The organism is Klebsiella sp. 4_1_44FAA (genome assembly GCF_000238715.1).
Classification (GTDB): domain Bacteria; phylum Pseudomonadota; class Gammaproteobacteria; order Enterobacterales; family Enterobacteriaceae; genus Klebsiella; species Klebsiella pneumoniae.
Window position 1 is genome coordinate 312,924 of the sequence record NZ_JH414802.1, and the last position, 53,726, is coordinate 366,649.

Annotated in this window: 59 protein-coding genes and 3 pseudogenes (1 of these 62 only partly in view); 32 read left to right on the plus strand and 30 right to left on the minus strand. The window is 56.9% G+C overall.

Annotation, left to right across the window (positions count from 1 at the left end; all coding sequences use genetic code 11):
• The 6 genes and pseudogenes from HMPREF1024_RS09040 to HMPREF1024_RS30720 all read right to left on the minus strand — a co-directional run.
• Positions 1–241 (minus strand): annotated as a pseudogene (locus tag HMPREF1024_RS09040) (transposase); the annotation flags it as partial.
• A 68-nt stretch (positions 242–309) separates the two neighbouring features.
• Positions 310–591 (minus strand): annotated as a pseudogene (locus tag HMPREF1024_RS09035) (DnaB-like helicase N-terminal domain-containing protein); the annotation flags it as partial.
• Positions 588–1,466: an ATP-binding protein gene (locus HMPREF1024_RS09030; protein WP_009309062.1), complete on the minus strand. Its 879-nt coding sequence runs from the start codon at positions 1,464–1,466 to the stop codon at positions 588–590. The pseudogene HMPREF1024_RS09035 and the gene HMPREF1024_RS09030, both read right to left, overlap by 4 nt.
• Before the next feature lie 11 nt (positions 1,467–1,477).
• On the minus strand, positions 1,478–2,308 hold the full coding sequence (locus HMPREF1024_RS09025; RefSeq protein ID WP_009309063.1) for a helix-turn-helix domain-containing protein: 831 nt from the start codon (positions 2,306–2,308) through the stop codon (positions 1,478–1,480).
• Positions 2,305–2,493, minus strand: coding sequence for a DUF4222 domain-containing protein (locus HMPREF1024_RS0126905; RefSeq protein WP_032409419.1), 189 nt, complete (start codon positions 2,491–2,493; stop codon positions 2,305–2,307). Before HMPREF1024_RS0126905 ends, HMPREF1024_RS09025 begins: the two co-directional genes overlap by 4 nt.
• A 93-nt stretch (positions 2,494–2,586) precedes the next feature.
• Positions 2,587–2,850 carry a hypothetical protein gene (locus HMPREF1024_RS30720; protein WP_032409417.1) on the minus strand — a complete coding sequence of 88 codons (264 nt, stop codon included), beginning with the start codon at positions 2,848–2,850 and terminating at the stop codon, positions 2,587–2,589.
• Between the two features lie 316 nt (positions 2,851–3,166).
• Between HMPREF1024_RS30720 and HMPREF1024_RS09020 the strand changes: the two genes are divergently transcribed.
• The 12 genes from HMPREF1024_RS09020 (at position 3,167) to HMPREF1024_RS08975 (ending at position 8,378) form a co-directional block, all read left to right on the plus strand.
• Positions 3,167–3,883, plus strand: coding sequence for a helix-turn-helix transcriptional regulator (locus HMPREF1024_RS09020; RefSeq protein WP_009309064.1), 717 nt, complete (start codon positions 3,167–3,169; stop codon positions 3,881–3,883).
• Positions 3,884–4,046: 163 nt separating this feature from the next.
• On the plus strand, positions 4,047–4,259 hold the full coding sequence (locus HMPREF1024_RS09015; RefSeq protein WP_009309065.1) for a hypothetical protein: 213 nt from the start codon (positions 4,047–4,049) through the stop codon (positions 4,257–4,259).
• Positions 4,256–4,432: a hypothetical protein gene (locus tag HMPREF1024_RS31370; protein WP_009309066.1), complete on the plus strand. Its 177-nt coding sequence runs from the start codon at positions 4,256–4,258 to the stop codon at positions 4,430–4,432. Before HMPREF1024_RS09015 ends, HMPREF1024_RS31370 begins: the two co-directional genes overlap by 4 nt.
• A 597-nt stretch (positions 4,433–5,029) precedes the next feature.
• Entirely contained in the window at positions 5,030–5,239 is a 210-nt protein-coding gene (locus HMPREF1024_RS29045) for a hypothetical protein (protein WP_009309068.1), read from the plus strand.
• Entirely contained in the window at positions 5,220–5,555 is a 336-nt protein-coding gene (locus tag HMPREF1024_RS09005; RefSeq protein WP_009309069.1) for a hypothetical protein, read from the plus strand. The genes HMPREF1024_RS29045 and HMPREF1024_RS09005 overlap by 20 nt, the downstream gene beginning before the upstream one ends.
• A gap of 3 nt (positions 5,556–5,558) precedes the next feature.
• Positions 5,559–5,816 (plus strand): hypothetical protein, encoded by a 258-nt coding sequence (locus HMPREF1024_RS09000; RefSeq protein WP_009309070.1) that lies wholly within the window; start codon positions 5,559–5,561, stop codon positions 5,814–5,816.
• Positions 5,788–6,006, plus strand: a complete 219-nt coding sequence (locus tag HMPREF1024_RS30725) for a hypothetical protein (RefSeq protein WP_004177208.1) — start codon at positions 5,788–5,790, stop codon at positions 6,004–6,006. The genes HMPREF1024_RS09000 and HMPREF1024_RS30725 overlap by 29 nt, the downstream gene beginning before the upstream one ends.
• Positions 6,003–6,428 (plus strand): hypothetical protein, encoded by a 426-nt coding sequence (locus HMPREF1024_RS08995; protein ID WP_004152156.1) that lies wholly within the window; start codon positions 6,003–6,005, stop codon positions 6,426–6,428. Before HMPREF1024_RS30725 ends, HMPREF1024_RS08995 begins: the two co-directional genes overlap by 4 nt.
• The gene (locus HMPREF1024_RS08990) at positions 6,425–6,619 is read left to right on the plus strand and encodes a hypothetical protein (RefSeq protein WP_009309071.1); all 195 of its coding nucleotides are present in this window, start codon (positions 6,425–6,427) and stop codon (positions 6,617–6,619) included. Before HMPREF1024_RS08995 ends, HMPREF1024_RS08990 begins: the two co-directional genes overlap by 4 nt.
• Positions 6,616–7,443, plus strand: a complete 828-nt coding sequence (locus HMPREF1024_RS08985; protein WP_004152154.1) for an SPFH domain-containing protein — start codon at positions 6,616–6,618, stop codon at positions 7,441–7,443. Before HMPREF1024_RS08990 ends, HMPREF1024_RS08985 begins: the two co-directional genes overlap by 4 nt.
• A 104-nt stretch (positions 7,444–7,547) precedes the next feature.
• Positions 7,548–8,066, plus strand: a complete 519-nt coding sequence (locus tag HMPREF1024_RS08980) for a hypothetical protein (protein ID WP_032451391.1) — start codon at positions 7,548–7,550, stop codon at positions 8,064–8,066.
• A gap of 120 nt (positions 8,067–8,186) precedes the next feature.
• Positions 8,187–8,378, plus strand: a complete 192-nt coding sequence (locus HMPREF1024_RS08975; RefSeq protein WP_009309074.1) for a hypothetical protein — start codon at positions 8,187–8,189, stop codon at positions 8,376–8,378.
• On the opposite strand, the gene HMPREF1024_RS08970 is transcribed toward HMPREF1024_RS08975, so the two are convergent.
• A complete protein-coding gene (locus HMPREF1024_RS08970) occupies positions 8,359–9,540 on the minus strand; it encodes a site-specific integrase (RefSeq protein WP_023304713.1) in 1,182 nt (393 codons plus the stop codon). The genes HMPREF1024_RS08975 and HMPREF1024_RS08970 overlap by 20 nt on opposite strands.
• Before the next feature lie 232 nt (positions 9,541–9,772).
• Here HMPREF1024_RS08970 and HMPREF1024_RS08965 point away from each other — a divergent pair, with 232 nt between their 5' ends.
• On the plus strand, positions 9,773–10,285 hold the full coding sequence (locus tag HMPREF1024_RS08965) for a DJ-1/PfpI family protein (RefSeq protein WP_048980164.1): 513 nt from the start codon (positions 9,773–9,775) through the stop codon (positions 10,283–10,285).
• 198 nt (positions 10,286–10,483) lie between these two features.
• On the opposite strand, the gene HMPREF1024_RS08960 is transcribed toward HMPREF1024_RS08965, so the two are convergent.
• Together HMPREF1024_RS08960 and HMPREF1024_RS08955 are read right to left on the minus strand one after the other, a co-directional pair.
• On the minus strand, positions 10,484–12,016 hold the full coding sequence (locus HMPREF1024_RS08960; protein ID WP_004183778.1) for an HD domain-containing protein: 1,533 nt from the start codon (positions 12,014–12,016) through the stop codon (positions 10,484–10,486).
• Between the two features lie 216 nt (positions 12,017–12,232).
• The gene (locus HMPREF1024_RS08955; protein WP_004176437.1) at positions 12,233–12,994 is read right to left on the minus strand and encodes an SDR family NAD(P)-dependent oxidoreductase; all 762 of its coding nucleotides are present in this window, start codon (positions 12,992–12,994) and stop codon (positions 12,233–12,235) included.
• A gap of 108 nt (positions 12,995–13,102) precedes the next feature.
• Between HMPREF1024_RS08955 and HMPREF1024_RS08950 the strand changes: the two genes are divergently transcribed.
• Both HMPREF1024_RS08950 and HMPREF1024_RS29050 read left to right on the plus strand, forming a co-directional pair.
• Entirely contained in the window at positions 13,103–14,017 is a 915-nt protein-coding gene (locus HMPREF1024_RS08950; protein ID WP_004176438.1) for a LysR family transcriptional regulator, read from the plus strand.
• Positions 14,018–14,317: 300 nt separating this feature from the next.
• Positions 14,318–14,506, plus strand: a complete 189-nt coding sequence (locus tag HMPREF1024_RS29050; protein ID WP_004176439.1) for a hypothetical protein — start codon at positions 14,318–14,320, stop codon at positions 14,504–14,506.
• Positions 14,507–14,576: 70 nt separating this feature from the next.
• Here the strand turns inward: HMPREF1024_RS29050 and HMPREF1024_RS08945 are convergent.
• From HMPREF1024_RS08945 to HMPREF1024_RS08930, 4 genes and pseudogenes are all read right to left on the minus strand, one after another.
• Positions 14,577–14,822 (minus strand): annotated as a pseudogene (locus HMPREF1024_RS08945) (ATP-binding protein); the annotation flags it as partial.
• 230 nt (positions 14,823–15,052) lie between these two features.
• Positions 15,053–15,922, minus strand: a complete 870-nt coding sequence (locus HMPREF1024_RS08940) for an aldo/keto reductase (protein ID WP_009309077.1) — start codon at positions 15,920–15,922, stop codon at positions 15,053–15,055.
• Positions 15,923–16,000: 78 nt separating this feature from the next.
• A complete protein-coding gene (locus HMPREF1024_RS08935) occupies positions 16,001–17,203 on the minus strand; it encodes an MFS transporter (protein WP_009309078.1) in 1,203 nt (400 codons plus the stop codon).
• 72 nt (positions 17,204–17,275) lie between these two features.
• Positions 17,276–18,412, minus strand: coding sequence for an alpha/beta hydrolase (locus HMPREF1024_RS08930; RefSeq protein ID WP_004888562.1), 1,137 nt, complete (start codon positions 18,410–18,412; stop codon positions 17,276–17,278).
• Positions 18,413–18,584: 172 nt separating this feature from the next.
• Here HMPREF1024_RS08930 and HMPREF1024_RS08925 point away from each other — a divergent pair, with 172 nt between their 5' ends.
• Positions 18,585–19,469 carry a LysR family transcriptional regulator gene (locus tag HMPREF1024_RS08925; protein ID WP_009309080.1) on the plus strand — a complete coding sequence of 295 codons (885 nt, stop codon included), beginning with the start codon at positions 18,585–18,587 and terminating at the stop codon, positions 19,467–19,469.
• Between the two features lie 124 nt (positions 19,470–19,593).
• On the opposite strand, the gene HMPREF1024_RS08920 is transcribed toward HMPREF1024_RS08925, so the two are convergent.
• Positions 19,594–20,427, minus strand: a complete 834-nt coding sequence (locus tag HMPREF1024_RS08920) for a DUF6216 family protein (protein WP_009309081.1) — start codon at positions 20,425–20,427, stop codon at positions 19,594–19,596.
• A 230-nt stretch (positions 20,428–20,657) separates the two neighbouring features.
• On the opposite strand from HMPREF1024_RS08920, the gene HMPREF1024_RS08915 reads away from it, so the two are divergent.
• Positions 20,658–21,044, plus strand: a complete 387-nt coding sequence (locus tag HMPREF1024_RS08915) for a VOC family protein (protein WP_009309082.1) — start codon at positions 20,658–20,660, stop codon at positions 21,042–21,044.
• Between the two features lie 167 nt (positions 21,045–21,211).
• Here HMPREF1024_RS08915 and HMPREF1024_RS08910 read toward each other — a convergent pair whose 3' ends face one another.
• Positions 21,212–22,828 carry an ABC transporter substrate-binding protein gene (locus HMPREF1024_RS08910; RefSeq protein ID WP_004176446.1) on the minus strand — a complete coding sequence of 539 codons (1,617 nt, stop codon included), beginning with the start codon at positions 22,826–22,828 and terminating at the stop codon, positions 21,212–21,214.
• Positions 22,825–22,941, minus strand: a complete 117-nt coding sequence (locus HMPREF1024_RS31375; protein ID WP_004148146.1) for a hypothetical protein — start codon at positions 22,939–22,941, stop codon at positions 22,825–22,827. The genes HMPREF1024_RS08910 and HMPREF1024_RS31375 overlap by 4 nt, the downstream gene beginning before the upstream one ends.
• A 72-nt stretch (positions 22,942–23,013) precedes the next feature.
• On the opposite strand from HMPREF1024_RS31375, the gene mpaA reads away from it, so the two are divergent.
• Complete coding sequence (gene mpaA, locus HMPREF1024_RS08905) at positions 23,014–23,721, plus strand: murein tripeptide amidase MpaA (protein WP_009309083.1); 708 nt, start codon at positions 23,014–23,016, stop codon at positions 23,719–23,721.
• On the opposite strand, the gene ycjG is transcribed toward mpaA, so the two are convergent.
• The gene (gene ycjG, locus HMPREF1024_RS08900; RefSeq protein ID WP_004152133.1) at positions 23,718–24,683 is read right to left on the minus strand and encodes an L-Ala-D/L-Glu epimerase; all 966 of its coding nucleotides are present in this window, start codon (positions 24,681–24,683) and stop codon (positions 23,718–23,720) included. The genes mpaA and ycjG overlap by 4 nt on opposite strands.
• A gap of 102 nt (positions 24,684–24,785) precedes the next feature.
• Here ycjG and tpx point away from each other — a divergent pair, with 102 nt between their 5' ends.
• Entirely contained in the window at positions 24,786–25,292 is a 507-nt protein-coding gene (gene tpx, locus HMPREF1024_RS08895; protein WP_004892702.1) for a thiol peroxidase, read from the plus strand.
• 86 nt (positions 25,293–25,378) lie between these two features.
• Here tpx and HMPREF1024_RS08890 read toward each other — a convergent pair whose 3' ends face one another.
• The 3 genes from HMPREF1024_RS08890 to HMPREF1024_RS08880 form a co-directional block, all read right to left on the minus strand.
• Positions 25,379–26,431, minus strand: coding sequence for an AbrB family transcriptional regulator (locus HMPREF1024_RS08890; protein WP_004892705.1), 1,053 nt, complete (start codon positions 26,429–26,431; stop codon positions 25,379–25,381).
• A gap of 101 nt (positions 26,432–26,532) precedes the next feature.
• Positions 26,533–28,074 carry a transcriptional regulator TyrR gene (gene tyrR / locus HMPREF1024_RS08885; RefSeq protein WP_002901979.1) on the minus strand — a complete coding sequence of 514 codons (1,542 nt, stop codon included), beginning with the start codon at positions 28,072–28,074 and terminating at the stop codon, positions 26,533–26,535.
• 172 nt (positions 28,075–28,246) lie between these two features.
• Entirely contained in the window at positions 28,247–29,560 is a 1,314-nt protein-coding gene (locus tag HMPREF1024_RS08880; RefSeq protein ID WP_002901977.1) for a 6-phospho-beta-glucosidase, read from the minus strand.
• A 143-nt stretch (positions 29,561–29,703) separates the two neighbouring features.
• Between HMPREF1024_RS08880 and HMPREF1024_RS08875 the strand changes: the two genes are divergently transcribed.
• Positions 29,704–30,573 carry a LysR substrate-binding domain-containing protein gene (locus HMPREF1024_RS08875; protein WP_223362685.1) on the plus strand — a complete coding sequence of 290 codons (870 nt, stop codon included), beginning with the start codon at positions 29,704–29,706 and terminating at the stop codon, positions 30,571–30,573.
• A gap of 89 nt (positions 30,574–30,662) precedes the next feature.
• On the opposite strand, the gene HMPREF1024_RS08870 is transcribed toward HMPREF1024_RS08875, so the two are convergent.
• The 6 genes from HMPREF1024_RS08870 to pspA form a co-directional block, all read right to left on the minus strand.
• The gene (locus HMPREF1024_RS08870; protein ID WP_004888586.1) at positions 30,663–31,724 is read right to left on the minus strand and encodes a YcjF family protein; all 1,062 of its coding nucleotides are present in this window, start codon (positions 31,722–31,724) and stop codon (positions 30,663–30,665) included.
• Positions 31,721–33,118 carry a YcjX family protein gene (locus HMPREF1024_RS08865; protein WP_009309086.1) on the minus strand — a complete coding sequence of 466 codons (1,398 nt, stop codon included), beginning with the start codon at positions 33,116–33,118 and terminating at the stop codon, positions 31,721–31,723. Before HMPREF1024_RS08865 ends, HMPREF1024_RS08870 begins: the two co-directional genes overlap by 4 nt.
• Positions 33,119–33,220: 102 nt before the next feature.
• Positions 33,221–33,439: a phage shock protein PspD gene (pspD, locus tag HMPREF1024_RS08860; RefSeq protein ID WP_002901915.1), complete on the minus strand. Its 219-nt coding sequence runs from the start codon at positions 33,437–33,439 to the stop codon at positions 33,221–33,223.
• A gap of 28 nt (positions 33,440–33,467) precedes the next feature.
• Positions 33,468–33,827 (minus strand): envelope stress response membrane protein PspC, encoded by a 360-nt coding sequence (pspC, locus tag HMPREF1024_RS08855; RefSeq protein ID WP_002901913.1) that lies wholly within the window; start codon positions 33,825–33,827, stop codon positions 33,468–33,470.
• Positions 33,827–34,051 (minus strand): envelope stress response membrane protein PspB, encoded by a 225-nt coding sequence (gene pspB, locus HMPREF1024_RS08850; protein WP_002901911.1) that lies wholly within the window; start codon positions 34,049–34,051, stop codon positions 33,827–33,829. The genes pspC and pspB overlap by 1 nt, the downstream gene beginning before the upstream one ends.
• A 55-nt stretch (positions 34,052–34,106) precedes the next feature.
• A complete protein-coding gene (pspA, locus tag HMPREF1024_RS08845) occupies positions 34,107–34,775 on the minus strand; it encodes a phage shock protein PspA (protein ID WP_002901908.1) in 669 nt (222 codons plus the stop codon).
• A 152-nt stretch (positions 34,776–34,927) separates the two neighbouring features.
• Here pspA and pspF point away from each other — a divergent pair, with 152 nt between their 5' ends.
• Positions 34,928–35,917 carry a phage shock protein operon transcriptional activator gene (pspF, locus tag HMPREF1024_RS08840; protein ID WP_009309090.1) on the plus strand — a complete coding sequence of 330 codons (990 nt, stop codon included), beginning with the start codon at positions 34,928–34,930 and terminating at the stop codon, positions 35,915–35,917.
• Here the strand turns inward: pspF and HMPREF1024_RS08835 are convergent.
• Positions 35,908–37,299, minus strand: a complete 1,392-nt coding sequence (locus tag HMPREF1024_RS08835) for an MFS transporter (protein WP_009309091.1) — start codon at positions 37,297–37,299, stop codon at positions 35,908–35,910. The genes pspF and HMPREF1024_RS08835 overlap by 10 nt on opposite strands.
• A 25-nt stretch (positions 37,300–37,324) precedes the next feature.
• Positions 37,325–38,494: a M20 aminoacylase family protein gene (locus HMPREF1024_RS08830; RefSeq protein WP_002901900.1), complete on the minus strand. Its 1,170-nt coding sequence runs from the start codon at positions 38,492–38,494 to the stop codon at positions 37,325–37,327.
• A 170-nt stretch (positions 38,495–38,664) separates the two neighbouring features.
• Here HMPREF1024_RS08830 and HMPREF1024_RS08825 point away from each other — a divergent pair, with 170 nt between their 5' ends.
• A complete protein-coding gene (locus HMPREF1024_RS08825; RefSeq protein WP_009309093.1) occupies positions 38,665–40,974 on the plus strand; it encodes a helix-turn-helix domain-containing protein in 2,310 nt (769 codons plus the stop codon).
• On the opposite strand, the gene HMPREF1024_RS08820 is transcribed toward HMPREF1024_RS08825, so the two are convergent.
• Positions 40,893–41,783 carry a helix-turn-helix transcriptional regulator gene (locus HMPREF1024_RS08820; protein WP_009309094.1) on the minus strand — a complete coding sequence of 297 codons (891 nt, stop codon included), beginning with the start codon at positions 41,781–41,783 and terminating at the stop codon, positions 40,893–40,895. The genes HMPREF1024_RS08825 and HMPREF1024_RS08820 overlap by 82 nt on opposite strands.
• Before the next feature lie 107 nt (positions 41,784–41,890).
• Between HMPREF1024_RS08820 and HMPREF1024_RS08815 the strand changes: the two genes are divergently transcribed.
• The 6 genes from HMPREF1024_RS08815 (at position 41,891) to sapF (ending at position 48,418) form a co-directional block, all read left to right on the plus strand.
• Positions 41,891–42,799: an SDR family oxidoreductase gene (locus HMPREF1024_RS08815; RefSeq protein WP_072198157.1), complete on the plus strand. Its 909-nt coding sequence runs from the start codon at positions 41,891–41,893 to the stop codon at positions 42,797–42,799.
• Between the two features lie 333 nt (positions 42,800–43,132).
• The gene (gene sapA / locus HMPREF1024_RS08810) at positions 43,133–44,776 is read left to right on the plus strand and encodes an ABC transporter substrate-binding protein SapA (RefSeq protein WP_002901817.1); all 1,644 of its coding nucleotides are present in this window, start codon (positions 43,133–43,135) and stop codon (positions 44,774–44,776) included.
• On the plus strand, positions 44,773–45,738 hold the full coding sequence (gene sapB / locus HMPREF1024_RS08805) for a putrescine export ABC transporter permease SapB (protein ID WP_002901816.1): 966 nt from the start codon (positions 44,773–44,775) through the stop codon (positions 45,736–45,738). Before sapA ends, sapB begins: the two co-directional genes overlap by 4 nt.
• On the plus strand, positions 45,725–46,615 hold the full coding sequence (gene sapC, locus HMPREF1024_RS08800; protein WP_004151901.1) for a putrescine export ABC transporter permease SapC: 891 nt from the start codon (positions 45,725–45,727) through the stop codon (positions 46,613–46,615). The genes sapB and sapC overlap by 14 nt, the downstream gene beginning before the upstream one ends.
• Positions 46,615–47,607: a putrescine export ABC transporter ATP-binding protein SapD gene (sapD, locus tag HMPREF1024_RS08795; protein ID WP_004140266.1), complete on the plus strand. Its 993-nt coding sequence runs from the start codon at positions 46,615–46,617 to the stop codon at positions 47,605–47,607. The genes sapC and sapD overlap by 1 nt, the downstream gene beginning before the upstream one ends.
• A gap of 1 nt (position 47,608) precedes the next feature.
• Positions 47,609–48,418, plus strand: coding sequence for a putrescine export ABC transporter ATP-binding protein SapF (gene sapF / locus HMPREF1024_RS08790; protein ID WP_004140269.1), 810 nt, complete (start codon positions 47,609–47,611; stop codon positions 48,416–48,418).
• Between the two features lie 44 nt (positions 48,419–48,462).
• On the opposite strand, the gene HMPREF1024_RS08785 is transcribed toward sapF, so the two are convergent.
• Complete coding sequence (locus HMPREF1024_RS08785) at positions 48,463–49,842, minus strand: cytosine permease (RefSeq protein ID WP_004151902.1); 1,380 nt, start codon at positions 49,840–49,842, stop codon at positions 48,463–48,465.
• A gap of 247 nt (positions 49,843–50,089) precedes the next feature.
• Between HMPREF1024_RS08785 and HMPREF1024_RS08780 the strand changes: the two genes are divergently transcribed.
• From HMPREF1024_RS08780 to HMPREF1024_RS08765, 4 genes are all read left to right on the plus strand, one after another.
• Positions 50,090–50,632, plus strand: a complete 543-nt coding sequence (locus HMPREF1024_RS08780; protein WP_004152967.1) for a HutD family protein — start codon at positions 50,090–50,092, stop codon at positions 50,630–50,632.
• 198 nt (positions 50,633–50,830) lie between these two features.
• Positions 50,831–51,619, plus strand: coding sequence for an enoyl-ACP reductase FabI (fabI, locus tag HMPREF1024_RS08775; protein WP_004140277.1), 789 nt, complete (start codon positions 50,831–50,833; stop codon positions 51,617–51,619).
• A 190-nt stretch (positions 51,620–51,809) separates the two neighbouring features.
• Complete coding sequence (locus HMPREF1024_RS08770; RefSeq protein ID WP_004151905.1) at positions 51,810–52,967, plus strand: carboxymuconolactone decarboxylase family protein; 1,158 nt, start codon at positions 51,810–51,812, stop codon at positions 52,965–52,967.
• Between the two features lie 81 nt (positions 52,968–53,048).
• Positions 53,049–53,726: the start of an exoribonuclease II gene (locus HMPREF1024_RS08765; protein ID WP_004176468.1), read on the plus strand. The gene runs 1,257 nt beyond the window's last position; only the first 678 of its 1,935 coding nucleotides appear in the window; its start codon is at positions 53,049–53,051; the stop codon falls past the right edge of the window.

Sequence of the window (53,726 nt, forward strand, 5' to 3'; positions counted from 1 at the left end):
TCACGCTCTGCCAGCTGGCGCTTCAGGCGGGCATTTTCAGCGGCCAGCTCATTTTCCCGTTCGAAGACGTTTTCTGCTGCTGTAATTTGCTGCGCCAGGTATATAGCTGAGACTCGTAAAGGCTGAGTTCCCGGGCGGCAGCGGCAACGCCGATGCGCTCCGCAAGCTTCAGGGCTTCGCTGCGGAATTCAGGCGAATGCTGTTTACGTGGTTTCTTACTTACGGTTGCTGATTTAGTCATGTGAGATACCTCTGTCTGGGAGTTTACTCACTTAGTCGCGTGTCCACTATTCGCGGGTAGGATCAATCAACGTAAGATAACAACGCGGATTTCGCCCAACTGACACGGGTGGCTGCCAGAATTGTGGTCTGGAGTGCCGGCAACGACTCGCAAAGCAGTAACGGATCAATTACTCCGCCGCCGCGGGCCTGTCGGCAGATGCCAGTGTAAATTTCCCGATACTGACGAACTGAGAAGGTGCTTGCAGGCAGTCGGGAGAGAACATCCAGCACCTCAGGATCATCTCCGCGCAAAAACAATGCGCCGATGACCGCCTCTTCAAGTTCGTCGTTACGCCAGACTGGTGTCATGCATGCCCCCCGTTATTCCCACGAAAACTTGCCCAGTTGAATACCAGGTAGTTGCGCCCACCGTCAGTCACACGATCAAAAATACGGTCGCTGATAAACTCTTTCAGCTGCTCAGGTGGCAGATTGCTGATCAGGATGGTTGGCAGAACGCTTTCATAGCGGGCGTTAATCACTTCGTGCAGGATAGTCATCTCTGCCGGGCTTCCGAACTGCACGCCTACCTCATCGATAATCAGCAGATCCAGCGAAGCGTAGTGATCCAGTACGCTCTCTTCGGTTGTGTCAGCATTGTGGCGCCAGGTGCTTTTAACGGCACGAGTCAGACGCATCACATCGGTCAGTTCCACGGTGGCGAGATGGTTGCGGATGATGTTTTTCGCCAGAGAGACCGCCAGATGATTTTTTCCCGTGCCGCAGCTGCCTGTCAGCACCAGACTTTTCCCGGCGTCCAGAACGTCAGGCCAGTTGTTTGCGTAGCGCCTGCAGGCTGCGAGGTTGCGGGAGGCTTCAGGGTTGAGTTCCAGATAATTTTCAAACTCGCAGTCACCAAAGCGGCGAGTAATACCCGCGTCGTTCAGCAGGCTGGCCACGTGAAGTTTACGCAGGCTGGATTTGACTCTGGTCTGCTCCGCCCGGATGCAGGCCGGACAGCGGGAATGTTTGAAAGTCTCCGCTCCGCGAAAATCTTTGCCCACCAGCGTGAACTGTTCGTAGTCTCCATGCTCCGGACAGGATATCGTGCAGGTGTAATTCGAGTTCCAGCCCTCGAAGCCCCATGGAAGTTTATGCTCTTCAGCGAAAGTCAGTTCATCGCCGAGTTTTTCCTGTTGCGCTCTCAGGTCTTCACGCTCTTTGAGCTGATTCAAATTCAACATATCCACCTCACTCAAAAATTCAGGTTCTCACCAGACTCGCCAAAATCGTCGGACATGCGCCCCAGTCCAGACAGGCGGGCAATAGTGCTGTTGTGCCCACCTCCGGGAGCGGATGGCGCCTGCCAGGATTCTTCGAAGTGACGATCGGGCCCGAAGAAAGTAGCGGCCTGCTTGACGTACTGTGTACCGACACTGCCGGTTGCACGGGCGTAGGTCGCATAGCGCTTAACGCCTGCCAGCATCGCTTCAGGGTTAACCCCGTCTTTCAGGCGGGCTTTCCAGGCTTTCCAGGCTGCCGCCTTGGAATTGCCACCTGCTCGCTTGGGGTAGTCCTGCCAGGCTGTTTCGAATTCAGGGGAATAATCCTGTTTTGCAGAACGAGCCGGTGCAGAGGCGTCAGCCGATGCGCCAGTATGTTTTATAGGTTCATTGACTGATTCAATGACTGGTTCAAAAGAGTGACTGATTCTGGGTGCAGCTCCTGCACTACCCCCTGGTGAATCTCCTGCACCAGGTAGTGAATCTCCTGCACCAGGTAGTGAACGATTTGCACTACCCCCTGGTGAATCTCCTGCACTACGTAAATTGAGCTGATACACGTTGCTGGAATTCCCCTTTGGTCCTGTCCGAAGCTCTTTTTTGATCAGTCCACACTCACAAAGCGCTTCGATGTGATTCATCACCGAACGCTTGCTAATTTCACACTGGTCAGCGATGTGCTGGTAACTAGGCCAGCACTCCCCGAGATCACTGGCGTTATCCGCCAGCTTAAGAAGAACCAATTTGCGCAAAGGGTTTCCGACCTTAATTTTCATAGCCTGAACCATCAGATCCATGCTCATACCAAAACCCTCGTGAAGTACTGTTGAAACTTCCAGACTGGCTGCATACATTCATGCGGATAACCCGGTCTGGTGAAATAAACCTGCTGCTTTTCGCGATCCCACCCGGTGACGTGCACGACAACCCCCCGTGGATCGTGATACAGCCTGTCCAGCGCCTTAATGCCGCCCGTTTCTGGAAACATTAAGCTCACCAGCGCTTGATTTGTAATCAGATTGTCTGCTAAGGTTTTTCATGAATTTACCCCGCCAGGTAGATTTGATGTGCATAGCAGAAGTCAGAACAGGCCGGGATGAACTCCACCAGCTCGCCCCGGCTTTTTCTTTGCTGCTTTCCGTTCTGCGGTGGTTGTCTGCCCGAGAGCCCACTGACGAGCTCGGTAGAGGCAATCATCGAAAATCGCCCCTTTCCTGCTCGCCTGTGAGCTTCTCCGGTAATAATCGACGCCGTGCTCAGCCCCCCCCCCTGCGGCACTCTCAGAGAAGCCTTCGGCCATCAACGCCGCCGTGATGTGCTTGCGAATGAAGTCTTCGGGTGACATGTCATGCCCTCGTAGCGGGCTGGCGGCGCCCCTCGATCGCAGCTGCCAACACCTCTTGCTCTGAATAGAGCCCACCAGACGCCTCTGCAATTGCCCGCGCGAGGAACGTTTCGCCTGTAAAATCGCTGCGTGGAAGTGTGTTCAGAACCTCCCACTTGTATACCTGGCGCAAAGTCCTCCCTGTAACCTCGGAAACCTTTCTTAAACCAACATCTCTCAGTATTTGAGAAAACATATTTACCCCGACGACAAAATGAACATAATGTACATATTAAATGGAATAGAAAGTTCATGCAAGTTGATATAGGGTGTACACATGGTTCAAAATGAAAAAGTGCGAAAAGAGTTCTCCGAGAGGCTGGCACTGGCCTGTAAAAAAGCGGGGATCGATACACATGGGCGTGGTGTAGTCATCGCTTCGGCTCTGTCGTTAACGCCTAAGGCTGTCAGCAAGTGGTTTAATGCTGAGACTATGCCGCGCCAAGATAAAATTTTCTTGCTAGCCAAATTCCTTAAGGTAGACCCGCTCTGGCTTCAACATGGCGATATTGCTGAAACTTCAACCAGGCATGGTTCAGATACAATTGAGTACATAGGTCAAATAAAAAATGGACTTGTCAGGGTTATAGGTGAAGCAATGTTAGGCGCTGACGGCAGCATTGAGATGGTGGAAGAAAATGACGGCTGGCTAAAAATTTACAGCGATGACCCTGATGCATTTGGCTTGAGAGTTAGGGGTGACAGCATGTGGCCACGCATTCAATCAGGAGAATTTGTGTTAGTCGAGCCAAACAAAAACGTTTGCCCTGGTGATGAGGTGTTCGTTAGAACTAAGAGCGGACACAACATGATCAAGGTATTAGGCTATGACCGTGATGGTGAGTACCAGTTTACAAGCATCAATCAAGATCATAGGCCAATAACAATGCCTTACCACGAAGTCGAGAAGCTTGAATATGTCGCTGGAATACTCAAGCAATCCAGACACATAGAAGATGATGATTTGGAAAGCAAGCTAAACCCCAGCCACTAATATAATCCCGGACAATCCGGGATTTTTTTTAATTAATTCCCTTCAAAATCAAAATCATATACATAATGTTCATTTTACAAATCGAATAATGAACATTTTGTTCTTGCCAAAAATGAACATGATGTACATAATTACTTCATCGACAAACAACGGAGTCAATGAGATGAAAATGTCAGTTGCTGAATTCAACCAGTTTAAAGAAGCTGCGGAAAAAACATTCCAGGCAGAATTAATTTGCTCACTGCTGGAAGATCACCCGCATCAACTAGCGGATTCTGAACTTTCTTCAATCGCCTCTCTTATTAAAAGACTCGCGGGGGATGCTTACGTTTATATGAGCGAGGTCATTTATCAACAAGAGAGGGCTGAGAAATGAATGACTTTGAAGACTTACCTCTTAACGCTACGGATGCCCTCAATAACATCCATCTGCTTATCGGTGTGGCTCGCGTGCTCGATGGTACCGCTACGCAAAGAGAGCTCAGCATAAACATAATTGAGTTTGTTGATATGTATGTCTCTGCCGCCATCGAAGAAATAAAAGGGTAGACAAATGAACAGTCCGATTCAGATGTTAGAAATTGTCGCGGCGGATATCGCCGAGAACACAGTTCTTCTGGAGCTGATTTATAAGCACAGTAATGAAGATCACGAAACTGATTGTGCAATGGCTTGCTTAATTCGCTCAATGAAGAAGACCCTGGATACCACTAACGAATATATCAAATCGTTAAGCGACTCTCCTGCCCCCCCCAAAGGGAACATGGTGAGAGCGATATTTCTGATGAGATATTTCACGCGACCATTACAGCCAGAAAACTCGAAGAGCTTGCGCATATTTATAACGAGTTTTACTTCACAGATTGCGACAATGGTAAACCCGCAATGTATATGGCAGCTGCAATTTTTGACTATGCGATTAAGGTTTGCAGTGAACTGAAAAACATCGAAGCGAAATTGAATTAATCAAAGCGAGTTTAATTAACACCTTAAGCGGTGGGGAATCTTACACCCTGAATTCATCGAGAGGTCTATTATGAGTTTCATCGTCGACCGTAACGCATATAAAACAGCCCTGCTTTATGCAGCTAATGGACACGAAATCATAGCAGGCCTTTATCTGCGCAAAGCGTATGGGAGGTAATTATGTGGAATCCAGCAACCAGCACAAGTATTGAAGAAGTTGTAACTGAGGCTAATAACCTGAATGAACTCTTAGATTTGATGCATCTTTGCTTTAAAAAAATGAACCCTCCTCAGACCGAAGCATTGCTGGGGTTGGCGCTAAATATCGCATCAAATATTTCTGTCTGGATAGAGGCCGAGGAGAAGCGCCGTGAAAACAAATCTGATTGAAACGCGTCGCCGTCACCTCGTTCGCGCCAAGCTTGATTCAATGATGCGAAGGACTGGGAGTTATTTTCAGCTCGTAAAAATGGACGATGGAACAACGTTACCCGTTGAACTTGATGAAGATATTTTAACAAAATCATTAATCAAACTTTTCGAAGCGATGATTTATGACACCCACAAACGCGAGCAGGCAGAAAATTTAATTTCTGAACATTATTCGAATTGCATGGGCGTTAATAAATTAACGCCCGATGGTGTGGACTTTATGAATGCACTCATTGCCACGCTGGCCGAACAGTCATTAAAAGCCGAGGGCTAAATAATGAGAATGATTGAATATCGTGGCGTACTTATTCCCGCTCCCCCACCAATGGTGCAATTAAGTTGTGAGCCGGGTTTTACCGGGCGAGTGGTGATCGAACTGAAAGATGGCGAGTTCGTCAGGCAGTACCCACTGCGAGAAAAAGACATGTTTTGCTCACTCGAGGCGTTTCTCGATCTGGCTCAGGAAGCTGGATATCAGGTAATCGCACCCGAGACGGAGGATCACTGTGGCACTGACAGCAATACGCATTCCTGAGCGGGTACACCTGCAGGCGCTGCAGGTCCTGCTGCGATATCGGCGCCGGCGGATATTCCCGCGGCGAATGCGCCGCACCGGCTACCTCAGCCTGAAGGTTAACCCACGCTGGCGCCTGTTATCGAAAGATGATGGCCGGAACTGGGAAGTTATGAGTCATGAAACCTATAACCGGGAGAAAGACAAATGATTGACAACAGAACTGTCAGCGCCATTGACCTGGCGTTGCAAAAGCACCCAACGCCAGTTGGTGATCTGTTCGCCGCGATCCGCCACGGACGCATGAAGCGGTGCTTCAGCCGGGATACCGCAATTCGTTACCTGGCGTTCTTCATGACCTCCCGAGCTTTTGGGCGTTCTGGTTTCAAGCAGCGTTATCCGGACGTGCAGGTAATTCATCCACTGAATCCAGAACTGAGTAGCTGGCAACGTGGCGCCGTGACCACTGAGTATTTTAACGCCCACCAGCGCACCGTTCGCCGGCTGCGTCGCATCCTCGCCCGCAAAAGAGAAATGCAAAAGTGGTGCAAAAAGTGGGATGCCATGCACGACCGCTACGTGAAAGAGCGCGAAGAACTACAGGCCTGTAAGCCTGGAGGGCTGAGTCGATGATTGCTTACTTACGCGTTGTTCTATCGGTGGTGATTGTCGCCAGCGTTTATGGGCTGTTCGTTCCGATCCTCATTTCGATGAAGGACACGACAGCAGTTATATCCGGTTTTGCCCTGGCGATTCTGACCCCGCCGTGCATCTACGCCATTTGTAAGGGTCTTGTGCTTACCGTAACGAAGGAAAAGAAATGAAAAAAGCAATTATGGCTTCAATTATCGCACTCTCTGCCATCGGCCTTGTTGGTTGCGATCGAGTTGAGCCCGGCAACGTGGGTATCAAGGTGAATAAGTTGGGTGACGATAAAGGCGTCGGTGAAGTCGTCGGAGTCGGACGCTACTGGACCGGCTGGAATACCGAGGTTTATATCTTTCCGACCTTCAAGCAGATGAAAACGTATGAAGACGCTTTCAACTTCCAGATGAGCGATGGCACCACCATCGGCTACCACATCGGGGTCGCGTACAAGGTTGATCCGACCAAAGTTACAACCGTTTTCCAGACCTACCGTAAAGGCGTGGACGACATCACCGACACCGACCTGCGGCAGAAAATTGCTGACGCCCTTAATCGTCTCGCAAGTCGGATGAGCACCGATAAATTCATTGACGGCGGGAAAGCTGAGCTGCTTGAAAACGCACTGAAAGAGATCCAGTCCGATATGGGGCCGGTTGGTATCCAGGTGATCAGCCTTTCTTACGTTGGCCGTCCGGAATACCCGCCGACAGTGATCGAAAGCATCAACGCCAAAGTTACGGCCAACCAGAAGACGCTGCAGCGCGAGCAGGAAGTTAAACAACGTGAAGCTGAAGCCAACATGTTACGAGCCGAAGCCGATGGCCAGGCGGATGCAAAGCTGAAATTGGCTGAAGCAGAAGCAAAGTCTATCCAGATCCGTGGGCAGGCCTTGCGTGAGAACCCTGAGGTACTGCAACTGGAGGCCATCAACAAATGGAATGGCACCCTGCCCCAGTACATGACCAGCGGAACAAACACCCCTTTTATCCAGGTTAAATGATCCACCAGCCCGGCGACAAGCCGGGCACATATGAGAGGTTCGCAATGCTTCAGAACATGCTTAACCCGGAACCAACCTCAACAGGGATCCGGTCTGGAAACCGGGTGATTGGCTACTCCGCTGCTATTCGCCTGCTGGATAACGGTCGCTATGACAAACACCTTGCCGATGGAATGGAAATTCTGGCCTGCATCATGGAAGCGGTAGAAAGCAACTGGATCACGCTCAATATCGAAAAAGAGTTGATCCTCTGGCGCTGGTTACTGGCTGCCGTGTTCATCACTGAGGAGCTGGAGAAAAACGGGACTATCGACGTTCCGAACGACGAAGGCGGCGTTGATACAGCCGTTATCTATGTGGGAGAGCGCGGGGCAATCAGCGTCTACCCCGGGCCGGAGCGCTTTGCACTCGCTAACCATATTGAGGCCGGCGCCATTGAGAAATACGGCCCAGAAGTTGGCCAGCAGCTGGCGCTGCGGATGTATCAGGACATGGTTATTGCTGACGAAGAATTTGGGTTCAGGTTATCAGCACTTGGCCGGGAGGGGCTTAACCTCCTCCATGACAGCTTTATCGAACACATCCAGATCGAAGGTGTGCCAGAAGCACCGATTATGCATTGAGGGGAATGATGATGACAGCAAACGATGAGCAACGGGTACGGCTGGAACTGAAACTGCCGGTAATTAATTATGAAGTCTGGTGCCACTGTCGTGGCCTGAAAGTGGTATGAGGTGGGTTATATGGTAGACATTGAAATGATTGACGAGGAAGAGGCAATGCGGATGATCCGAGTATCTTCACGCGTGACCATCCGCAAATACACCGAGCGCTATAATTTCCCCAAACCGGTCCGGACCTATCCTAAGCAATATCTGCGCTCTGCTATTGTGGAGTGGATCTTAAACGGGGGAATCAACCAGAAATCCTCCTGATATGCCAGAATATCTTTTCAGCATACAGATCATAGGCGTCTTTCTGTTCGGCAATCCAGTCATGCTTGTTATAGACAGAAAGCACGCCGCCAAGTTCATGCCCCAGCATCTTTTCGATGACGTGCGGAGCAACACCCTCTTCGGATAGCCGGGTTGCCAATGTGCGCCGAAAATCATGTGAAGTAAACTCACCAAACCCCAACGAGTCCTTGATTCTTCTGAGAAATTTATTTGCACCAGAAATAGTAATGGGGCTTTTCAGATCCTCGCCAGGGAAAAGTATATCCCCATACGTCATTTCAGCTTTTTTCAGCAAATCATCTGCGGCGGAGAAAATGGGGCGCCTGATAATTTTGTTGGTTTTACTTTTCTCTGCCGGCACAACCCATAACCCCTCCTCTCGGTCAAACTCCCCCCTTATAGCCAGCCGAAGTTCGCTATTCCTGGCGCCGTACAGCATTAGCAGTTGATGAAGCAATCGGTTAGAAGTTGACCCACGACTTCTTTCTATAGCCATCCAGATTTTGGCAAGCTGGTTATAGCTGAGCGTGGTCTCCCCAATCACCGGTTTAACACCGATATCTTTCGGCTGCAAAAGCATGAGTTCGGTTGTGCTAATGAATTGTCGGCGCGTACACCAACCAATGGCAGACCTGAGCTGTATCAATAAATGCCGGGCTCGGCGAGGGTTGATTTTCTCCTCTTCGGTAAACCTCTCTACCCACAAGCGGACAGGGATATCCTCAACCGGAATGCCGGGAAAAGCGTCGCGCATATGCTTTATAACCGTTGATTTATAAAGCGCTATCGTCTTAGCTCTTAGCGTTACGTCCACGTAATTTTCTTTCCAGTAATCCAGGCAATCCTTTACCGTTGGCTTACTCTTGGATTTGTTGCCACCAGCCAGCGTTCGGGGGTCAATGCCTTTGTCTGCCGACTCCCTCAGGTCTGCAACGATATTGCGGGCATCGCGCAGGGTCAGCGCTGGGTAACGCCCGAGCCCCATTCGGTTCTGCTTCCCTTCCCATCGGAACCTAAACTGAAAGCTGATCACGCCTTTGGGGGTTATGCGAATTCCAAGCCCGTCTGAATCCGTAATTTCAGCAGGCCCGGAATATGGTTTACCATAGATAGAGCGGAGCTTTGTGTCACTGATTGCCATGTTAGTTTTCTGTACTCACCATTTTGGTATTTTATGTACTTATTCTGTACTCAATATCGCATGAACGAACATAAACAACAATATCAAATCATGTACAACCATGTTCATAACTTGACAGAAAAAAAGAAATAATAGTTATAAGTCATATACATAAATAGCTAACCATGTTCATCTTTGGCCGTACAGTATCAACAATGTACAAAGACCACACCTTGCCGAAGATTACGAAACGATGGTTCCTTTTCAGGCACTGCAGATGATTGGCCACCAGGTCGATGCCGTCTGCCCGGATAAAGCCGCTGGCGACTATGTCATGACCGCAATCCATGACTTTGACGGCGCCCAGACTTATAGCGAAAAGCCGGGCCATCGCTTCACGCTGAACGCTGACTTCGCCGCAGTAAAGGCCGAGAACTACGATGCGCTAGTGATCCCCGGCGGCCGGGCGCCGGAGTATCTGCGCCTGTACGAGGAGGTTATTAAACTGGTACAGGCATTCGACGCCGCGCGTAAACCTATCGCCGCCGTCTGCCACGGCCCGCAGCTGCTGGCCGCCGCCGGTATTCTGCAGGGACGGACCTGCAGCGCCTATCCCGCCTGCGCCCCGGAAGTGCGTTTGAGCGGCGGGCACTATGCGGATATTGGTATCGACCAGGCGCATGTGGACGGTAACCTGGTTACCGCCCCCGCCTGGCCTGCTCATCCACAGTGGCTGGCGAAATTCGCCGCCCTGCTGGCGGAATAACCATACTGAGCCGGCGTTTTTATTGAGCCACCCGCTCCCCTGCGGGAATCTATGCCTCAGCGCGGTGTTTAGTCTCGGGTAAACACGCTGTTGTATGTTATGCCGATGGCGGGGATGCGCCACGATTTACCGCTTATCTTCAGGGGCCGGTTAAAAAAACAGCCCCTGAAAGATTTATCGCTGCCCTGACGGGCATCATCAATTCAGCAACGCGATCTGCTTGACCACTATTTCATTGATTTTATAGATTATTTCAGGAGTTACGCGTTCTTTGATATCGCGGTCAACAAATACCCGAATGCAATATTTGATGATTTGATACTGATTTAACTTATCACCACATTCAATTAACGGTTTTATTTCGTAGCGGTTCTTAAGATCTTTCACCAAAAGCTTAACTTCGGTTTTATCCAGGTCTTTAAAGGCGCAGTCGGAGACAATATCAACGGCAAATTCATGTGGTTTGAAATGAGGCTGTAATACAGAAGTCAATAACCCGGTGAGTTGACTCTTCCACGCCTTATTTTCCTTGTCAGCGATGTTAGCTTTATACACAGAGTGTTTGGCCTCATAGACCTTCGACCATGGGTGTCGGTTAATAATGTCATCAAGTATTTTTTTATTAACCGCCTCGGTATCGCTGATATCTATCCATTCACCAACCTTGTCATTCAAAAAATAATCATCACTGCACGCCAAATAAAACTCCTTCAGCGCGTCGATGAAGCTTTCATCGCTATGGTCAACGATACGGTCGGTAACGTCAGCGATAATGACATTTTGTGGATCCTTGCTTTGCATAATCTCACATAATGTGCTCAACATCGTCGCAAAGGCGCGGTTTGTTTTATGGTAATACACCTGCGAGAAAAGGCTGGAGCGCGCCCCAATAAACTCAGCGATCGAATCAATCCCACTCTCTTTGTAAGCAAGGTACAATTTTCCCTGTTCCTCGACCGGGACAATTGACATAAACAAGCGATTGTAATCGTAGATGCCACACTTGACGCCGGAGAAATAGCCATCTCTGAGCAAGTAATCCATCCGGTCGGCATCGATCGGACAGGAAGAGATGATCGAGGTCATTAACGGCAGGATATCTGTTGCCTTTCCATTAATTTCCTCAATGATCTGTTGGTCACCGTATCTTTTTTCGATGATTTTTAACACATTTTCGATATTTATTTCGTCATCGACCTTACCTTGTTTTCTCAGATCATGATAAATCATCAGGCTGAACAACAGCGAAAGCTGTTCATGTTCAACTTTCTGTTCTGGCTTGCTTAATACATCAATGATTGAATGGTAGGCTGTGGGGAGAACATCGGAGAATTCGTGCTTACCAGGCATAAAACTCTCAAACTGGTGGGATACAGGCCCATGCCCGATGTCATGCATCAGGGCAGCGAGTCTCAACTCCTGAATGTTGTGTTTTGGTATCTGATCGATATGACCAAACACATGGCCATCATCATATTTCTTTTGATACCGTATCGCATTCAGGCGTAAATTATTGAGTATTTCACTTGATAAATGCAGCACCCCGAGAGAGTGTTCGAAGCGGCTGTGCACCGCAGAGGGAAACACCTTATATAAAAAAGAGTTCTGTTTAATGTTGCGTAAGCGCTGGAACAGGGGGTGATTGATAAAGGCAATCTCGAGTGTCGTCAAACGAATAGTGCCGTGAATGGGATCAAGGATCTTACTGGTCAATTCATTTTCAAAATCCATATCTTAAATCCTTTCATACGTGCATTAAATATATTTAGCATATTGACTGTTTATTCAACAATAATCTTGCGCATTCAGGCAATAAGGTCAATCACTAATATTTAACGAGCAATGCGGCAGATCTTTATTTCCTTATCTCTGCACAGGGTCGCGCTATATCGGCATTCACTGACATATCGATTGACTACGGATGAAAACAGCCCCGGTTTTCTTCGCTCAGATGCGCATTCCACCGGACACTTCAATTCGCTGGGCATTCACCCAGCGATGATCATCGGATAACAGCGAGGCGATCATCGGCCCGATATCCTCTGGCAGGCCAGGTCGGCCCAGCGCCGTCATATTCGCCACCGCCTGAGCGACCTGCGGGTTATCCCGCACCACCCCGCCGCTGAAATCGGTGGCGATGGCGCCGGGCGCCACGCAGTTCACCGTGATCCCGCGACTGCCCAGCTCAAACGCCATATAGCGAGTCAGGGTTTCCACCGCGGATTTCATGATCGCATAGGGCGCCCGGTTCGCCATCACGATGCGGGTGAGGCCGGACGAGACATTCACTATTCGCCCGCCATCGGCCAGCAGCGGCAATAGTTTTTGGCTGAGGAAAAAAACGCTCTTCACGTGGATGCGATACAGCGCATCGAATTCCGCTTCCGTGGCGTTAAGAAATCCCATGCCGCTGGCGTTGCCGGCATTATTGACCAGATAATCAAATTTATCGGCACCCAGCTCCGTCAGCGCGCCCTGAAAAGCGCTAACAAATGCGTCAAAGGTGTCGATTTCGCCGGCGCTGAAAGGCAACGCGATCGCCCGGGCGCCCAGTGCTTCAACCCGTGTAACCACCTCGTTCGCCTCGGCAAGACGCGTTTTGTAGGTCAGTACTACATTTACGCCGCGCTGTGCCAGCGCTTCGACGGTCGCGCGTCCCAGGCCGCGGCTGCCGCCTGTCACCAGGGCGATTTTTGCGCTATTGTTCATGTTTTCTCCTTTTCTCTCTGCTGAAAACATGAGCGATTATAAGCCCCTGAATGCCGACGATAAGACCGCGTTGGGCGACAGGATAGTTTTGCCAGCTGGAACAATGTCATGGATAAACTGGATACTCTGACCTTGTTTGTGCGCATCGTCGAACGGGGCTCATTCAGTGCCGCCGCCGCGGATCTGGGGGTTTCCCGGCCAGTAGCGACCGCGGCTATTAAAGCGTTGGAGGTCAGTCTCGGGGCGCGGCTGCTACATCGTACCACCCGGCACGTACGGCCGACGGCAGAAGGCTCGCTGTATTATCAGCGCTGCGTGTCCATTCTGGCGGCCCTTGAGGAGGCCAACCGCAGCGCCGGGGGGAGCATCTCCGGCACCATTCGGGTAGACGTGGCGGGCAACCTGGCGCGGACCCTGCTTCTGCCCGCGCTGCCGCAGTTTCTCGCCCGCTACCCGGACATTACGCTGCAGATCGGCGAAAGCGAGCGTGACGTCGATCTGGTTCGCGAGGGAGTCGACTGCGTCATTCGCGGCGGCCATCTCCCCGACAGCGAGATGATCTGCCGGCCGCTCGCCGGGTTGCAGGAGATCACCTGCGCCAGCCCGACCTATCTCGCCCGGTACGGCACCCCGCATACGATTGAAGGACTGACGGGCCACGTGATGATCGGGTTTGTTTCATCGCGCACGCAACGTACCTTGCCGCTGAGCTTTACCCAGGATGGCCGTCAGAGCGAGGTCAGTTTGCCCTGTCGGCTGCTGACTTCCGATGCCGACGTCGGCGCCGAAGCGGCAAGGCTTGGCTTTGGCCTGTATCAGGCGCCCTTGCCCCGCCTTGAGGCCGATCTGGCGTCGGGCGCGTTAACGGAAGTGCTGGCCGATTTTCGTCCTGCGCCGTTGCCGCTCTCCCTGCTCTATCCCAGTAATCGGCAGCTCTCTGCCCGGGTACAGGTATTTATCGACTGGGTGACGGCGCTGATGAAGCCTCCCCTGGCGCAGCAGGCATCCGGAAGGCTAAAATAACGTTTGCTATTATTCACGGCACGTGCGTTAATCGTTGAGTCGATTTACCAGACAAAAAGTTATTATCTGAGTACGTGTTCTCATCTCCAGGCGTTATCCCTGATACCACCTTCCTTTGAGCAGTCCCGTTAGTAGTTTGCTTTTTCTGTAAACAGGCCCTGTCAGATCCTTGTCGACTCCTTAAAAAGTCCGCCATCTGACCCAAAACCCGGCTTACCACCAACTAAAATCAGCCGCGTTAATTTTCCTGAAACGACCATTGTCTTTTCAACAGAACATCACCCATACAAGGTTTACATTATGATCGAACATATCCATTTTAGATGCCCATGCTGCCATGGCTCCCAGTACAGAACGTCCCAGTTTGACGTCACTGAAAAAAACCCTTTTGGTGCGAAATGCATTTTCTGCAAATCAGCCATGATGACATTAGATACCATCCGTCCTCATCACCTGGGCGTGCACTCCGCTGCCCAGGCACAGCAATAAGATGATGAAGCCGGTGAACGCGGGTGGGGAAATTTCCCCGGTGATTCGCCCGGGGGCAACATCTGTTCCCTCACCCGCAGCGATCGTCGGTGGCATGGCTTAGGCGGGTATCAGGCAACGCTTCTATCAGGGTAGTCACGTTCTCCCCGGCGCCAGTTTCCACATTAAAATAGTCCACCGCACGCAGAATAAGCCGCAAGCCCCTGCCGCCTTCAGCTAACGGATCGACATCAAAGTGCTCATCGTTACGCGCCAGCGCCAGGCGTTCGGCAGGAAAGATCTCTCCCGCATCGATAAAGCGCAGCGTCACGCGGTCATTGGCAGCGAAAATTTCCCGGGAGACTGCCGCTTTAAAGGCCACTGCGACGGAAGCATCCAACCGACATGTCACCGGCCAGAGGATCAACTGTCACCAGTCAGCTGCCCGTGACGATCGACTACCGCATTGACAACCGTCGCGGCAAACACGTGGGTGCTAACCAGCATACCGAGCCCGTCGCCGCGGCGCAGGCGGGGAGATGAAGATGGAGCCAATCGGTGCCGCGGTCAGTCGTGGATTTTCACCCCCAGACATCCGCGAACGAACTCAGGGTTGAAGTGTTTTACCGCTTCGCCAACATAGCCTAAATCCAGGGCGCTGATTTGCGCCATTTCGTTATCTGTTAATACGAAATCCCAGATAGCAAAATTTTCTTCAATGCGCTCCTGGCGGGTGGATTTAGGGATCACCGTGACGCCACGCTGCACGTTCCAGCGCAGAACAACCTGCGCAATGGTTTTCTGGTGCGCATCGGCGATCCCCTGCAGCAATGCATCTTGATACGGATTATGTCTGCCACCGCCTAACGGCGCCCACGCTTCAGGCTGAACGTGATAATGCTTCATGGCTTCCAGCGCCGCGGGCTGCGCGAAATAAGGATGCAGTTCAACCTGGTTCACCATTGGCTTAATTCTGACAGTTTCGCAGAAGTTAGCTAACACATGGGGGTAAAAATTGGAGACGCCGATCGCTTTCAGGGTACCGGCCTCATAGGCCTCTTCCAGCGCACGCCAGGCGCTGAAATAATCGCCCATCGCCTGATGTAGCAAATAAAGATCAAAGTATTCCAGGCCCGATTTTTTTAATGACGCGGCAATCCCGGCTTTCGCCATCCCGGTGTTGGCCATGTCCTGGACCCACAGTTTGGAGGTAATAAACAGCGCCTCGCGGGTACACAGACCTTCGGCGATGGCTTCGCGCACGGCCTCACCCACCGCATCTTCATTATCGTAGACGGCAGCGGTATCGATGAGGCGATAACCGGTGCGAATGGCGTTCAACACCGCCTGCTTACACTCCGCTTTATCGGTCACCTTGAAAACGCCGAAACCCAGCATCGGCATTTTGCGAGCGTTACTTAATACTGAATATTCCACGGTGAAGCTCCCCTCTTGTTAAAACACCATGGTAAGACAGGAACGCGGTCACGATTAGCCTGTCATTCCTGATTTGACTTATGCATTCAATTCATTAATCGCAGTGCGCTGAGATGATCTGATTTTGACAGAGAGCAGAAAAGTCCCCCCTGCCGCGCCCAGCAGTAACAGACCGCTCAGTGCAAAAGTGCTGTGCCATCCCAGACTATCAAACACCAGGCCGCCTACCGTTGACCCGAGGGCTATCGATAGCTGGATCACGGCGACCATCAGCCCGCCGCCCGTCTCCGCATCCTCGGGCAGCGTCCGCGCAATCCATGTCCACCAGCCGGTGGGCGCCGCCGTCGCCAGCAGGCCCCACAGGCTTAACAGTACGGCGACCGATCCCGTGTGGTGTCCGGCCAGCAGAAGCGTTCCGGCAATTGCGGCCATTAACAACGGGATAGCCACCAGCGTCGGATAAAATCGGGCATTCAGAACGGTCGTAATAAGCAGCGTGCCGATAAAACCGGCGATACCCATTGTCAGCAATATCAGGGACAGACCAGAAGGACTGACCTGGGTCACCGTCTCCAGAAACGGTCGCACATAGGTAAATAAGGTAAACTGTCCCATAAAGAACAGTCCGCAGGCCAGCAATCCCAGGGATAGCGTAGAAAGACGGAACAGACGCAGCACCGATCCCTGCCGCTGTGGTGCGCGCGGACTTTTCATCGACGGCAGGCTAATGCATTGCCAGACGAAGGCCAGCACCGCCAGCGGGACAAGACATAAAAAGGCGCCGCGCCAGCCGACGGTGGCCCCCAGGTAGCTGCCCAGCGGCGCTGCCACAACGGTGGCCAGCGCGTTGCCGCCGTTAAAGATGGCCAGTGCGCGGGGGACCTGGCGTTGCGGCACCAGCCGAATGGCCGTTGCCGCCGACATCGACCAGAAGCCGCCGATGACGATCCCAATGAGCGCTCTGCCCAGCATATAAACCGGGAAACTGGACGCCAGGGCAATAATCACCCCAGAGGCTGCCATCAACGCCGTGAGCCCCAGCAGCAGCCATTTACGGTCCAGCGATCCGGTAAGACGGGATATCGTCAGGCTGGTCAGTACCGCCAGCGCGCCAGAAAGCGCAATGCCCTGACCGGCTAATCCCTCGGTAATGTGTAAATCACCCGCGATGGGTGTCAACAGACTGACCGGCATAAATTCTGAGGCAATGAGCACAAATACGCAGAGCGTCATCGCCAGGACGCCGCTCCAGTGTGCCCGGGTGTGACCTAATGCAGACATTATTTCTCTCCGACAAGACAAAGCCGCCCGCAGGCGCGTGGCGGCTTTGGGGATGTCTCCGGCACAGGAGATCTATTTCAGGTTGGTTTTAAAAAATTGCGCGAACGTCGCAAAGGGAATTTTGCCCGCGACGTTGTCATAGAGATCGACGTGGTTTGCGCCTGGGACAATCACCAGCGCTTTCTCTTTACTGCCGATGGCCTTAAAGGCATCTTCGGCAAAATAGCGTGAATGGGCTTTTTCGCCGGTCACGATAAGCGTCGGAATAGTCACTTCGCTGGCGTAACTCAGCAGCGGCATATTCATAAACGACAGCGGCATCGTCGCATTCCAGGCCCCGGTTGAATTAACCGAACGCGGATGGAAACCACGCGGCATACGGTAATAATCGAAAAACTCTTTCAGGACCGGGTTGGGGTTGGCGGGCAAGGTTTCCGGCAAAATACGATCGGCAGCGCTGACGTTGCCCTTATCATCAACATAAATGTCATGCCCACCGGGGACGAAGGTGCCGTTTGCCGCATCTTTCCAGCGCTGCACGTTCAGATAGCGCAGTACGGCGCGACGATCGGCAGTGGTATAGCGGTCTTTGCCATCGCCCACTCCATGCCCCATCGCGCGGCTCATGTCATACATGACGCTGGTCGCCACCGCTTTGACGCGTGTATCCATCGCCGCGTCGTTCAGGGCCATACCGCCCCAGCCACAAATGCCGAGCAAACCGATACGGTTGCGATCCACCTCTTTTTGCAGGCCCAGAAAGTCCACCGCGGCACTAAAATCCTCGGTATTGATATCCGGTGAGGCCACGTTGCGTGGGTAGCCACCGCTTTCGCCCGTATACGATGGGTCAAATGCCAGGGTGACAAAACCTTGTTCGGCCAGCGTCTGGGCATACAGGCCGCTGGACTGCTCTTTTACCGCGCCGAAGGGACCGCTCACGGCAATAGCTGCCAGTTTGCGTTCACCGCGATCCTTCGGCAGGTAGAGATCGCCAACTAAGGTTATCCCGTAGCGGTTCAGGAAGGTCACCTTACGGTGATCCACTTTCGAACTCTCAGCAAAAGTTTTGTCCCATTTTTCAATCATTGAAACAGGCGCATTCGGGTTAGTTGTCTCAGCAGAGCTCATCGTTGTGACTCCAGTTAATGAGGCGCAAAGCAGCATGGCGGGTATCGCGGCTGTCAATTTTTTGGTGAAAACCGTCATCAAAATTCCCCTAAATGAACGTGATCAATGCAAGTCTCCAGTAGACAATGCAGCTTTGCTTTATTGTCGTGCACTTAGTTTAGCCAGCAGTAATGGTTCTTATTAGGGGGCGAAAAATGCTAAGATTAATACCATATTGTTCTAAATGACATGCGGATGACGAGGCGGGAGTATGGCGAAACGGGAAAACTATAATGACCTTTATCTGTTTATGCAGGTGGTGCGGGAAGGCAGTTTTACCGCCGCAGCGCAACGACTTGGCCTGGCGCAGTCCGGGATAAGCCGTGCGGTTCGTGAACTTGAAGAACGCCTGGGCGTTCAGCTTCTGGTGCGTACCACCCGCCGGTTGTCGCTCACTCAGGCAGGTGAGCAGCTCTATCACAACGTCGAATCCGGTTTCGACGCCTTAGATATGGGGCTCGCCACGCTGGCCCACTATCGTCAGACGCCCTCCGGTACGGTACGCATCAATGCCAGCCAGCATGCCATTGATAAAGTCCTGCTGCCGAAGCTGGCAGTATTTAAACAACGCTATCCCGATATCAGACTGGAACTGATCAGCGAAAGCCGGTTTGTCGATATTATTGCGCAGCGATTTGATGCGGGCGTACGTCTGGGCCCGGAAGTCGGAAGCGGCATGATTGCGGTACGCATTTCGCCCGATATGGAGATGGCGGTGGTGGGTACCCCGGAACATTTTCGCCGCTACGGCTTTCCACAAACGCCCGCCGATTTAGTCGCCCACCCCTGCATCGCTTATCAGTTCGGCGACGGTAGCCTTTACGCCTGGGAACTTAATGTGGATGGCAAAAAAATCACCCACCCACCTCAGGGACAGTGGGCTTTCGCCGATAGCTATATGGAGGCCAAAGCGGCGAGGCTCGGTCTGGGGCTGGCCTATGTCCCGGAAGAGCTGATTACCGACGATCTAGCCCAGGGCACACTTATCCGGGTGCTCCAGCGTTATAGCCAGCGTCTGGAAGGTTCATTTCTCTATTACCCGCACCGCAATGTGTCGCCCGCGCTGAGAGCGGTCATTGATACATTGCGAATGTAGCTGAGGTTGCCTGCAGGCAGCAGGCAACCGGTAGCGGCCGGTGACAGCTTCTGTACTCGGACCTGTCATTTAATTCCGATCGATGCAAACAGTAATGCCAGACGAAAATGAATTTATATAAATATTAATTTTGTGAGTTATGTACTTCATTATAAAGTTTAGAAGCAGCACCTCTGCGTAACAAGCTAAAAAAGCAAATAATCGTAAAGATGAAGGGGTAAATAGCCAAAACCCATGCCAGTTTTTGATTTTTAATAATATTATTTATAGTATCACTCAACGAACCACTTGAAAAGTTCTCACAAATCCTGTCAACCGAGCGCACACTTATCCCCGCTTTTTCTGAGAAAACCGTTTTATCGAAATCTTCACTTTCACACTGTTTTTTATCGAGCTTCCACTCAGTCCAGTTCAGGGGAAGGTAATTATTGGTCCAGATCGAACTCTCAGCAATATGATCATTAATCCAAACCCATGACTTGTCGTCGCCTAATCGTACTAGTGCGGATGGCTTCAATGCCAGCAACATAAAATTTGATAATAGCAGCATAGTTAACACACAAGAGAAAAATACACCAACATTAGCGATAAATAATGGTTTTATTGCCTTAAGCGTTGATATTTCAAACCACCCTTTCGCGGCTGTGACATGACGAATATCTATATTTTTCTTTTTCGTCCAGTTAATCAGTGACTTGATCTCTTCTTTATTTCTTGCGCCGACATTAAATAAAACATTAAAACGTTCAACATCATTTCTCTCATTGAAATATGCATTTATTTTACCGTCGTGAAACGTTTTCCCTCCCAGGCAGAACTCCCATAGCCGGTTCAATAAAGAATATGCGGATCCTGCCCGTTTCCAGATAAACCCTCCTAATAAACCAAAAGTAACAAAAATTAACGCGCTATTTATCAGTCCATCAAAATTCCATATCGAAGAAATTAAACTTTCCATCTAGCCCCTCTTAATCATCCCGCTAATCGTATGCTCAGCAATCACACCACAGCATCATTACAAAATAAATATTTTTTAACTGCAACTTTTCTTATCCAGCGCACAAGGTCATTGCCGATATCTTCTTATACGCAGGCCACAACTATACGTCACGCTCTTCTGCTACTTGAGCCTTACATTCCACCTCAGTGCTGCTACGCTATCTCTGAGAAAATGGCGAAGGAGATATAATGAAAGTCCTCAATATCCTGATCCGTCGATGCGTGCTGATTGCCCGCTTTGAAGAGACCGTTTCGTTCTACGAAAATCTCATCGCGCAGAAGGCAAGGTTGCGTTTCGACTATCCCAAATACGATCTCAAACTGGCGCAGGTGGGTTCCGTGCTTTTAATTGGCGGAACCGAGCAAAGCCTGGCTCCGTTTCGCGCCACCGAGGCCACTTTTCTGGTAAACGACATTACCGCCTGGGAGAAACATCTGCCTTCCACCGGGGCAACGATTATCAACCCGGTGAAGGCCGTGCCCACCGGCTGGAACATGCTGGTTCGGCATCCGGATGGCATGATTGCCGAATACGTTGAGCATCATGATAAAAACCCGGCGGATGAGATCTTCTGATGCTTCGCGACCAGATGGTAGAACCTGGCATCAGTCGGCCATACTGCCAGAAAAGTGAGACTTTCTACTGTGGCGCGAGAAGGAGAGCAGGAAAAACTGGCGCTGCAAGCCGCGCCAGCTCGGAGTTCAGCGATGGTTGCCTGACATCTTCAGGCAACCACGATCGGTTAGTGCTTCACGATATACATGGTACGGCTGTAGGCCACATCTTCTGGGTTGGTGATCGGGTAGCCTTTCAGCCACGGCTTAATCAATCGGCCGTTAGTGTACTGGTAGATCGGCGCGATCGGCGCTTTGACCATAATGATCTTTTCCGCCGCGTTGTAATCGTCGTTACGCGCTTTGGCCGAATTCTCTACCGCCGCCTGGGCGAGGATTTTGTCGTACGCCGGATCGTTAAAGCGCGAGATATTTCCGCTGTGGGTGGAGGTCAGCAGCGACAGGAAGGTGGACGGCTCGTTGTAGTCTCCCACCCACGAAGCGCGGATCACGTCGAAATTGCCGGTGTTACGGCTGTCGATATAGGTTTTCCACTCCTGGTTCTGCAGCTTCACTTCCACGCCGAGGTTTTTCTTCCACATCGACGCCACCGCGATGGCAATTTTCTGGTGGTTCTCAGAGGTGTTATACAGCAGCGTCAGCTTCAGCGGACGATTCGGGCCATAGCCCGCGGCAGCCAGCAGGGCTTTCGCCTGGGCATTAAGCTCAGCCTGACTCATGCTCTCAAACTGTGACGGCTGGGGGGTGAAGCCCGCCGTCACGTCCGGCGTGAAGCGCCAGGCCGGTTTTTCCCCGGTCCCCAGTACTTTCTCCGCCATCACCCGGCGATCGATGGTCATGCTCAGCGCCAGCCGTACCCGCTCATCCGCCGTCGGCCCCTTTTGGGTATTGAAAGCGTAATAGTAGGTACCCAGCTGCGGCGGGGTATACACCTGCCCCGGAATATCCTTCAGCAGTTTCTGGTACATATTTTTCGGGAAAGACTCGGTGATATCGATATCCCCTGCAAGATAGCGCTTGGTGGCGGCGGACTCCTGGTTAATCGGCACAAAGGTGACCTGCTGGATCACCGTTTTGGCGTTATCCCAGTAGTGCGTGTTCGGCACCACCACCAGCTTCTCATTGACCACACGGTCTTTCAGAACATAGGCGCCGTTGCCCACCAGGCTGCCGGGCCGCGTCCAGTTCGCCCCGCTGTCGACATTCGCCTTTTGCACCGGATAGAAGGCAAAGCTGGCGGTCAGGTTGCTGAACCACGGCAGTGGTTTATCCAGCTGCACCCGCAGGGTGTGGGCGTCGACGGCGGTGACTCCCAGGGTCTCCGGCGCGGCTTTGCCGTCAATAATGTTCTGCGCGTTAGCGATCCCCGCCAGCGCCGCGAACCAGGCAAACGGCGAAGTGGTTTTCGGATCCACCAGACGCTGCCAGCTATAGACGAAATCTTCGGCGGTAACCGGCGTGCCGTCGGACCAGCGGGCGTTATCACGCAGGGTAAAGGTCCAGACGCGGTTATCGTTGCTCTGCCAGCGGGTCGCTACGCCTGGAACCAGGTTGCCTTTCGCATCCTGATTGACTAAACCTTCAAACAGATCGCGGATCACCTGGATTTCCGGCAGGCCCACCGCTTTGGCGGGATCTAACGAGGCGGGTTCATCTTTGATATGGCGCACTAACAGCTGTTTTTCCGCCAGTACCGTGCCCGGCGGTACGTCAGCCGCCCAGGCCAGAGAAGATACGCTGGCTAACCACAGCGCGCCGCATGTCAAAGCGACAGGATACTTCATAAGATCCCCTTTAAAATGAAAAAAATACCGCCAACAGAGCGATAATTATTTGTTTCATCACCTGAAATTGCAAACGACATATGATAGAAAATTGATGTGCCGTCGGATTTCACGCCTCAGGGAATGGGTTTGATCCCGATACGCTTTTCGCCAACACTAAATAATAACGACACACAGGAAGCCCTATGTCTATTTCACGTCCTCGCCCGCAGCGCGGCGACTTTCCGCCGGGAACCCGGCAGTATGGCAGCTCGGAACTGGGCGCGCCGCTGCTGTGGTTTCCTGCGCCGCAGGCCGACAGCCGTAGCGGGCTGATTATTGCCGGTACCCACGGTGATGAGAATTCGTCGATTGTGACCCTCTCCTGCGCCCTGCGCACCCTGAAACCCGAGCTGCGCCGCCACCACGTGGTGCTGACGGTCAATCCTGACGGCTGTCAGCTCGGGCTGCGCGCCAATGCCCGCGGCGTTGACCTCAACCGTAACTTTCCGGCAGCCAACTGGAAGCAAGGGGAAACGGTTTACCGCTGGAATAGCGCGGCGGCGGAGCGCGACGTGGTGCTGTTGACCGGTGAGCAGCCGGGTTCGGAACGGGAGACCGAGGCCCTGTGTCAGTTGATCCATCAGATTCATCCGGCGTGGGTGGTCTCCTTTCACGATCCGCTGGCCTGTATCGAAGATCCGGGCCACAGCCCGCTGGGTCGCTGGCTGGCCGACGCCTTCTCCCTGCCGCTGGTGGGCAGCGTGGGCTACGACACGCCGGGCTCCTTTGGCAGCTGGTGCGCCGATATCGGACTCCCCTGCATCACCGCCGAGTTCCCGCCGGTCTCCGCCGACGAGGCAACGGAGTGTTACCTGCCGGCGATGACCGATCTGCTGCGCTGGCAGGCTTAAAGATGAAGCACGCCGGTGCTGAACCGCAGCGCCGGCTCAACGTCCACCGCCAGCCATGTCGGGCCGTCGAGGTCAGCGAAGCGCGCCAGCGGCGCCAGAGGGAGCGCGGCGGCGATCCCGCGCGAGGTGCAGAGCATACAGCCCAGCATCCGTTCAAATTCCTGCCGTTCCGCCTCCCCGGCCAGAGCCAGCGCTTCGGTCAGGCCGCCCGTTTTATCCAGTTTGATATTGATCATCTCATAGCGCCCGCGCAGCCGCGGCAGGCTCTCCCGGGTGTGGCAGCTCTCGTCGGCGCAAATCGGCAGCGGATGAACGAAGTTTTCCAGCGCCGAGTCGTCGTCGGCGGGGAGCGGCTGCTCAAGCATCGCCACACCGAGGTCCGCCAGCAGCTGACAGCGCGCCGCCAGCCCCTCGCTGTGCCAGGATTCATTGGCATCAACAATCAGCGTAGCCTCCGGCGCCGCCTGGCGGATAGCGATTAGCCGCTCGCTGATCAGTCGATCGTCGAGCTTCACCTTCAACAGCTGGGCCCCTGCCTGCCACAGCGCCGCGGCGCTGGCCGCCATCTGATCCGGCGTGCCAATGACCACCGTCTGGGCGGTAATCACCCGGTCAGGCAACGCCACGCCCAACAGCTGGGCCAAGGTTTTGCCTTCGCGCCGGGCCTGCAGATCCCATAGCGCGCAGTCAATGGCATTGCGGGCGGCGCCTGCCGGCAGCAGCCGCTGCAGCTGTTCGCGGGTAAGCCCCGCCTCCAGTTGCTCGCCGATCGCCATCACCTGGGCCATGACCGAGGCGATGCTCTCGCCATAGCGGGGATAGGGTGTGCATTCGCCTACCCCTTTCACGCCGTCCTCTTCCAGTTCCACTACCACCACTTTTGCCTCGCTGCGGCTACCGCGGGCGATCACAAAAGGGGTATGGAGCGGCCAGGCTTCCTCATACACTCGCACGTTACGCATTCCCTTGTCCTCTCTGGTAAATGTTAAATAGGGTTTGCCGTGTAGCTGGCGGATGTCATACACTACTCGCGACGTTAACTATATGTAAACAGGAAGATAACCATGTCACAAACCGTGCATTTCCAGGGCAACCCCGTTTCTGTTCAGGGCACCATTCCGCAGGCAGGCGCTAAAGCGCAGCCGTTTACGCTGGTCGCCAAAGATCTCTCTGACGTCGCGCTGAGCCAGTACGCCGGCAAACGTAAAGTACTGAATATTTTCCCGAGCATTGATACCGGCGTGTGTGCCGCATCAGTGCGTAAATTCAACCAGCTGGCCGCTGAACTGGACAACACCGTAGTGCTGTGCATTTCCGCTGACCTGCCGTTCGCCCAGTCCCGCTTCTGCGGCGCGGAAGGCCTGAGCAATGTGGTCACCCTGTCCACGCTGCGCGGCACGTCCTTCCTCGCTGACTACGGCGTCGCCATCGCCACCGGTCCGCTGGCTGGCCTGGCTGCCCGTGCGGTGGTCGTTATCGATGAAAACGATCAGGTCGTCTACAGCCAGCTGGTGAACGAAATCACCGAAGAGCCGGACTACGACGCCGCGCTGGCCGCCCTGAAAGCCTGATAACAGATTGCCCGGGCGCATCGCGCTCGCGGACATTCGATCTGCCCAGCCCTCGATCTGCCCAGCCCTCGCTCTGCGAGGGCTTTTTATTGCCGCGGCGCATAGCGGGAGATAGCCCGCGCCATCGCCGGGCCGGTCAGCAAAATGGTAAACAGCCGCAGCGTCTGTAGCGCCATAATAAACGACATGTCCGCCCGGGTGCCGGCGGCGATAATCGCCACCGTGTCCAGGCCGCCGGGGCTGGTGGCCAGATAGGCGGTCATAAAGTCCATCTGCAGAATGTGGGTCAGGGCAAGGGCCATCAGGGCGCACATCAGGATCAGTCCGATGATGGAGGCGATAATCTGCGGCAGCGTCTTGAGGACCAGCAGAAAAATGGCTTTATTAAACTGGAGCCCCACCGTCCAGCCCAGCACCGCATAGGCCATCGCCAGCAGCCACTCCGGCAGCTCCAGCATCAGCCAGCCGCCGCCCTGGGCCAGGGCGCCAAGCAGCATCGGCAGCAGCATGGCCCCGGAGGGGATGCGCAGCCGCATGCCCAGCCAACAGGCCACCGCCGTCAGCAGCAGCGTGAAAGGGAAATTCAGGGTCAACGATGGAAACCAGACAATATCCTGAGTCATTTCCTGTGCTTCATTGCCCAGGGCATAGCGCACCACCAGCGCCGCCGCGCCGACGACAAACAGCACCCGCAGATACTGCATCAGCGCCACCAGCCGCACATCGGCCCCGTACTCCTGGGCCATCACCACCATTGCCGACGCGCCGCCGGGAGAGCTTCCCCAGGCGCCAGTGGCGCCCGGCAGCGCGCTGTAGCGGACCAGCAGCCAGCCGGTAAGGCCGCTTATCGCCAGGGTGGTCAACAGGATCGCCAGCACCAGCGCCCAGTTGTTGAACAGCACGCCAAAAACAGAGGGATTAATCGCCCGGGCGATCATGCAGCCGACGATGGCCTGCGCCGCCAGATAACAGGGGCGAGGGATGCTCAACTTCACCCCGCGCAGGCTCAAAATGAGACCGGCGATCAGCGGCCCCAGCAGCAGCGCTGCCGGCAGGTGTATTCGTAACAGCAGCGAGGAAAAGAGAACAGAGAGCAGCAGCAATATCAGCCAGTGCCCGATCGCGCGACGCGACGCCAAGATGCACCACCCCGGAAAAAGGATTAAAAAACCAGTATATACAGGTTTGGCCCGCTTTGCAGGCCGGGATGCCGGCGACGTGGGTCGCCGGCCTGGCGGGATTATTCGTCGCCCTTTTTCTGACTCAGACCATATTCACGCAGCTTATTGGCGATGGCGGTATGCGACACCCCCAGCCGCTTCGCCAGCTTACGGGTGCTGGGGTAGCTGCGATAGAGCTGGGTCAGCACCGAGCGCTCAAAGCGGCGGGTGATGTCGTCCAGCGACCCTTCCATGGCCTCCTCGCCCACCGGCAGCGAGGCGACGTCATGGTCCGGCAGCAGAATGTCCTGTGGACGCAGCTCAAATCCTTCCAGCTGGGTCAGTGCGCGATAGACGGCATTCTTCAGCTGGCGGACGTTGCCGGGCCAGCTGTAGCGGGTAAGCACCGTACTGAGATCGGCAGAGAGCTTCGGCCGCGGGATCCCCTGCTCGTCGGCAAAGCGGGCCACGAACAGCTCCGTCAGCGGCATGATGTCCTGCGGGCAATCGCGCAGCGGCGGCAGATACAGCGTCAGGACGTTGAGGCGATAGTAGAGATCTTCGCGGAAAAGCCCTTTCTGCACCAGCTCGATCAGGTTTTTCTGCGTCGCGCAGATCACCCGCACATCGACGTGCACTTCATGATCCTCGCCAACGCGGCGGAAGGTGCCGTCGTTGAGAAAGCGCAGCAGCTTGGTCTGCATGCGCGGCGACATCTCGCCAATTTCATCCAGCAGCACCGAGCCGCCGTTGGCTTGCTCGAAGAAGCCCTTCTTGCCCTGCAGCGCGTCGCCAAACAGCTCGCTCTCGACCGCGTCCTCGGGAATGGAGCCACAGTTGAGCGCCAGATAGGGTTTGCCCGCCCGCGGACTGGCCAGATGGCAGGCATGGGCCAGCAGATCTTTACCGGTGCCGGTGTCGCCGACAATCAGCAGCGGCGCGCTGAGCATCGCCAGCTTGCGCGCTTGCTCCACCACGTGGCGCATTTTCGGCCCCACCGCGAGGATCTGACTGAAAGCGCTGGTATCCTGGCTGGTCATGGTCTGCAGCTGGCGTCCCATGCGCACGGTTGAGCGCAACATCGCCACGGCGCCGGTCAGCACTCGCTCGTTATGCTCTCCTTCCAGATAGACCGGAGTCACTTCCAGCAGGTAGTTCTGCCCATTCACCACCACATGCTCCGCATGCGTCTCCTGCGGGCTGCTCTCCAGCCAGCGCTGAACGTTAAAATCGGCGATCAGCTGGGCCACCGGGTGGTTACGCAGCTTCGCCTGGCTTTGGCCAAACAGCAGGCAGCTGGCGGGGTTCGCCAGTTCCACCCGACCTTTGGTATCCAGCGACAGCACCGGCTCCGGCATCGCTACCAGCAGCGCGCTGAGCGCCAGGTGTTCACGTTCAGACGGCATCCAGGGCACGGTGCGCACGTCCGTCACGCCGGCGATACGGCGGATCTCAGCCATCAGGCTGCTGAACGTGGCGAATTCCAGTTCGGCGAAATTGAGGTAAATTCGGCCAATAGGGTCAATATCGATACCGCGCAGGTCAATACCACGCAGCACCAGCAAATCGAGCAATTCACGAGTCAGACCGAGACGGTCTTCACAAAAGACTTCAAGACGCATGGGAGTGTTCACCCTAAAAGTGCCAATGACGGGAGAATAATAGGCCAGGAATGGGTTTTCGGGAAGCTAACTGTCAACAATTATTGACAGTGTGGCGGAAAAATGGGCGCTGTGGCGTAAAGTCAGACGGTCAGTGGTTAAATCACCGGCCAGGCGGCCGGTGAGTCTTGGGTCAGGCGTGGAAAGCAGGCAGCCACTGACGGTTCTCAGCGATCACCTCATCCAACGCCAGTTCGAGCTTCTCGCCGCTGACGATCAGCGGATTCAGCATCAGAGCACGCCATGCGGTGTGGCGGTTGCCGGTGAGCGCGGCCTCGATAGTCAGCCGTTCAAATGATTTCATCAGCTGCAGCAAACGCAGGGTATCTTCCGGGAACGGCGCCACATTGAGAGGTAGCGGACCAGAAGCGGTAATCAGCGAGCTGACCTCTACCGCGCAGTCATCCGGCAGGCCATTGATGGCGCCGTTATTACGCGTATTGACGTGCATGATAATCCGCTTGTCGTTGTAGATGGCATTCATCAGCTCGCAGGCCGCCTCGGAATAGTACTGGCCGCCGCGCCCTTCCAGCGCCTTCGGTTTGACTGCCAGGTGCGGGTCGCGGTACTGGTCAAACAAGATTTTTTCCAGCTGCTTAACCACTTCCCCGCGGGTTCCTTCGCCGCCCGCCTCCGCCAGCTCCTGGCGCAGCAGATCGTCTTTCATGTAGTAATAACGCAGATAGGCGCAGGGGATCATGCCTAAGCCCTGCAGCAGATGCGACGGCCAACGGAACGGCGGAATGTTGCGCGGCACCAGCGGATCCCGACCGGCGTTGATCTCGGCTATCACCTCCGGCAGCCATTCTTTACCTTTGTGCAGGATCTGACGCACGAAGATAAAGTGGTTCAGGCCGGCGACCTGCATCACCACCTCTTTTTCGTCAGCGCATTGCAGCAGAGTGGTTATCCCTTTTTGCATAATCACCGGCACGTTACACAGGCCGACGGCTTTGATGCGGCTGTGGCGCAGGATCGCTTCGGTCACCATCCCCGACGGGTTGGTAAAGTTCAGCAGCCAGGCGTCGGGACACAGTCGCTCCATATCGGCAGCGATCTCCAGGGCGATGGGAATGGTGCGACAGGCGTTGGCGAAGCCGCCAAGGCCATTGGTCTCCTGGCCGATCAAGCCATACTTGAGGGAGATACGTTCATCGCTGATCCGGGCGTCAAGGCAGCCGGCGCGAAACTGCGAGCAGACGAAATCGGCATCGCGCAGCGCGCTTTCCCGGTCAAGGGTGGCCACCACTTCAATAGTCAGCCCGGCTTTGGCGATCATTCGCCGCGCCAGTCCGGCGATAATCTCGACTTTCTCTTTGCCCTCTTCAATGTCCACCAGCCATAGCGAAGCGACCGGCATTTCGTGATAGCGGTTGAGCAAACCTTCAATCAGTTCCGGGGTGTAGCTGGAGCCACCGCCAATCACCACAATTTTGAGTCCTGACATGGTATACCTCGGTTTAGTTACGATATAACTATTTAAAACCGGCAAAACTGGCCTAACAAACGAATTAAATCGGCCTATGCATGAACTCAATTAATGCATAAGGGAGACAATCTGTGCTTGAGCAACAAAGCATCCTTGCGCTGCTGCAGACCTTTGAGGTGACCGCCCGCCACCTGAGCTTTACCCTTGCCGCGCATGAAATGAACCTTACCCAGGGAGCGGTCAGCCATCGGATCCGCAGGCTGGAGATGCACATCGGGTTTCGCCTGTTTATCCGCATGACGCGTAAACTGGCGCTGACAGAGGAAGGTAAGCGGCTGCTGGCGACGTTAAGCCATTCGCTGCGGGCGATTAACGATGAAATTGAGGATATTCGCGATCAGGATCTGCGCGGCACGCTGCATATTGGTATTGCGCCGACGCTGGCCCATCTGTGGCTGATGCCGCGTCTGCCGCGCTTTCAGGCGCAATGGCCGGGACTGAATCTGCAGTTTCGCGTGCGCGCCGGGGTGATGGATTTTAACGAGGAGCGGGTGGATCTGGCAATTTACTACGGCGCCACGCGCTACCCCGATCTTTATCAACAGCGGCTGATGGCGGAAAGTTTGCTCCCGGTCTGCTCCCCGCGTTATCGCCAGCAGTATCGTCCGCTAAGCGGCGGCGACCCGGCGGCGCTCGTCTGGATCCATGCGTGCGAATCCACCGACGTACAGGATCAATTTGCGGAATGGCGCCTGTGGTGCCAGCACAGCGGACAGGCGTTACCTTTTGACGGCCGGTATTACGCGGTGAATAACCACTCGCTGGCCATCGAGATGGCGCTCAATGGACTCGGCGTGGTGATGGGGCGTAAAACGCTGATCCAGCCGCTGCTCGACGCCGGCAGGCTGGTGGCCTTGTCTGAAAATGAAGCGCCCTCGCCCTTTGGCTATGACCTGATTTGTCCGCAGGAGAACCGTTCCCGCCCGCGCTTTCGCGCCTTCAGCGAGTGGCTGGCGGAGGAATGCGCCTAATCGAATATTGCCAGGGTGCGCGTGCCAGAGCTTGACGTCGAAGGCCGGGCAAGGCGAAGCCGCCGCCCGGCGATGTCTCTGAGCGGAGGTTACTTCTCCGGGTGGGTTTTGCTTTTCTGCAGGGTCTCTTTCAACTGCCCAATCAGCTCGCGCCGAAAATCGCCGAGTCGCGGTTTATCATCTGCGATCCACGGCAGCGGGCGGCACAGCTCCATCGCCTTGATCCCGAGACGAGCGGTCAGCAGGCCGGCGCCAATGCCCTGCGCGGCGCGCGCCGACAGCCGGGCCGCCAGATCCTGCGACATCCAGTCCATCCCCACCTCGCGCACCAGTTCGCTGGCGCCAGCGAAAGCGATATTAAGCAACACCAGGCGAAACAGTCGCAGACGGCTGTAATACCCGAGCTCAATGCCGTACAACGTGGCGATTCGGTTGATCAGCCGCAGGTTCCGCCAGGCGATAAACGCCATATCCACCAGCGCCAGCGGACTGACGGCAATCATCAGCGTCGACTCCGCCGCCGAACGGCTGATTTCCCGCCGCGCCTGGGCATCGAGCACCGGCTGCACCAGCTGCGCATAAAGGCTCACCACTTCGCGATCGCTTTGCGTTTCGTGGATCGCGGCATACCAGCGCTGCAGCGCCGGATGCGACTGATCCAGCCCGGCCTGCTGCGCCAGCTTCTCACAAAACGCTTTCGCTTTACCGACCGCGTGACTGTGCAGCATATCGCGCGCTTCATCGCGTTCGTGGGCGCGCTGGCGCAGTCGCCACAGACGGCGCCACTCGGTGGCCACAGATCCGACGCCGGCTCCGACGATCAGCGCCCCGGCGACGCAGCCGCCCAGCGCAATCCAGTCCTGGGTCTGCCAGGCGTTAGCCGTCCATTGCACGCCTTGCGCCACGACGCTGACGCCGAAGATCGCCAGTCCGGCGCTGACCATCCGCCGCCACAGGCTGCGTTTGGGTCGCAGGACCGACTCCACCACCGCTTCCGCCGCCCCCTCTTCCTCTTCGCCGGTCACCAGCCGCGCTGGCGCGAAGTTGTCCGCCTCCAGGGTGTCGAAGGCGCGAGCGCCTTTCAGCGGCGGAATTTTCTCCGCTTGCAGCGGCCCATCAAAATCAATCCGCGGTTTTAACGGTTCGCTCATCGCAGTTTATCTCCAATCAAAAATTCCAGCGCCGCGTCGAGACGAATGTGCGGCAAAGGCCGATCGACATCCATGACCTGCGGACGAAAGTTTTCAAACTGAAATCCCTGCTGCTGCCAGAAGGCCTGGCCCGGCAGGCGCGCCGGCACCTCACCGGGATAGATGGTCAACGGCTGGCCGTCGCTCAGGCGATTGCCGCGCAGGGCGGGAATTTTCTCGCCATTCACCTCAATCAGCCCGCTCTGGGTCGCCTGAATAGACGCCAGCCCCAGGCAATCCATACTGATCCCTTCAAAGGCGGCGTTCTGCCACGCGTCCTGAATCAGTTGCTGCAGGAGCGACACCATATTGCTGTGCTGATCGATCGTGACGTGATCGGCTTTGGTAGCGGCAAACAGCAGCTTGTCGATAACCGGCGAAAACAACCGGCGGAACAAGGTGCGCTGCCCGTAATGGAAACTTTGCATCAGCTGGGTCAGCGCCAGGCGCATATCGTTAAACGCCTGCGGCCCGCTGTTGAGCGGCTGCAGACAGTCCACCAGCACAATCTGCCGGTCGAAGCGCAGGAAGTGCTCTTTGTAGAACCCCTTCACCACCCTTTCGCAATAGTATTTGTAACGTTCGCGCAGCATGCCGGCGTTGCTGTGTTTATCGGCCTGCGCCAGCTTGGCTTCGCCGACGGCGTCGACGTCGGGCCACGGGAAAAACTGCAGCGCCGGCGCGCCCGCCATTTCTCCGGGCAGGACAAAGCGCCCGGGTTGGATAAAGTGCAGCCCTTCGAGCTTACAGGCGTGGAGATAGTCCGTCCAGGCGGCAGCGATATCCGCCAGCCGAGCCTCGTCGGCAGGGGCCAGCGGATCCAGCCCGGCGCACAGCTGCCGCCAGCGGGCCGACCACTCCGCACGCTGTCCCTGCAGGAGCCCGGTCATCTGTCGCGACCAGCTCAGATAATCCTGCGCCAGCATCGGCAGGTCGAGCAGCCACTCGCCCGGATAGTCGACAATCTCCAGATACAGCGTGGAGGTATCTTTAAAATGGCGCAGCAGGGAGTCATTCGAACGGTAGCGCAGCGCGAGACGGATCTCGCTCACCCCGCGCGTCGGGGTTGGCCACATGGGGGGCTGGCCGTACAGCTGGGCCAGCCCTTCGTCGTAGGTGAATCGGGGAATGCCAAAGTCCCGCTGCGGCACGCGCTTGACGCCGAGCAGCCGCTCTTCGCGTGCGGCGCTCAGCAGCGGCAGGCGGGCGCCGGTGTGGATATTCAACAGCTGGTTGACCAGCGCGGTGATAAACGCCGTTTTACCGCTCCGGCTCAGGCCGGTTACCGCCAGACGTAAATGCCGGTCAACCCCGCGGTTGACCAGCGCATTCAATTCAGTTTTCAGTCGCTTCATCGCCAGTCCGTTATGCCCTGAAGGTATGTCTCGTCATCATAAGCGATCTGCCGGGGATAAGCAGGACAACGTTAATCCTTTTGCGCCTTCCCCACGGCGGCATTATTTCATCCCGCGCGTGACGCGGTTGGCCAGCCGGCTGAGCAGCGGCTCCAGCGCCACCGCCAGCAGCATTTTCAGCGGCCGACGCGCGACCGATTTAACCGCCCAGCCGGCAACGCCCGCCGGGCCATAACGCAGCGCGGTCAGCAGCGCCAGCTTACCGACGATTTTCAGACCGGGCTTCACCTGCTGCCCGGCGCGTTGCCATTTGCTATTCATGCGTTGCCTCATTCGTTAGAAACAGGGTTTACAGCTGGCGAAAGCGGCTGCGCAGCGTAAAGGTGTCGGAGGTCACATACCGCTCCATTTCACGCAGACGCTGTTCACCGGAGGCCAGTTCGGCATCCACGGCGGCCAGCAGATCGCCATTGCTCGGCGCTTTATGACCGTACAGCTCGCTGTCCGGTATCGGATCCAGAGCAAAAGTCAAAATGATGTAGGCCACCAGGACAAAGAAAAAGAGGCCGAAAATCATCGCCAGCACGGTAATCAGACGCACCAGCTTCACCGGGACATCAAGATGCTGAGCAATGCCCGCGCAGACGCCCTTTACCATCCCGCGCTGTGGGATACGCCACAGTTTTTTATTCAGATCCAGCCCGGCCATTATTTGTCCCTCCAGTTCGGATGTTCGGCGTCCAGGATCGCTTCCAGCGCCTGAATGCGTTCGCGCATCCGCTTCGCGTCATCGGTCAACTGCAGCAGCCGTTGCTGCTCATTTTGCGTCAGACTGCCGTTGGCGCCGCGATTGTTGTAGTGCAGCCACAGCCAGACCGGCAGAACAAACAGCACAAACAGCGTCAGCGGAATGGCGAGAAAAAGCATGCTCATGTGTACTCCTTACAGGGGGTGAGCCGCGGCGCAACGCCGCGCCGCGCAATCATACTTACTGGTTGGACTGATTCATTTTGGCTTTCAACGCCGCCAGCTGCTCGCTGATTTCATCGTCCGCTTTCAGTTCGGCAAACTGCTGATCCAGCGTCTGCTGCTTGCCAAAGCGGTGGCTCTCCGCTTCCGCTTCCATCTGATCGATGCGACGCTCAAAGGATTCAAAGCGCGCCATCGCCTCATCCAGTTTACCGCTGTCCAGCTGGCGACGCACATCGCGGGACGAACTCGCCGCCTGATGGCGCAGCGCCAGCGCCTGCTGACGGGCGCGGGTTTCGCTGAGTTTGTTCTCCAGCTCGCCAATCTCTTTTTTCATCCGCGCCAGGGTTTCATCCACCAGCTGCACTTCATGATCCAGCTGAGCGATAAGGTCGGTCAGCTTTTGTTTTTCGATCAGCGCCGCCCGGGCCAGATCTTCTTTCTCTTTGCGCAGGGCCAGCTCGGCTTTTTCCTGCCATTCCGCCTGCTGGGCGACCGCCTGCTCAATACGACGTGACAGCTGTTTCTTTTCCGCCAGCGCGCGGGCCGATGTCGAACGCACCTCAACCAGCGTGTCTTCCATCTCCTGGATCATCAGACGCACCAGCTTTTGCGGGTCCTCCGCTTTCTCCAGCAGGGAGTTGATGTTGGCGTTCACGATGTCGGCAAAACGAGAAAAAATACCCATAATTTCAATCCTCATAGTTCTGGTTTCAGGCATTCACCTGTGGCTTAGCTAATACAAATGGCGTGCCAACTTTTTATCTTATTGATTTTAAACAGGGTGGTTGCGAAACGTGCTGGGCATTGCTACAGTCACCTGGTTAATTACACTACTTAATGGCGAAATTCATCATGGCGCAGTACAAGGATAATCTGCTGGGCGAGGCCAATAGCTTTCTCGAGGTGCTGGAACAGGTTTCCCGGCTGGCCCCGCTGGATAAACCGGTGCTGGTCATCGGCGAGCGCGGCACCGGGAAAGAGCTTATCGCTAACCGTCTCCACTACCTCTCCAGCCGCTGGCAGGGGCCGTTTATCTCGTTGAACTGCGCGGCGCTGAACGATAATCTGCTCGACTCGGAGCTGTTCGGCCACGAAGCCGGGGCTTTCACCGGGGCCAGCAAGCGCCATCCCGGGCGCTTCGAGCGCGCCGACGGCGGGACGCTGTTTCTGGATGAGCTGGCGACAGCCCCAATGCTGGTGCAGGAGAAGCTGTTAAGAGTGATTGAATATGGCGAGCTGGAGCGCGTGGGCGGCAGCCAGCCGCTGCAGGTTAACGTCCGGCTGGTGTGCGCCACCAACGCTGACCTGCCGCAGATGGTCGAGGAAGGTCATTTTCGCGCCGACCTGCTCGACCGCCTGGCCTTCGACGTGGTACAGCTCCCCCCGCTGCGCGACCGGCAGAGCGACATCATGCTGCTCGCCAACCAGTTTGCCATCCAGATGTGCCGCGAACTCGGTCTGCCGCTGTTTCCCGGCTTTAGCGAACGAGCGACCGCGACGCTGCTCGGCTACCGCTGGCCGGGGAATATTCGCGAACTGAAGAACGTGGTTGAGCGCTCGGTGTATCGCCACGGCGACAGCGAACATGAGCTGGACGCGATTATTATTAACCCTTTTCGTCAGTCCCCCGGCTCTCCGCCGGAAGCCGCGCCCGGCGATGAGCTGCCCGCGCTACCGCTGGATCTGCGCGATTTCCAGTTCCAGCAGGAAAAACGCCTGCTGCAGCGGAGTCTGGAGCAGGCGAAGTATCATCAGAAGCAGGCGGCGGAGCTGCTGGGATTAACCTATCACCAGCTCCGCGCGCTGCTGAAAAAGCATCAGCTGTGAGAGGCGCGCGGCAGCAGCAGCGCGCTCACCGCCATCGCCCCCAGACATAAGACGGCGTTAAACCACAGGGCATACTGGGCGGCATGGGCCATGCCCAGCGGTAAAAACAGCGTGAAAAGTGACGCTGTCACGGCGATACCCATCGCCCCGCCCAGCGAGCTGCCCATCTTATAGATCCCCGAGGCGACACCGATTTTGTTCTCCGGGGCATTGGCCACCGCGGTATCCGTCGACGGTGTGGCGTAGCAGCCCAGCCCGAGGCCAAACAGCACGTTGCTGGCGAACACCACCCCGATATACAGCGCCTTTTCGAGAAAGGTGCAGGATATCAGCGCGATGGCGATAGCGGTCAACACCGGACCGGCCATCATCGGCAGCCGGGCGCCATAGCGCTGCAGCAGCTTCTCGCCGACCCGGATCATCGCCAGGACGGTCACCAGATAGCCGAGGGTCATCATCCCGCTCTCCAGCGGCGTCAGGTGGTGCCCCTGCTGCAGCCAGATGCTGGCGATCATCATGGTGCCAATCGCTCCATTGAGCAGAAAGTTCGACAGCACTGCCGCACCGTAGGCCCGGTTACTAAACAGCGCAAAATCAATCAGCGCCGCCTCGCCTTTGCGCATGCCGTTGCGGATAAATATCGTCCCCGCCGCCAGCGCCCCGGCCAGCATGGTCAACGACAGCGGGCTGCTCCAGCCCCAGCCGTGGCCCTTGCTGATAAACAGATTCACCAGCACCAGCGCAACAATTAGGCTCAGCAGACCGCCGACATCCAGCTTATGCTGGCTGGCGCTGGCGCTGCGGCTCTCCGGCGTGCCGCGCAGCAAAAACAGCGCCAGCAGGGCAACGGCGATCGAGAAGACGAAGATCCAGCGCCAGCCCAGACCGGTGGCGATAGCCCCGCCGACGAAGGAACAGAGACCGCTGCCGCCCCACGAGCCGATGACCCAGAAGCTGACCGCCCGCTGCCGCGCACGCCCCTCATACCAGGTCTTAATCAGCGCCAGCGTCGCCGGCATAATGCAGGCTGCCGACAGCCCCTGCAGCACCCGGCCGGCCAGGAACAGCCCCGGTCCCTGAGCAACCACCAGCATGGCGCTGCCGACGATACTCAGCCCCAGCCCGAGGGTGGTCATCCGCATCCGGCCAAACTTGTCCGCCAGGCCGCCGCTGGCGACCACGAAGCAGCCGCTGAACAGCGCGCTGAGACTGACGGCCAGAGTTAAGGTTTCAAGAGAGATATCAAGGCTGCTTTTCATCGCCGGCACCACGTTAATCACCGACTGGGCGAACAGCCAGAAGGTTAAAACGCTTAACACAATCCCCACCAGCAGGCGATCGTTGCCGACAAACGGGGTGTCGCTTATTGTGACAGTGCTCATCGCATGGCCCTCCCGTTTCTCGTGATTAGCGCAGATAGCGTTCCGTCAGGCCGCACCACAGCGCCGCGCCGGTCAGCAACAGCGCGTCGTTGAAGTCATACCCCGGGTTATGCACCATGCAGCGATCCGGCTCATCGCCAGCGCCGATGGTGAAATAGCTGCCATGCGGGTGCTGCTCCAGCATGAAGGCAAAATCTTCACTGCCCATAAACGGCTTCACCTCGCCCACCTGCTCTGCGCCAAACAGCGCTGTCGCCACCTCCCGCACCATGGCGTTCGTCGCCGGATCGTTACGCAACACCGGGCTGCCGTTGACGTGGGTCAGCGTGGCGGTGGCATTGAAGCTCTCCGCCTGGGCCACGGCGATATCATGGATCCGCTGCAGCACGGTCTCGCGCACCTGCTCATTGAGGGTGCGCACCGTGAGCTTCATCAGCACGTGATCGTTAATGATATTGGGCGCATGACCGGCCTGGATGCTGCCGACGGTCACCACCGCCGGTTCAAACGGGGTGATATTGCGCGAGACAATGGACTGTAGCGCGAGGGTAATATGGCAGGCCACCAGCGTGGCATCCACCGTATGCTCCGGCACCGCGCCGTGGCCGCCAACGCCCTTCACTTCAATATGCAGCGTATCGGAGGAGGCCATCATCGCCCCGTCGCGCAGGCCGATCTTGCCCAACGGCTGACCCGGCATATTGTGCAGGCCGAAGATGGCGTCGCAGGGGAACTGGTCAAACAGACCGTCCTCGACCATTACCCGCCCGCCGTACAGCAACTCTTCCGCGGGCTGGAAAATCAGCTGCAGCGTGCCGGTAAACTGGCGGGTGCGCGCCAGATATTCAGCGGCGTAGAGCAGCGTGGTGGTGTGCCCGTCATGGCCGCAGCCGTGAAAGCGCCCTTCAACCTGGCTTGCCCACGGCTTACCGCTCCGCTCCTGCATCGGCAGGGCATCCATATCCGCCCGCAGGCCAAGGCGTTTTTTCCCCTCGCCGACGCGCAGCGTGCCCACCACTCCGGTGCCCGCCAGGCCGCGGTGAACCTCGTATCCCCACTCGCCAAGCAGTCGGGCGACCTCGCTGCTGGTCTGGTGCTCTTCAAAGCCGATCTCCGGCTGCTGGTGGAACCGACGACGCAGAGCAATAAATTGCGCCTCGTTAACCTGCAATGCTTCTAGCAACGGATGTGTCATTTTTGTTATTCCTGTGTTGTGTTTGCACGACACTTTCGAGTTTATGCGGGTGCCTCAGCTTGCAGGCGCGCTTTTTTGTTTTATATTGACGAAAAATCAATGAGTGTTTTTCATACATATCGGTTATGACAAAAAACAACCGGTTGTTTTTGTCTACAGAGGAGAGTCATGTGGAGCACCATTCAGGCGACTTTAGCGTCACCGTACGCGATGTGCGTCAGCTGACCCAGCCGGAAAGCGATCTGCTGACGCTGCTGTGGGTGCTGGAGGGAAGCGTAAATCTGGCGGTGGCGGAAGGTGCGTCGCAGCCGCTCGCCGCCGACGGGCTGGCGATCGTTAACCGCAACCGTCGCTGGAGTCTGCGCAGCGCCGGGGCCAACGCCGTGATGATCCTCACCCTCTCCGCCAGCTGGCTGGCCCGCCTCGATAATGCCTTTTTTGCCGTCGATTACCAGATAACGCCGCGCACCCGGGATGCCGATGACGGCCTGCGCCGCCTGATGCGCCAGCTACTGGTGAGCGGCCTGGTCAATCATCCTGGCCATTACCGACTGGAGGCCAACCGCTGGCTGAGTGAGATAGCGCTGCTGCTGGCCACGCGCTTTAGCCAGCCCATCGCCTCCACGCCCCGGCGCGATACCGAAAAATGGAGCCGGAGAATAGCCAGCGTGGTGGCGCGGATCGACGCTAACTATCAGCGTCGCCTCTCGTTGCAGGAGGTGGCGGCCGCGGAATTTGTCTCCGAGGCCTGGCTGTCACGCTTATTTCGCAAAGAGGTCGGGGTAAGTTTTGTCCAGTACCTCACCGCGCTGCGCCTGCGCCACGCCGCCGACCAGCTATTAACCACCCGCAAAACCGTCCAGCAAATCGCCCGCGAACAGGGATTCGCCAGTACGCGAATGATGAGCGATTTGTTTAAGCGCCAGCACGGCGTGACGCCGCGCCAGTATCGTGAACAGCATCCTCTGGAGCTTGCCCGACCGCGCCCGCCGCAGGCCGATCGCTGGCAGCCGGTGGCGGCCGACCGGCTGTATGCGCGACTCAATGAGCCGGAACCACGCGACCGGGAAAGTCCCCCCCTGCCGATCAACCCACCGCAGACCCGGGAGATCAATCTGCGCGATCGTCCAGCGCGCCCCGCAGCGCTGCGCCATACCCGGATGGTGGTGACCGTGCGCGAACTGGACGATCTGCTGCGCGCAGATGTGCGCCGGGAACTCGAACAGCTGCACCACGCCCTGCCGGTGTATGCCATCGATATCAACGATCCCTTTCTCAGCAGTCGGCTGTTCGGCACCGGCTGGGACGATCCGCAGATGGCCGGCTACGCCTGCTGGTACAACCTGCAGCAGATTTTTAGCTGGCTGGCGGCGATGGGCTGGCAGGTGATCCTACACACCGGCGTCACCACCCGCAGTGACCTGCTGCAGCGCTTCCTGCAGCTCGCCGCCAACCAATTTCCGCCAGCCACGCTCAACAGCTGGCGCTTTGTCTGGCACTGGTCGCCGCAGGCCAGCGAAGCTGCGCGCCAGGCCGCCTGGCGGCAGCAGCGCGGGGTCCTTCATCGCCTGCTGCCGCAGCCGCAGCTGGGGATCTGGCACCGCTTTGCTCCCAGCGATCCCGGGAACGATCCGCTGTTCCACTCGCCGCTGCTGGCAGAGGCGGATTTTCTCGCCTGCCAGGCAGATGCCAACGAACAGCTGGATCTGGCCCAGGCAGACAGCCGCCGTCTGGCCTCCAGCGAACATTATCCGCTACACAAGCTGCGGCAGATCCACAGCGCCCTGCGCCAGCGTCAGCTCAACCTGCCGCTGTGGCTGCTCTCATGGAATACGCTGACCGGCGATACACGGGATACCAACGGCCGCTTTTTTCGCGGCGCGCTGCTGATGGATAATCTGCTGGGGGTGGCGGACCAGGTCTGGCTGGCGGGCTTCTGGTTAAATTCAGGCCTCCAGGGCGAAGCTCGCGCCAACGGCAAGCTCGATACCTCCAGCCTGGCGCTGCACTATCTGCACGGCCTGCCGCGCCCGGTTTACTGGGTACTCTGGCTCTGGCGGCGGCTGCGCGGCGAGATCCTGGTTCACGATAAAAACCTGCTGCTGCTCCACCACCAGGGTCACTACCAGCTGCTGCTGCGCAATACGGTGGTCTACAATCCCTGGCTCTCCAGCGAAGCGGCCTTTATCCAGCGCTTCAGCCAGCCCTACAGCGTGCGGCTGCAGGGCCTGGATGGCAGCTGGCGCATCAAACAGCACCTGTTCGATCAGCACCACGGCGCGTTGTTCCCGCTGGTGGACGCCTTTCGCAGCCGCAGCGGCCCTGACGCCGAGGATTATCAGTGGCTGATGCATCAGGCCCGTCCGGCGCTCAGCGTGGATGAAGCCAGGCTCGATGGCTATTGGCTGCGGATCGACTCGCTGCAGAGCAATGCGCTGGTGCTGTATGAATTCTCCTCCGGCGCGGATCCCGCCCCCTGAAGTAAACCGTGAATTTTCCGCTGGCTCTCCGTCGTTGCCGGATTAAAGACCAGCAGGGAAAGATCGGGACGGCCTTCCACGGCAAAGGAGGTAAATTCCAGGTCGAGCTGACCCATCTGCGGGTCGTTAATGCGCTTATAGCCCTCGCCGTGGCCGGCGACGTCATGGCTTTGCCAGAAACGGGCGAACTCGACGCTCTGCTGGCTGAGCTCCGCGATCAACTGGTCAGTTTCTTTCGTGGCGCCCATCCGCGTGACGTCGGCGCGGAAGGCGTTGACGATAAGCTGCCCCACCCTCTGCCAGTCCTCCAGAGTGCAGCGGGCCTCCGGCCGGGTAAACAGGCGGCGCAGCACGTTGCGCTCCGCCAGCGGCAGTTGGCTGTAGTCGGTCAGCACCCTGGCCGCCGGCGCGTTCCAGGCGATGACGTCCCAGCTGGCGGTGCGGATAATCGCCGGAATGGTGAAAGCGTCAAGCACCCGCTGCAGCCGCGGCGTCATATCATCCGTCACCGTCAGACGCGTCTGCGGCGGATGGCCAAAGGCGAGAATAAACAGATGCTCGCGCTCCGGGGTGGTCAGCCGCAGACCGCGGGCGATCCGCTCCAGCACCTCGCGGGAAGGCGCCCCACCGCGCCCCTGTTCAAGCCAGGTATACCAGGTCGGGCTGATGCTGGCGAGCTGCGCGACCTCTTCGCGGCGCAGCCCCGGGGTGCGCCGGCGTCCCGCCGGGAAGCCAAACGTTGCCGGATCGAGACGCTGGCGGCGGGCGCGGAGAAAATCGCCTAAAGCATGGTTGTCAGAAGTGTTCATCATCTGCCTGTGGGTTCTGCCTGTTAGAATTTATACCCCGATAATGTCTCTACTTTTATAGTATGACATCGCAGGTAGGATACGCCTGAAACCCATTCAGGAGATCCATGATGCGTATATTTCTTACCGGCGCGAGCGGATTTATCGGCTCACGTATTCTTCCGGCGCTGCAGGCGTCGGGCCATCAGGTTATCGGCCTCGCGCGCAGCGAAAGCACCGCACAGGCCCTGAAGGCGGCCGGCGCCGAGGTGCATCGCGGCACGCTGGATGCCCCGGAGTCGCTGCTGGCTGGCGTCGGGAACGCCGACGCGGTGATCCATACCGCCTTCGACCACGACTTCAGCCGCTTTGCCGCTAACTGCGAGAAAGACCGCCAGGCGATCCTGGCCCTGGGCCAGGCGCTGCGAGGCAGCACGCGGCCGCTGGTGATCACCTCCGGCACGCTGATGGGCGACGACGGGAGCGGCGCCCCGGCCCGGGAGTCGTTCTTCAACTCAGCGCACCCCAGCCCGCGCACCGCCTCAGAGCTCGCCGGCCAGCAGTTGCTGGAGGCGGGAGTGGATGTCAGGGTGGTCCGCTTACCGCAGGTGCATGACACCGTGCGTCAGGGACTGCTGACCTGCTACATCGAACGCGCGGTCGCCAACGGGGCGGTAGCCCTGCGCGGCGAGGGAAGCAACCGCTGGTCAGCCGCCCATGTCGATGACGTCGCACGTCTGTATGTCAGCGCGCTGCTTCAGGGCGCGGCCGGCGAGCGCTATCATGCGGTGGCCGAAGAGGGGATCGCGTTACGCGATATTGCCGCGGTAATTGCCCACGGATTAAACCTGCCGCTGACCCACCTGGATGACTCGCAGGTCGACGCCTGGTTCGGCTGGTTTGCGCCGTTTACCGCCCTTGACCTGCGCGCCAGCTCGGCATGGACCCGCGAGCGCTTGCAGTGGCAGCCGGTTGGCCCCGGGCTGCTGGAGGACCTGCAGAATATGGACTATCATAAAGTGACACTGTCACAATAATCAAAACACGCTCCCCCTGTATCACACCCGACGGGTACGGCTAGTCGCCCGTCGGGTCATCGGCTTTCTCCCCGCTATACTGAATCTATTCTCTAGCGTCCGCACGCCGTCGCCGTTTGGTCAACCGCGGCCAAACAGAGCTGACTGGCGATATCGGCGATAAAAAGTTACCATGTTTCACTATACAGACTCGGTTCCGCGACTATTTTAATCAATTGACTGAATACTATACGCACCCGGTAACCGCATTATCCCTCAGGCTTGTTGAAGGCGGTGGTGAATGTCTATTAATCTTAATAAGATAGAGTTCAGCTCTATAATCAAACAGAAAATATGCGCCTGAAATTGTCATCTCTCCTGGCAGCCGTTTCCCTGCTGTGTGGGCCAGCTTTTGCCGCCCCTGCGCTCCCCGACCGCGCCGATATCCGCGATAGCGGTTTCGTCTATTGCGTCAGCGGCCAGGTTAATACCTTTAACCCGCAGAAAGTCAGCAGCGGCCTGATTGTCGATACGCTGGCCGCTCAGATCTACGATCGTCTGCTTGACGTCGATCCCTATACCTACCGGCTGGTCCCCGAGCTGGCGGAGAGCTGGGAAGTTCTCGATAACGGCGCCACCTATCGCTTTCACCTGCGCCGCCACGTCCCGTTTCAACGCACGGCGTGGTTTACCCCGACGCGGGACTTTAATGCCGATGACGTCATTTTTACCTTTGGCCGTATTTTTAACCGCGACCATCCGTGGCACAACGTCAACGGCAGCAGCTTCCCCTACTTCGACAGTCTGCAGTTTGCTGACAGCGTGGAGAGCGTCCGCAAGCTGGATAATCAGACCGTGGAGTTTCGCCTCAAGCGGCCGGACGCCTCGTTCCTCTGGCATCTGGCCACCCACTATGCGTCAATTACCTCTGCCGAATATGCCGCCCGCTTAACGCAGGACGACCGCCAGGAGCAACTGGATCGCCAGCCGGTTGGCACCGGCCCGTTCCAGCTATCCGATTACCGCTCCGGACAATATGTTCGCCTGCAGCGCCACCCCGGCTACTGGCGCGGCAAACCGTTGATGCCCCAGGTGGTGGTCGACCTTGGCTCCGGCGGCACCGGCCGCCTGTCGAAACTGCTGACCGGAGAATGCGACGTGCTGGCCTGGCCAGCCGCCAGCCAGTTGACGATCCTGCGTGACGACCCGCGCCTGCGCCTGACGCTGCGCCCGGGAATGAACATCGCCTGGCTGGCCTTCAACACCGCTAAGCCGCCGCTGGATAATCCTGAGGTGCGCCATGCCCTGGCGCTGGCGATTAACAACCAGCGCCTGATGCAGTCCATCTACTATGGCACCGCGGAGACGGCGGCGTCCATGCTGCCGCGGGCCTCGTGGGCCTACGATAATGACGCTAAAATTACCGAATATAATCCGCAGGAGGCCCGCGCCCGCCTGAAAGCCCTGGGGCTGGAAAACCTGACCCTCAAGCTGTGGGTGCCCACCAGCTCGCAGGCGTGGAATCCCAGCCCGCTGAAAACGGCGGAGCTTATCCAGGCGGATATGGCGCAGATTGGCGTTAAGGTGATTATTGTGCCGGTAGAGGGACGTTTCCAGGAGGCGCGCCTGATGGATATGAGCCACGACCTGACGCTCTCCGGCTGGGCGACGGACAGTAACGATCCGGACAGTTTCTTCCGACCGCTGCTGAGCTGCGCGGCCATCGCCTCGCAAACCAACTTTGCCCACTGGTGTAACCGGGAGTTTGACGACGTGCTGCAAAAAGCGCTGCTCTCGCAGCAGCTCTCCTCGCGGATGGACGCTTACAAAGAGGCGCAGCGGATCCTCGCCCGCGAACTGCCGGTCCTGCCGCTGGCCTCGTCGCTGCGGCTGCAGGCCTACCGCTATGATATGAAAGGCCTGGTGCTCAGCCCTTTCGGTAACGCTTCGTTCGCTGGCGTATCGCGGGAAAATACCGAAGAGGTGAAAAAGCCATGATTATTTTTACCCTGCGCCGTCTGCTGCTGCTGCTGATCACCCTCTTTTTTCTGACCTTTGTCGGTTTCAGCTTGAGCTATTTCACCCCTCATGCCCCACTGCAGGGCGCTTCCCTGTGGAATGCGTGGCTGTTCTGGTTTGAAGGGGTGCTGCACTGGGATTTCGGCGTCTCCAGCATTAACGGCCAGCTGATTTCTGAGCAGTTGCGCGAGGTGTTCCCGGCGACCATGGAGCTGTGCATCCTCGCCTTCGGCTTTGCCCTTCTGATAGGCATTCCGGTGGGGATGATCGCCGGCGTAATGCGCAATAAATGGCCCGATACCCTGATCAGCGCCGTTGCGCTGGTCGGTTTCTCGATCCCGGTCTTCTGGCTGGCGCTGCTCCTGACCCTCTTCTTTTCCCTGACCCTCGGCTGGCTTCCGGTCTCCGGTCGCTTCGATCTGCTGTATGAGGTGAAAAACGTCACCGGTTTCGCGCTGATCGACGCCTGGCTTTCGGACTCGCCGTGGCGCCATGAGATGATCGTCAGCGCCGCCCGGCATATGGTGCTGCCGGTATTGACCCTGGCGGTCGCCCCCACCACTGAAGTGATCCGCCTGATGCGCATTAGCACCAGCGAGGTGTATGACACTAACTATGTAAAAGCGGCCGCCACCCGCGGCGTGTCGCGACGCAAAATTCTACTGCGCCATGTCCTGCACAACGCCCTGCCGCCGGTGATCCCGCGTCTCGGCCTGCAGTTTTCCACCATGCTCACCCTGGCGATGATCACTGAGATGGTGTTCAGCTGGCCTGGACTGGGCCGCTGGCTGATCAACGCCATTCGCCAGCAGGACTACGCGGCGATCTCCGCCGGAGTGATGGTGATTGGCGCGCTGGTGATTATTGTCAACGTGATTTCCGATATTCTCGGTGCCATGGCTAACCCACTGAAACATAAGGAATGGTATGCCCTACGATAGCGTTTATCTGGAAAAGCGTCCGCCCGGCGCGCTGCGCACCGTATGGCGTAAGTTCTATGGCGACACCACGGCGATGATCGGTCTGTACGGCTGCGCGGGCCTGCTGCTGCTCTGCGTCTTCGGCGGCTGGTTCGCTCCCTACGGCATCGACCAGCAGTTCCTCGGCTACCAGCTGTTGCCGCCGTCGTGGTCGCGCTATGGCGAAGTCTCCTTCTTTCTGGGAACCGATGACCTCGGCCGCGATGTGCTGAGCCGACTGCTGAGCGGCGCGGCGCCCACCGTCGGCGGCGCTTTTGTCGTCACCCTCGGCGCCACGCTGTTTGGTCTGGTGCTGGGCGTGATTGCCGGATCGACCCACGGCCTGCGCTCGGCGGTGATGAACCATATCCTCGACACCCTGCTCTCCATCCCCTCGCTGCTGCTGGCGATTATCGTCGTCGCCTTTGCCGGGCCGCATCTCAGCCATGCGATGTTCGCCGTCTGGCTGGCGCTGCTGCCGCGCATGGTGCGCTCCGTCTACAGCATGGTCCACGATGAGCTGGAGAAAGAGTACATCATCGCCGCCCGCCTCGACGGCGCCTCGACGCTGAATATTCTGCTGTTCGCCATCCTGCCCAATATCGCCTCCGGCCTGGTGACCGAGATCACTCGCGCCCTGTCGATGGCCATTCTGGATATTGCCGCGCTGGGCTTTCTTGATCTCGGCGCCCAGCTGCCTTCGCCGGAATGGGGAGCCATGCTGGGCGATGCGCTGGAGCTTATCTATGTGGCGCCGTGGACCGTGATGCTCCCCGGGGCGGCGATTATGCTCAGCGTACTGCTGGTCAACCTGCTGGGCGACGGTATTCGCCGGGCGATCATTGCCGGGGTAGAATAATGCCGTTACTCGATATTCGTCACTTAACCATTGAATTTAAAACCAGCGAAGGCTGGGTAAAAGCCGTCGATCGCGTCAGCCTGACGCTGACCGAAGGCGAAATCCGCGGCCTGGTGGGGGAATCCGGCTCCGGGAAAAGCCTTATTGCCAAAGCTATCTGCGGCGTGACCAAAGACAACTGGCGGGTCACGGCCGACCGCATGCGCTTCGATGACATCGACCTGCTGCGACTGTCGAACCGCGAGCGCCGGAAGCTGATCGGCCATAACGTGTCGATGATTTTTCAGGAGCCCCAGTCGTGCCTCGATCCCTCTGAGCGCATCGGCCAGCAGCTGATTCAGAGTATCCCCGGCTGGACCTACAAGGGCCGCTGGTGGCAACGGCTGGGCTGGCGCAAGCGCCGGGCCATCGAGCTGTTGCACCGCGTCGGCATTAAAGATCACAAAGATGCCATGCGCAGCTTCCCCTATCAGCTGACCGAGGGCGAGTGCCAGAAGGTGATGATCGCCATCGCCCTGGCCAACCAGCCGCGTCTGCTGATTGCCGACGAGCCGACCAACGCCATGGAGCCGACCACCCAGGCGCAGATTATTCGCCTGCTGACGCGGCTCAACCAGAACAACAACACCACCATCTTGCTGATCAGCCATGACCTGCAAATGCTCAGCAAATGGGCGGATAAAATCAACGTCATGTACTGCGGGCAGACGGTGGAGAGCGGGCCCAGCGAAGAGCTGATCACCCTCCCACATCACCCCTACACCCAGGCGTTAATCCGCGCGATCCCGGATTTCGGTAGCGCCATGCCGCATAAAAGTCGCCTCAACACCCTGCCTGGAGCGATCCCGCTACTGGAGCAGTTGCCTATCGGCTGTCGGCTGGGGCCGCGCTGCCCGTACGCCCAGCGCGAGTGTATCGAAACGCCGCGTCTTACCGGGGCGCGCAACCATCTGTACGCCTGTCATTTCCCGTTGAACATGGAGAAAGAGTGAAATGGTCGAAACATTGCTGGAAGTTCGCCAACTCAGTAAGACCTTTCGCTACCGCACCGGCTGGTTTCACCGTCAGACGGTTGAGGCGGTTAAACCGCTGAGTTTTACCCTGCGCGAACGGCAGACGCTGGCGATTATCGGCGAGAACGGCTCCGGGAAATCGACCCTCGCGAAGATGCTGGCGGGCATGGTGGAACCCACCAGCGGCGAATTGCTGATTGACGATCATCCGCTGACTTTTGGGGATTACTCCTACCGCAGCCAGAAGATTCGCATGATCTTTCAGGATCCGTCGACCTCGCTGAACCCGCGTCAGCGCATCTCGCAGATCCTCGATTTTCCGCTGCGACTGAATACCGATCTCGACGCCGAGGCGCGGCAGAAGCAGATAATCGACACCCTGCGCATGGTCGGTCTGCTGCCGGACCACGTCAGCTACTACCCCCATATGCTGGCGCCCGGTCAGAAGCAGCGTCTCGGCCTCGCCAGGGCGCTGATCCTGCGCCCGAAGGTTATCGTCTGCGATGAGGCGCTGGCCTCGCTGGATATGTCGATGCGCTCCCAGCTTATCAACCTGATGCTGGAGCTGCAGGAGAAACAGGGCATCTCCTATATCTATGTCACCCAGCACCTGGGAATGATGAAACACATCAGCGATCAGGTGCTGGTGATGCATAACGGCGAAGTGGTCGAGCGCGGCAGCACTGCCGATGTGCTGGCCTCGCCGCTGCACGACCTGACCCGGCGCCTGATCGCCGGCCACTTCGGGGAAGCCCTCACCGCCGACGCCTGGCGCAAAGACGGGAAATAGCTGGCAGGCAACGGCAGGGGCGGCCCTCACGCCGCCCTTGTCATTCAGGTAGAAGGGAAAAGACTCTGCGCCGGCAGCGACCGGCGGTCAAAGCGGCGCAGCGCGTAGTAAAGAACCCCGGTGCCAAACCAGCCTATTATCCATGAGACATCGTTACCGGCGAAGATCCACGTGAGCGAACCATGGAACAACGGGTTCTCAATGAACGGCAACTGGATAAGCACACCGACGATATACAGGGTGATCGCGTACAGGTTCCAGAACCCGTAGCGTTGCTGCGGGTCGCTTAGCGCCGGAATATCGATGGCGCCCTTCGAGATAAGATAATAATCCGTCAGACAGATGGCGCTCCACGGCACGAAGAACGCCAGCAGAAACAGAAGAAAATGCGTGAAATGCTTTAAGAAAGCGGGTTCGCTAAGCAACGCGATAATGCAGGAAGCCGTCACCATCAGCACCACGAATGCAATGCGACACTTTTGCGACAGCACGGTTTGCCGGCGGAAGGCGGAAACAATGGTGGTCAGCGACATAAAGCTGCCGTACGCATTGAGGGTAGTGAAGGTAATTTTACCAAAACAGATGGCGAAATAGATAACCATGGCCATCGCCTGACTCTTACCTAATCCCACCAGATAGCTCACCTCGTGACCAGGGAACGCGCTGCCGGCAATGGCCGCTGTCAGAACCCCGAGCGTCATCGACGTTTGGGTACCCAATACGGTGCCGAAAAACACTGAGCACCACGTTTTCGTGGCGGAAACATCGCGTGGCAGGTAGCGCGAATAGTCGGATACATAGGGGCAAAAAGCGATCTGCCACGATGAGGAGAGCGATACGGCTAATAAAAACGTCGGCAGCGAAAAATGGTTATTGTGCGCGAGCGCACTGAGATCGGCTGAAAGTAGCAGCGTGATGAACATATAAACGAAGGCGAGAATTCCGACGATACTCGCCAGTTTGCCCAGCTTGTGGATCACCTTATAACCGAGGACGGCGATAACGATAATAATCGCACTGAATATCAGCATCCCGGCTACGTGGCTGATATTCAGTAGTTTAGCCATTGCCTGCCCGGCCAATACGGTGCCGCTGGCAGAAAAACCGATATACATGACGCAAACCAGCACCAGCGGCACCACCGCGCCAAAAACCCCAAACTGGGCGCGGCTAAGGATCATTTGCGGAAGTCCCAGTCGCGGTCCCTGCAGCGCATGCAGAGACATCACCGCCGCCCCCAGCATCTGACCGACCAGCAGCCCGACCAGCGACCACACTACATCGCCGCCCAGCACAACGGCTAAAGCGCCAGTGACAATCGCCGTAATTTGCAGATTGCCGCCAAACCAAAGGGTGAACTGGCTAAAAGGGTGTCCATGCCGTTCGCTTTCCGGGATGTAATCAATCGACCGCCTTTCACTCATTCCAGCATAATTGCTCTTTGACTGCCCGTCTGTAGACGAAAACGAAGACATAGGTTCCTCACTCAAGTTATTAATATCACCTCACTCAATCGCTCTTGTATATACAAGCATTGACAACACACCGCCTTGCATGCACTCTCATTTTGTGACGAATATGTAAAATATTTGTATTGCAGAAAGTTACTAAACTAGCTCAAGGCGGTGCTTATTGTTGACGCCGGAAGCGATTAACTAAGGTATGCTGCCCATGATGGTCCCTTTTCAACTTTCGACGCTCCCCGTCACGCCGTGGAAAAACGGCGGCGGAGAGACGCGCGAAATCATCTGCGTACCCGCTCCAGATGCCCCTTTTCTCTGGCGAGCGAGTATTGCCACCCTGCAGGCGGATGGCCCTTTCTCCCCCTTTCCTGGCGTCGACCGGGTCATTACTCTGCTGGCGGGGCAGCCGCTACGGCTGTGTGGCGAGAATATCGACCAACCGCTGGCGCTCTGGCAGCCGTGGGCTTTCCCCGGCGAATGGGCGCTGTCCAGCGTCGGGATCGTTGCGCCAGGGCTGGACTTCAATATCATGACTCAGCGCGGGCGCGCGTCGGCGACGGTCCAGGTCGTTAGCGACCTGCAATGCCCTGCCAGCGAGGGGGTCGCTTATGTTCTACAAGGCGAGTGGGATCTGGCCGGGCGACGCTGCGCGGCCGGCAGCGGCCTCTGCTGGCGCGGTGGATCCCCGCGGAATCTGCGTCCCGTGGGCAGCAATGGACGCCTGCTGCTGGCGGAGATCGCGCTCAAATAATCGTCAGGAGAGATGATATACTGCAGCTATCGCGATGTACTTTTGCCCCGCGCGGCGCGGACCGGCTGAAAAATATCGTGACACAAGGGGTCGTCAGTGGGATATAATTCCCGGCTAAATTTGAGTTATTTTGAAATAACAATGTTAACGTTATGATTGTTAAAGTAAAAATAAGCAATAACGATAAGGATTAAAGCTATGGGTTTTCTTTCCGGTAAGCGCATTTTGATCACTGGCGTCGCCAGCAAACTGTCCATCGCCTACGGCATCGCGCAGGCAATGCACCGCGAAGGCGCGGAACTGGCATTCACCTATCAGAATGAGAAACTGAAAGGTCGCGTAGAAGAGTTTGCTGCCGCGCTGGGTTCTGACATTGTGCTGCCGTGCGACGTTGCTGAAGATGAGAGCATCACCGCGCTGTTCACCGAGCTGGAAAAAGTCTGGCCAAAATTCGATGGTTTCGTCCACTCAATCGGTTTTGCCCCGGCTGACCAGTTAGACGGCGACTACGTTGACGTTGTCACTCGCGACGGCTTTAAAATCGCGCACGACATCAGCGCTTACAGCTTCGTGGCAATGGCCAAAGCCTGCCGCGGCATGCTGAACCCGGGTTCGGCTCTGCTGACGCTCTCCTACCTGGGCGCAGAGCGCGCGATCCCGAACTATAACGTGATGGGTCTGGCCAAAGCCTCTCTGGAAGCTAACGTCCGCTATATGGCTAACGCCATGGGTCCGGAAGGCGTTCGCGTCAATGCCATCTCTGCCGGTCCTATCCGTACGCTGGCCGCGTCCGGTATTAAAGATTTCCGTAAAATGCTGGCGCACTGCGAAGCGGTCACCCCGATCCGTCGCACCGTCACCATTGAAGATGTGGGTAACAGCGCAGCCTTCCTGTGCTCCAACCTGTCTGCGGGGATCTCCGGTGAAGTCGTTCACGTTGACGGCGGGTTCAATATCGCCGCCATGAACGAGCTGGAACTGAAATAAGTTCCTTCCCCTCCTCGCCCCGGTGAGGAGGGTTCTTCCATCCCCCACGCCTTACGCCCCACCTGTTATTCCAATCGGCTATTTGTTAGCACGTATCAATATTTTCTCCTGCTTCCGGGTTACGCCAGGATAGTTCTGCATAAACGATCCGCGGAACGGCGGTTCGCCACATACCGAACAAGGAAAGCCCATGGAGCCACGCCGCGTGAATGGCAAAAATCACTGGTATCACGAAACCCAGTCAACAATCTGCCCGGTGGATGTCCTGCCGCTCGTCCCTGAAGCCGCCCATGTTGAAGACCGCTTTTTGCTGGACCTGACGCTGCCGGCCGCCTGGCTACGTGCCCACGCTGACTGGCTACACCCCGCACGCCAGCTGGCCGAACTGCTGTTTCCCGACCAGGTGGCGGTGAGTCGCCTGCAGACCTTTACCGCTTACGATCGACTCAGCACCGCGCTCACCGTCGCCCAGGTCTACGGCGTCCAGCGGCTGTGTAACCACTACGCCGCCCGCCTTGCTCCCCTGCCAGGCCCCGACTCCTCGCGCGAGAGCAACCGTCGTCTGGCGCAAATCACGCAATATGCTCGTCAGCTTGCCGGTTCGCCCTCGGTTATTAACGCTCTCTCCCGTAGCCAGCTGGACGAAGTGGGCTTAACCAGTCGGGACATTATTCTGTTCAACCAGATTATCGGATTCGTCGGCTTCCAGGCGCGGGCGATTGCCGTCCTGCAGGCGGCCCAGGGCTTTCCGGTGCGCTGGATCCCCGGTATGCCCCAGCAAGAGGAGGCACCCGCGGAGCTGTTCGCCCCGCCGCCGGGAGCATGGCAGGCAGACATTGCGGATCCCGACCTGCAGTATGCCGATGATGAGCGTCAGCGGCGCATCGCCGGCTGGCAGTCGCTGCCCGGTCTGGGCGAGCTGGCGCCGCTGCTGGCCTGCGACCCACAGTTATTCGCGCCTCTGGAGACCTTGATCCGCCAGCTCAGCACGGATGATACCTTTGGCCCGCAGGTCGCCTTACTCACGGCGCGCACCAATGGCAGCCCCACCTGTTTTGACGCCTGGCTTCCCCACTGGCAGGGTGAAGAGGAGTTCGCCAGCCATCTGCGGGAGGGCGACCAGGCCCTCCATCACTGGCTCCAGCAGCATCCTCAGGCCCGGTCTCTCGTGACCGCGGTGCAGCTGTTAACACGCTCGCCTGACCGGTTTAGCGCCGCCCAGTTAACGCCCCTCGCGGAATATCGACTCTCTGAGCAACAAGCAATCGATCTGTTGATCTGGAGCGGGCTGTGCGGATGGATGAATCGTCTGAAAATCGCCCTCGGCAATGTGCGTCAGCAGACGTAAATTGCTGAAACAGCGCTTGCTGCGGCAGGCATATTCGCGTAAAAATGTCAGCCGCTCTTTTAGCCACGAAAATACCTAATTATGTTTCAGGATAACCCGCTGCTAGCGCAGCTTAAACAGCAACTGCATTCCCAGACGCCGCGCGCGGAAGGGGTCGTTAAGGGCACGGAAAAGGGCTTTGGCTTCCTCGAAGTGGACGCTCAGAAGAGCTACTTCATTCCGCCGCCGCAGATGAAAAAAGTGATGCATGGCGACCGTATCGTCGCGGTGATCCATTCTGAAAAAGAACGCGAAAGCGCCGAGCCGGAATCGCTGGTTGAGCCCTTCCTGACTCGTTTTGTCGGTAAAGTCCAGAAGAAAGACGATCGCCTCGCTATCGTTCCTGACCATCCGCTGCTGAAAGACGCCATTCCCTGCCGCGCCGCCCGCGGCGTTGAGCACGATTTTAAACAGGGTGACTGGGCCGTCGCCGAGATGCGCCGTCATCCATTAAAAGGCGACCGCGGATTTTACGCGGAGTTGACCCAGTTCATCACTTTTAGCGACGACCACTTCGTCCCATGGTGGGTAACCCTGGCGCGCCATAATCTTGAGAAAGAGGCACCGGACGGCGTCGCCACCGAGATGCTCGACGAGGGGCTGACGCGCCGCGACCTAACCGCCCTCGACTTCGTCACCATTGACAGCGCCAGCACCGAAGATATGGACGATGCGTTGTATGCCGAGTCCACTGCTGATGGCAAACTGCTGCTGACGGTC

What these genes read in the sequence shown, in the direction of transcription:
- HMPREF1024_RS09030 (WP_009309062.1), bottom strand. Translation starts at nt 1,466, where the DNA reads ATGTTGAATTTGAATCAGCTCAAAGAGCGTGAAGACCTGAGAGCGCAA.
- HMPREF1024_RS09025 (WP_009309063.1), bottom strand. Translation starts at nt 2,308, where the DNA reads ATGAGCATGGATCTGATGGTTCAGGCTATGAAAATTAAGGTCGGAAAC.
- HMPREF1024_RS0126905 (WP_032409419.1), bottom strand. Translation starts at nt 2,493, where the DNA reads ATGTTTCCAGAAACGGGCGGCATTAAGGCGCTGGACAGGCTGTATCAC.
- HMPREF1024_RS30720 (WP_032409417.1), bottom strand. Translation starts at nt 2,850, where the DNA reads ATGTCACCCGAAGACTTCATTCGCAAGCACATCACGGCGGCGTTGATG.
- HMPREF1024_RS09020 (WP_009309064.1), top strand. Translation starts at nt 3,167, where the DNA reads ATGGTTCAAAATGAAAAAGTGCGAAAAGAGTTCTCCGAGAGGCTGGCA.
- HMPREF1024_RS09015 (WP_009309065.1), top strand. Translation starts at nt 4,047, where the DNA reads ATGAAAATGTCAGTTGCTGAATTCAACCAGTTTAAAGAAGCTGCGGAA.
- HMPREF1024_RS31370 (WP_009309066.1), top strand. Translation starts at nt 4,256, where the DNA reads ATGAATGACTTTGAAGACTTACCTCTTAACGCTACGGATGCCCTCAAT.
- HMPREF1024_RS29045 (WP_009309068.1), top strand. Translation starts at nt 5,030, where the DNA reads ATGTGGAATCCAGCAACCAGCACAAGTATTGAAGAAGTTGTAACTGAG.
- HMPREF1024_RS09000 (WP_009309070.1), top strand. Translation starts at nt 5,559, where the DNA reads ATGAGAATGATTGAATATCGTGGCGTACTTATTCCCGCTCCCCCACCA.
- HMPREF1024_RS08995 (WP_004152156.1), top strand. Translation starts at nt 6,003, where the DNA reads ATGATTGACAACAGAACTGTCAGCGCCATTGACCTGGCGTTGCAAAAG.
- HMPREF1024_RS08990 (WP_009309071.1), top strand. Translation starts at nt 6,425, where the DNA reads ATGATTGCTTACTTACGCGTTGTTCTATCGGTGGTGATTGTCGCCAGC.
- HMPREF1024_RS08985 (WP_004152154.1), top strand. Translation starts at nt 6,616, where the DNA reads ATGAAAAAAGCAATTATGGCTTCAATTATCGCACTCTCTGCCATCGGC.
- HMPREF1024_RS08975 (WP_009309074.1), top strand. Translation starts at nt 8,187, where the DNA reads ATGGTAGACATTGAAATGATTGACGAGGAAGAGGCAATGCGGATGATC.
- HMPREF1024_RS08970 (WP_023304713.1), bottom strand. Translation starts at nt 9,540, where the DNA reads ATGGCAATCAGTGACACAAAGCTCCGCTCTATCTATGGTAAACCATAT.
- HMPREF1024_RS08965 (WP_048980164.1), top strand. Translation starts at nt 9,773, where the DNA reads ATGGTTCCTTTTCAGGCACTGCAGATGATTGGCCACCAGGTCGATGCC.
- HMPREF1024_RS08960 (WP_004183778.1), bottom strand. Translation starts at nt 12,016, where the DNA reads ATGGATTTTGAAAATGAATTGACCAGTAAGATCCTTGATCCCATTCAC.
- HMPREF1024_RS08955 (WP_004176437.1), bottom strand. Translation starts at nt 12,994, where the DNA reads ATGAACAATAGCGCAAAAATCGCCCTGGTGACAGGCGGCAGCCGCGGC.
- HMPREF1024_RS08950 (WP_004176438.1), top strand. Translation starts at nt 13,103, where the DNA reads ATGGATAAACTGGATACTCTGACCTTGTTTGTGCGCATCGTCGAACGG.
- HMPREF1024_RS29050 (WP_004176439.1), top strand. Translation starts at nt 14,318, where the DNA reads ATGATCGAACATATCCATTTTAGATGCCCATGCTGCCATGGCTCCCAG.
- HMPREF1024_RS08935 (WP_009309078.1), bottom strand. Translation starts at nt 17,203, where the DNA reads ATGTCTGCATTAGGTCACACCCGGGCACACTGGAGCGGCGTCCTGGCG.
- HMPREF1024_RS08930 (WP_004888562.1), bottom strand. Translation starts at nt 18,412, where the DNA reads ATGACGGTTTTCACCAAAAAATTGACAGCCGCGATACCCGCCATGCTG.
- HMPREF1024_RS08925 (WP_009309080.1), top strand. Translation starts at nt 18,585, where the DNA reads ATGGCGAAACGGGAAAACTATAATGACCTTTATCTGTTTATGCAGGTG.
- HMPREF1024_RS08920 (WP_009309081.1), bottom strand. Translation starts at nt 20,427, where the DNA reads ATGGAAAGTTTAATTTCTTCGATATGGAATTTTGATGGACTGATAAAT.
- HMPREF1024_RS08915 (WP_009309082.1), top strand. Translation starts at nt 20,658, where the DNA reads ATGAAAGTCCTCAATATCCTGATCCGTCGATGCGTGCTGATTGCCCGC.
- HMPREF1024_RS08910 (WP_004176446.1), bottom strand. Translation starts at nt 22,828, where the DNA reads ATGAAGTATCCTGTCGCTTTGACATGCGGCGCGCTGTGGTTAGCCAGC.
- mpaA (WP_009309083.1), top strand. Translation starts at nt 23,014, where the DNA reads ATGTCTATTTCACGTCCTCGCCCGCAGCGCGGCGACTTTCCGCCGGGA.
- ycjG (WP_004152133.1), bottom strand. Translation starts at nt 24,683, where the DNA reads ATGCGTAACGTGCGAGTGTATGAGGAAGCCTGGCCGCTCCATACCCCT.
- tpx (WP_004892702.1), top strand. Translation starts at nt 24,786, where the DNA reads ATGTCACAAACCGTGCATTTCCAGGGCAACCCCGTTTCTGTTCAGGGC.
- tyrR (WP_002901979.1), bottom strand. Translation starts at nt 28,074, where the DNA reads ATGCGTCTTGAAGTCTTTTGTGAAGACCGTCTCGGTCTGACTCGTGAA.
- HMPREF1024_RS08880 (WP_002901977.1), bottom strand. Translation starts at nt 29,560, where the DNA reads ATGTCAGGACTCAAAATTGTGGTGATTGGCGGTGGCTCCAGCTACACC.
- HMPREF1024_RS08870 (WP_004888586.1), bottom strand. Translation starts at nt 31,724, where the DNA reads ATGAGCGAACCGTTAAAACCGCGGATTGATTTTGATGGGCCGCTGCAA.
- HMPREF1024_RS08865 (WP_009309086.1), bottom strand. Translation starts at nt 33,118, where the DNA reads ATGAAGCGACTGAAAACTGAATTGAATGCGCTGGTCAACCGCGGGGTT.
- pspD (WP_002901915.1), bottom strand. Translation starts at nt 33,439, where the DNA reads ATGAATAGCAAATGGCAACGCGCCGGGCAGCAGGTGAAGCCCGGTCTG.
- pspC (WP_002901913.1), bottom strand. Translation starts at nt 33,827, where the DNA reads ATGGCCGGGCTGGATCTGAATAAAAAACTGTGGCGTATCCCACAGCGC.
- pspB (WP_002901911.1), bottom strand. Translation starts at nt 34,051, where the DNA reads ATGAGCATGCTTTTTCTCGCCATTCCGCTGACGCTGTTTGTGCTGTTT.
- pspA (WP_002901908.1), bottom strand. Translation starts at nt 34,775, where the DNA reads ATGGGTATTTTTTCTCGTTTTGCCGACATCGTGAACGCCAACATCAAC.
- pspF (WP_009309090.1), top strand. Translation starts at nt 34,928, where the DNA reads ATGGCGAAATTCATCATGGCGCAGTACAAGGATAATCTGCTGGGCGAG.
- HMPREF1024_RS08835 (WP_009309091.1), bottom strand. Translation starts at nt 37,299, where the DNA reads ATGAGCACTGTCACAATAAGCGACACCCCGTTTGTCGGCAACGATCGC.
- HMPREF1024_RS08830 (WP_002901900.1), bottom strand. Translation starts at nt 38,494, where the DNA reads ATGACACATCCGTTGCTAGAAGCATTGCAGGTTAACGAGGCGCAATTT.
- HMPREF1024_RS08820 (WP_009309094.1), bottom strand. Translation starts at nt 41,783, where the DNA reads ATGAACACTTCTGACAACCATGCTTTAGGCGATTTTCTCCGCGCCCGC.
- HMPREF1024_RS08815 (WP_072198157.1), top strand. Translation starts at nt 41,891, where the DNA reads ATGATGCGTATATTTCTTACCGGCGCGAGCGGATTTATCGGCTCACGT.
- sapA (WP_002901817.1), top strand. Translation starts at nt 43,133, where the DNA reads ATGCGCCTGAAATTGTCATCTCTCCTGGCAGCCGTTTCCCTGCTGTGT.
- sapB (WP_002901816.1), top strand. Translation starts at nt 44,773, where the DNA reads ATGATTATTTTTACCCTGCGCCGTCTGCTGCTGCTGCTGATCACCCTC.
- sapC (WP_004151901.1), top strand. Translation starts at nt 45,725, where the DNA reads ATGCCCTACGATAGCGTTTATCTGGAAAAGCGTCCGCCCGGCGCGCTG.
- sapD (WP_004140266.1), top strand. Translation starts at nt 46,615, where the DNA reads ATGCCGTTACTCGATATTCGTCACTTAACCATTGAATTTAAAACCAGC.
- sapF (WP_004140269.1), top strand. Translation starts at nt 47,609, where the DNA reads ATGGTCGAAACATTGCTGGAAGTTCGCCAACTCAGTAAGACCTTTCGC.
- HMPREF1024_RS08785 (WP_004151902.1), bottom strand. Translation starts at nt 49,842, where the DNA reads ATGAGTGAAAGGCGGTCGATTGATTACATCCCGGAAAGCGAACGGCAT.
- HMPREF1024_RS08780 (WP_004152967.1), top strand. Translation starts at nt 50,090, where the DNA reads ATGATGGTCCCTTTTCAACTTTCGACGCTCCCCGTCACGCCGTGGAAA.
- fabI (WP_004140277.1), top strand. Translation starts at nt 50,831, where the DNA reads ATGGGTTTTCTTTCCGGTAAGCGCATTTTGATCACTGGCGTCGCCAGC.
- HMPREF1024_RS08770 (WP_004151905.1), top strand. Translation starts at nt 51,810, where the DNA reads ATGGAGCCACGCCGCGTGAATGGCAAAAATCACTGGTATCACGAAACC.